Below are 57,671 nucleotides of genomic sequence, written 5' to 3' on the forward strand. Positions count from 1 at the left end.
AAAAGTGACATTTTATATTGGGAATGGGGGGTGACATTTTATTTCTGTTTTAATAATAAAAATCATTTTTTTGGTTAATTTTAAATATATTCATTATAATTAAAATATAAGTAATTATATTAAAATCACCAATCTTGCAATAAAAATATAAATTTTATATTTTTTAAGTTTATCAAAAATAATTTTTAATTATAGGAGTTTTTATGAAAATAAAAATTAAAAATATAATCAAATCTTCTTTTGTTTTATCACCAATAATTCCTCTTTCATTTTTCCTTTCTGCAGAGCAAAATACAGATAATCAAAAGAGTGATATTTACAATTTTAACCTAAATATTTTAGCTAAAAATATTCAATATAAAGATAGTTACACAGTAATAAAAAAGGATATCAATTTTGTAACTAGTGAAAGCAAAATTAATGATGAATTAAATTCTTTAATAGATTTTTTAAAAGCAAAAGAATTTAATATTTCCATTTCTTCTAAAATAGAAGAGAATAAGACCAATATTGTTATTTCAAACTCAAGTACAAAAAATGATTATATAGATTCTTTATTTAAAAATTATTCTGTTTCTTTTGAATTTCAAACTAATCATAATGATGAATACTTTTTTGAAAGTAATGATGCAAATATTTTCTTTTTAACAGCACAAAACGATAGAGGAATATACTATGGTATTCAAAAAATTCAAGATATTATTGAAAATAGTGATAATTTAGCTATTCAAAATTTTAAATTAAATGATTTTTTTGACATTCCTAACAGGGCCATTTATGATGATTTAAATTTAAGTATGGAAACAATTAAAGAAAATATTCAAATTTCTAGCAAAAATGGTTTTAATATTTATTCTTTCTTTGATAAAAACAATCCTAAAAATAGCGAAAAATGAAGAGAATTATATTCTGAAAAGGAACTTCAGAATATAAAAGAACTTTCTAATTTTGCACAAAAACATAATATTGATTTTATTTACAATATTGATTTTTTTCAATATGAAACTATAAATGGTGGCGATAATTATAGTTCTGATTTAGAAATTTTAAAAGGAAAACTTAAACAATTAATTAATATAGGAATTAAATCTTTTGGATTTGTTGCTTCTTCTGAAAATAATTTAACTACCGATCTTCAAGTAAAATCTTTAAATGATTTAACAAATTGACTTACAGAAATAAAAGAAAATTATGATTTAAACGACAACATTTACTACTTTTTAAACAATTCTAGTGATGAATCTATTCCTAATTATGTTTCTAATTTTAATGAAAAAATAAAAATTGTAATGACAGGAAAAGAAAATCACTACAATTTTAATAATGAATTTATTGATAGTTTTAATCGTGTAACTAGTAAAAAAGCTAATATTATGTTTAATACCATAAGTTCCTATAATAAAGGAACTATTAAATGAAATATTATTGATAATAATATTGAAAATAATTTTTTAGAAAAATTAAATTCTTATATTGTAACTGTTTCAAATAATACACAAGTTAATGATTTTTATCTTAAACAATTTAATCTTAAATTTTTATATAATATTCAAAATAAAGAACTCTTACAAAAAAATATAATTAAAAATATTTTAAAAGTAAATTCAATAAATGATAATTCAATTCAGGCATTTTTAGAAACTTACAAATATATTATTAACCAAAATCAAAATGATAATTTTAGTGCTTTATTTGATGTTTTGATTCAAAAAATCAAAAATAAAAACATTACTGAATCAGATTTAAATGAATTGAAAACTATGTTTCAAAATTTTGATAGTAATGTAAAATTATTGTTAAATTTAAATAATGATTTTATAACATCTTTAAAACCTTGATTAACAAAATTATCATTATTATCAAATAGTTTTTTAAATTTAGCTAACTCAATTGTATATAAAAGTCATAATATAATTTCAGAATCTAGTAAAAATCTTGTAATAACTGAAAAAATGTTGAATCAAGCTAAAACAATGGTTTTTAGTGATTCAAATATAAAAATAAATGGAGAATTTGATAAATTTATTCCTTATCTTGAAAAGATAATAATATATTTAAAAAACTCTTTTGAAATTTTAATAAATAAAGATATTCATAGTGTAACTCAAAAATTTATTAGTAATAGAGGCGATAATTCCAATCTTTCTTTAGGTGTGTCTATAGAAAATATATTTAAAAAATCAAATGAATCAGTCGCAGTATTTGATGGTAACAACAATAGAATTAATGCTAATGAATATATAGGTTCAGAATTTTCCAGTCCTATTTCTTTAAATAAAATTTATCTAAAAATGGGTGGTGGAGCAGATCATTTTTATAATTTTGTTTTTGAATATCTCCAAGATGGTGAACAAGAATGAAAAAGCAGTGGAGATGCTTACGTTTCTAATAGAGGAAATTTTAATCCTATAACTATTGAAAATTTAAATATTCAAAATGTAAAATCAGTAAGAGTTAGAAATTTACAAGATAACAGCGACAATGGTTGAATAAGATTATTTAATTTTGTAATAAATGATTACGACGAAAAAGACTCTATTTATGAATGATTCAAAGACGGAGTCTTTAATCAAACAGATTCTCCAAATTTACAAACTCACGGCGGTAATTCAAACAATATTTTAGATAACAACGAAAATACAGAATGATGAATTACATCTAATGGTTCAGGTAATTTTGCACAAAATGTTGCAGTTTCTATTTCATACCCTTCTAGAAGGTATATTACAAAAGTTTTAGTTGAACAAGGTGCTTCAAAAGAATCAGATACTCTAACTGATTTTCATATTGAATATTTTGATTATGATTCAAATTCTTGAAAACAATTTGGTTCATATCATTTGAATAATAAAAAAAGACAAATCATTTCTGGAATTGGTTTTACAGATAAACTAAGAATAGTTAATGATGTTTCCAGACCTATTTGGTGACGTCTTGGAACTTTTGTAGCAGGTGGGGAACAAAAATCATTAAAACCAGAATTTACTATAAAAAGTCCAAATTTACAAATTGCCAACAGCGAAACTGTTAATAATGAATCTAAAAACAATCTTTTTGATTATATAACTGATAAAGATGATTCAACATACGCCTTAATTTCTCATATAAACGATAATGGAAACATTAAAGAAAATGACTATTTAGATATTTTATTTAATGATTACAGAGAAATTAAGGCAGTGAGATTGTTGCAAAAAGTAGGTAACACTTTAAATCATTTTAAAATTCAAAAAATTATTAATAACACTTATACAGATTTAACGCAAGAAATTAATTCCAATAACAATGATGAAATTTCAATTGCTATTCCTGAAAATTCAGGAAAAATGAACGGAATTAGAATTATTTCTACTAGAAACTCTTCAACTTGATGATCATTAAAATCCGTTGATATCATCAATAAAGAAGTTCCAACAAATGAAAATGTTTTTGTGTCCAACAAAAATAAAAGAAATAATTTTAATGTTCTTGTAGAAAATAATAAATTTACTTTATTAAATGCTGATCTAAGTCAAAACCAAACTTATACATTAGAATCAAATGAGTATATAGGGATTGATTTTAAAAAAATATATAAACTCAAACAAATAGAAAATCATCTAAATGATCCAAACTTAAAATTATTCTATTCCATAAATGGTGTAATATGAACAGAAATTACAGATGCTAACAATATAGACACAAATACAAAAGCTAGATATTTAATTATTAGAAATATTTCAGAGGTTAGTCAAGAAATTTCTTTTCAAAAATTAGTCGTTTATACAGAAAATAAGGTTGAATTTGGAAAAATCATAGACACTAATCTAAATTCTAAAAATATCGATAAAAAGGTTGAATTTGACAACAATATCAATACAAGTAGAATTTTTGGAAATCCAAGTGATGGAAAATTTGTAACATATGATTTATCTAAAAATATAGATATTGATTCAATAAAAATTTTCACTTCTAAAGAAAGTTATGATTTTCCAAGATTCATAAGTGTTGAAGTTTCTAGTGATAAAATCACTTGAACAAAAGCTTTTGATATTAACGATGATTCAATAAATAATAATGAAAAACTATCTGAAACGACTTTTGGTTTAAATGATCCTAAATATTCTGATTTTAAATATTGAGGATCTTCTGATTTAAACTTATTAAATGTAAGATATTTAAGACTAAAAATAACTCATAATTATCCAGAAAATAAAAAATTAGAAATTAATGAAATTATCATCAATGAACAAAGTTCACCAAAAGATGAGTATGATTTTAATTTATCTGGAACTAGCCTAGATAGTAATCCTAATCTTATGTTGGATAAAGATTTGACAACAAGTTTTATTCCTACAAATTCAAACGGGATTATCAAAATTGCTTTAAATTCTGATGATATTAGAAATAAAATGGTTAGAATTTTAAGTGAAAATACATCTAAAAACGTTCAATTTAAAGCAAGGGTGTTTGATCTAGAAAGTAACTCTGAAAAAGAAATTTTAATTGGTTCATTAGTTAATAATTTAATGTTTTTTAACTTACCTTCTAATATTAATGAAAAAATTATCGAATTAATAATTGAATGGAATGGTTTTAAACCAAACATAAACGAAATTTCCCTTATCAATAAATCTAACAACGATAGCAGCAATGCTAAAAATTCTTTAAGAGAATTTATTAACAACACACCTGAAAACTTTGATAATTGAACAGAGAAATACAAAGATAAATATAATGAAATAAAGGAAAACTCAATTATCGCTTTAAATTCCGAATATCTTTTAGATGCTACTTTTATAGATTTACAAAACCATTTAAACTTTATTAAAAACAAGGCTGAATTAGTAGCTGATTATAGTCCAATAAAAGAATTAATTGATAACAAAATAACCAATATAAATGAATTTTATACAGAAAATTCCTTTATAAAATATAAAAATAGCATAACAGATGCTGAAAAATTATTGACAAAAAGTACTAATATAAATAATTCTAAATTAGAGAAAATTAAAAATGAAATTAATTCAGCAAAATCTCAATTAATTTTTTCTATAAAGCAAAAATCAATAGCTTATGAAAATTATTTCATATATACTAACTTGGAGAGAGTTTTATACACTACTGATTCAATAAAAAATTTAGATATTGTAGCAGCTGATTTGAAAAAATTACTAGATACGGTTGAAACTCATCCATCAACTTTTTTAGTTGCTAACAATTCTTTTAAAGAAAAAATTAATTTATTAAAATTGAATGAAAGTGGTGAAAAACTAAAAGAATTAAAAAATATTTTACTTGAAGCTAAAGCTATAAAAAAAGAAGATTTTAAAAACTGAACAACTTTACTTACTCATCTTCAAAATGAAATTCAAAAAACAAATGATTTAATTCAAAATAAAAATAAAACTTTTTCATCAATAGAAGAGCAAATAAATATTTTGCATAAAACTATTAAAGAATATGAAAAAGAAAAACAAAAGAAAATTGATTCTTTAAAAACTCATATTGATAATAATTATTTATATTTAAATGCTTATTTTATTCAAGAAACTTTTGCAAATTATAAACAAACATTAGAAAACATAAATAATAAAATAAATAATTTAGAAATTTCAGAAACTAATATATCTAACAATTTAACAGAAATTAAAAGTTCTATTAGTCAATTAAAAATTGATGAAAACTATCTAAAACAACAGATAAATTCAGTTAAAGAAAAAGAAGTTCAAGATTGGTTGAATCAAGTTTATAAAAACGTTAATACTCATCAGCAATCTCTTAAATTTTTAGATGATCTATATAGTTACCAAAATCCAGATTTCTTAAAAAGCATAAATGAATATAAAGATTTATTAAGAAAATCAATAGAAACAATAAAAGATAAATCATTATACAATTCGTTACTTTCTAATATAAATAAATCTTATAATAAAAATTCTTTAGACAACCTAAAAGAAGAAATCATCAATTACAATAAAACATCTGAAAATAAACAAACTGATAAAATTAGTAAAACAAATAATATTACATCTATAGCTTTAGGTACAACTTTTGCTTTATTATCCATTTTTACATTAGGTGGATTTCTTATATATTACTGATTTTGAAAAAAGAAAAAATTAAAATAAAGTTATTTAAAAACACAAATCAAAAAGGATTTGTGTTTTGTTTTACTTGTTTAAAAAAATTTTTTCTATTTGGTTTAATTTTTTATCTTCTTTGTTTAATTTTAAAAATACTGCATTAAATTGTACATCGTTCTCAGAAACTTTGAACCTTACTTTTTTGTTAAATCTCATTTTTTCATAAACTTCTTCAAAATTAGCACCAATGGCACTATTTTTTGGTCCCGTCATACCGACATCACTAATATATAAAGTTCCATTAGGTAGTTTTTTATCATCATTAGTTTGAACATGTGTATGAGTTCCTAATAATGCATCAACTTTTCCATCTAAATATAAACCAAAAACATTTTTTTCAGAAGTTGTTTCAGCATGAAAATCTATAATATGAAAATCTTCAGATTCTTCTTGTTTACTTATTATTTCATCTATTGCATCAAAAAAAGAATTAGCTTCTTCTTGTTTTCAAGGAGAGTTTAGTTTATTAAATGTTTTTCCAAGCATAGAAGTGACTCTAATATTAAAACCATTTATGGAAAAAACACTAGAACCAGAGCCAGGATAATCACTTGTTATTACGTTGTAAGGTCTTAAAACATTTTTATTATCAATAATTTTATATATATCTTCATTTGCTCAAACATGATTTCCAAGTGTAAAAACATTTACTCCGATTTTCATCATCTTTTCATAGTCTTCAGAATTTAGTCCTTTTCTTCCTGAAACATTTTCAGATTGAGCGATAATTAAATCTATTTCATATTTTTCTTTAACTACTGGTAAAAATTTTTCAATACATTTTATTCCAGGAGTTCCAAAAACATCTCCAATAAACAATATACCTATTTCTTTTTTCATAATAAATATATTTTATAGCATTTTTAATTTTCTTCTAATTTATCTAATACTTTTTGTTTAATTTCTTCAAAAAATGATTGAGAATTTTCTAAATATAATCTTAAATTTACTTTTCCTTGTGCTATATTTTCTCCATTATATGAGTATCAAGCACCTTTTTTTATTAAAATTCCAAAATCTTCAGCTAATTGTGCAATTTCAGCATATTTTGAAATTCCTTGAGAAAAAATAATTTCCACATTTGCTGTTTTAAAAGGTATAGATAATTTATTTTTTACTACTTTAATTTTTACAAGGTTTCCAGTTATATCACTTCCTGTTGTTAATTGTGTAGATTTTCTAACTTCCATTCTAATAGAAGAATAAAATTTAAGTGCTCTTCCACCAGGAGTGGTTTCAGGATTACCGAAAATTACACCAACTTTTTCTCTAATTTGATTAATAAAAATTACAGTTGTTTTATTTTTATTTAAAGAACCTGTTATTTTTCTTAAAGCTTTTGACATCAAACGAGCTTGAGCACCTATTGTTTGATCTCTCATTTCTCCATTTAATTCTGCTTCAGGAACTAAAGCAGCAACAGAGTCAACAACTATTAAATCAATTGCTCCTGTTCTCACTAAAGTATCAACGATTTCGAGAGCTTGCTCTCCAGAATCAGGTTGTGATAAAATCAAATTATTTATATTTATTCCAAGATTTTTTGCATATGTTGGATCGATAGAATGTTCAGCATCTATAAATGCTGCTATTCCTCCATTTTTCTGTATTTCTGCTATTGCATGTAAACTAATTGTTGTTTTTCCTGAAGATTCAGGACCAAAAATTTCGATAATTCTGCCTTTAGGAAAACCTTTAATACCTAAAGCATGATCGATAGCTATAGAACCTGAAGAAAAAGTTTCTGTATCTACTGGAGGTTTTTCCCCTAATAACATAATTGATTCTTTACCGAATTTTTTTTCTATTTCATTTAATGCTTCTTTTAAAATTTTATTATTTTCCATATTTTTCACCTCTATTAAAATTTCTTAAAATTTGCTTTTCTATTGATAAAAAAACAAAAATAGGAAAAAACGTTGAATTTTCCTATTTTAAGATTTTAATTTTAGAAATTTTTCATAAGCAAAATCTACTGCTTGATTAATTATTTGTTCTCTATTTCCGCTTAATAATAAAGGAAAAACTTCATCATTTATAGCTATATAAACTTCGCCTACCGCTTTATTTTCCATAACTGTCGGTCCTGCATTTCCTGTAAATGAAATACAAAAATCTACATTAAAAAATTCTTTGCCTTTTAAAGACATATTAAGTGCAGTTTCTGAATTAACCACACCTTTTGATGTGTTAACACCTAATTTTTCCTTTATTTCATTTTGGTAGGTCACCAATGAACCTTTGAAATATTTAGAAGCACCTGGTTCTAAAACCAATCTACTTGCAAATGCCCCACCTGTAAAAGATTCTACTGAAGCGAATGTTTTTACTTTCATTATTCACCTCATTTAAATTTTTTAACAGAAATTAAAATGAAAATAGCTGCAATTGTTATTCCAATTATTGGAAATCCAAAACTTTGTCATCCCATGTTTTCATATAAATTACTATATCCACCATTTTTGAAAACCTCAAATAAAGGATCTGTGGAATATTTTGTAGGAACTAAATATGAAAAATATTTAATAGCTGGCGCATATTCTAAATTAGGTTGTCCATTACCAAAACCACCAGATAAAAAGGAGATAGGGAAGAAAATTAAATTAGCTACTGATGATGCTCCTATTGTACTATTTATAGTAGAAATTATTAAAAATCCCATAGAAATTGAAATTAAGAAAACAAGGGCAATTAAAGGCAAAATACTCAATAATCCTATGTTAAAACCAATTCCAAAATCTAAATATTTATTAAAACCAAGTAATAAGGAACCTAATAAAGGAACTCAAATAATTACAAATAAAGTTCATACAAATTGGTAAAACAAACTAGCAATCATAAAATGTGTTTTACTTATATTGGCAGAACCAATTCTTTTTATAAGTGTTGATTTTTTGAAATCAACTATTATTGTTGAAAAACCTATTAATCCATTAGAAATAATTGTTGAGATTAAAACTCCAACAATTATTGATTTAGCTAGTGAATATATTTGAGTTTCAATGGTTGCTTGAGGTAAACCTGTTTTTTCTAAACTAGATAGTGTGGTTGAATAAGTTACATTTCCTAAAAGTAAGAAAACTAAAAATGGTCAAAAAACAGTAAAAAATGGACCAAAAAATCCTTTTCAGTAATAAGCATTAATTAATTTAAAAATTGCTTTCATATTTATCCTCTTTTTCTTAATTTTTCCTTTATTTTAGTTAAAAAACTTTTATTTTTTGTTTTTTCGTTTTCCTTTTGTTTTTCATCTTCTTCTGAATATACTGTATCAAAAAACTCATCAACAAAGGTATCTATATTTCCCTTTGTTCTTAATAAATTATCAATTGTTTCATTTACAAAAATCTTTCCTTTATTTAATATCACAATTTTATTACACATTTTCAACGCTTCAGAAGTATTGTGAGTAATCAAAATTAGTGAACAATTAACATTCGCTGCTAAATAATCCATAACATATTGTCTAATTTCTCTTCTTATTTTAATATCTAATCCTGTTGATAATTCGTCCAAAATTAAAAAATTTGGTTTATGTACAAGTGATAATAAAATATTTACTCTTTGTTGTTGTCCGCCAGATAATGTATAGATTTGTTTATTTTCTAATTCCTTTAGTCTAAATTTCTTTTTTAAATCTTCAACATACTCTGGACTAACTTGTTCTCTACCATAACTGTCAAGATAAAAATCAATCAACATTTTTACAGTTATTCCATGCGGATATTTAGATTCTTGAAATTGAATCCCTAATTTTAGATTTTCATCTCATCAAACTTCACCAGATGTAGGTTTTTTGATTCTTGCTATGATTTCAACAGTGGTCGATTTTCCTGAACCATTACCACCTAACAAAGCTATTCTTTCACCTTGATAAATATCAAAGTTAAAGTTTTCTAAAACTTTTTTATGTCCATAAAACTTATTTATGTTTTTTAATGAAATAATTTTTTTCATAATTATTTAAAATCCTCTCTATAAAAATAGAAATTTTCTTTACAAAAATGACATTCTACTTCTATTTTCCCATCTTCATTCAGAATTTTGTCAATTTCTGTTTTTTCTATTAATTTTAATGAAGATAATACTTCTTCTTTATTAAATTTACATTCTCAAAAATACTGTTTTTCCTGTAAAAACGTTGCTTCCATTGAGTCTATGTATTCTTCTAAAGACATATTATCTAAATTATTATTTTTTAAAAAGTTTTCAATTCATACGATATCTTCTTCTGTGTGACTTGGTAATAATTGAAAAATCACTGAATAAACTCTTTCAAGTGTTTGCTTGTTTTTAAATTTAACACTTGAAATTATTGCTGTATATATTTGTTCAGAAACTTTAAAATAATAGGCTAAATCTGTAACAATATCTGACTTCATTAGTTTAACTTCTCCACCAAAATGTTGAGATCCATTATTTCTTGTAATTCTTAAAAAGCCATCATTACCTAAACCAAGAACAAGTGGTATATTTTCAAAATCTGAATCATCTTTTTCTGTAACAATATCATTATTATCTAATAAAGCCCTTAATGAACCATCTGTTCTTGATTCAACAATCAAATTTTTTATTGTTCCATTTTCACTTTTAATAAATGTAGTTACTTTTCCACTTTTTATTGATAAAATCGAAGAAAGTGGACCAAAAACAGAAATTGCTTTTGCTAAAACTAAAGCTGGAAATGGATTACATTTTTGCACTTCAATATTTCTTTGTGCTGATTTTGTTAAATCAGAAACTATTATCCTTATATTATTCTTTATAAAAATTTGAACTTTATCCATAATTTCAAAATTATACCACTATTATTTTTTTAAAATATAAAAACTATTACCTTAATATAAGGCTTTTTCAACTTCTTTTTGTGATGAATAAAATTTTCAAAAACCTAACTTGTTTTTTTGAGCATAATGAAAATCAGAAAGAAGTTGATCATAATAATCAATATCTTCAGTATAAAAAGGAGAAGTTTTATCAATTGAAATGTATCTGACTATTACTAGACCGTTTCTTAATAATTGACGTCCTATATCAATATTATTTATAAAAATTTTAGACACATTTCTTTTATATTTATCTTTTTTAATAATTTGAATTTGAATTTCTTTTTTATCAATCTGTTTTCTTAAAAAATTTCTCGCTAAAAGAGCATAATAATGTTTATTTCCTTTTGTTTCGACCCCATCTCTATCTTTTATTTCTGGAGCGTCTATTCCAAAAAATCTATACCTTTGATTCTTATTATCCGTAAATGTATCACCATCATAGACTGAATTCACAAAATATGTTTTTGTTTTTGTTTCAGTCTTTATAGAGCATGAAACTGTAAAAAAATTAAAGAATAAAAAGAAAATGAAAAGGATTTTTCCTAAAATTTTCCGCATAAAAAAATAGAGTCTATTTAACTCTATTTTCTGATCCAAATTCTTTAATTTTTTCAATTACTGTTTGTCTCATCGCTGCTGTTCCTGGAGCATATAATTTTCTTGGATCAAAGTTTTTTCCTTTTTTAGCTTCTCCAGATTCAACATATGCTCAAATAGCTTTAGCATTTGCTTGTTGTAATTCAGTGTTTACATTAATTTTTGCAATTCCTAAAGAAATTGCTTTTTTAATTTGATCGCTTGGTATTCCTGAACCACCATGTAGAACAAGACCAATTTTTGCTTTAGCAGAAATTTCTTGTAAAGCTTCAAAATTTAATGATTTTCATGAAGCAGGGTATGGACCGTGAATATTTCCAATTCCCGCAGCTAACATATCAATTCCTAAAGCTGCCATTTTTTTAGCTTCTTCTGGGTTTGCTAAATCTCCATTTCCTACGATTCCATCTTCTTCACCACCAATAGTTCCTACTTCAACTTCTACAGAAACTCCGTGTACTAAAGCAAGTTTGGTTAATTTTTTAGTATTGTTATAGTTTGTTTTAAAGTCAGAATGTGATCCATCATACATTACTGAAGTATATCCTTCTTTTATAGCTTTAACACAAGCATCATATGAACCATGATCAAGGTGTAGAGCTACTGGGATGGTTATTTTTAATTCACTAATTAACCCTGTAACCATTCCATAAATGGTTTTAAAACCACCCATATATTTAACAGCACCTTCTGAAGTTGCAAGAATTAAAGGTGATTTCATTTCTTGAGCTGCTAATAAAACTGTTTTTGCTCATTCTAAATTATTGATATTAATGTGTGGAATAGCATATTTTCTTTTATATGCATCTTTCATCATTAATTTTGCGTTTACTAAACTCATTTTTCTCCTTGTTTATTTTTATTATGCTTATTTAATTATATTTTATTTTTGAAGAAAATTATATAATTTAATAAAAAAGTATTTTTTAAAATTAAAAGAAAAAGGAAAACTAAAAAATGAAAAAAATAAAATATGATTATCCCTTTGTTTTCAAAGATAATAATCAACCCAAAAATCCCGTAATTTTTGTTCATGGTTTTAATTCAAATCACAGCAGACACAATGTTTTTATGGATAAATGAACTTTAAGTGATTATTATGCTATATCTTTTCCTGGAAATGATTTATTAGAAGCTAAAAATAACGATGAAATTAGCGTTTATTCTTTTGCAAATCTTTTAATTAAATTTATTAAAGAAAATAATTTAAAAGATGTGGTCTTAATCGGTCATTCTATGGGTGGGGGAATAATTTCTCTTGCTTATTTACAAGAACCATCTTTATTTTCAAAATTAATTTATGTAGCACCAATGAACAAATCTTCACTAGTTAAAAAAGAAGATTACTTTAATTCTTATTTTCCAAAAACTTTTGAAGAATATAAGACATTTTTGAAAGCTTTGTATTATGATCCAACACCTTTATTTATGAATAAAGAATTTATGGAAAAAGAAAAAAATAATTTTGATCCTTTTCTATTTAACAATCCAACTATAGTAAAATTAGGAGAAAGTTTACCAAATATAAACTTAATGAATGAGATAGAAAAAGGTTTAAATTCAATAAAAATTCCTACTTTATTATTACTTGGAGAAAAAGATGCTGTTATAGACAGGGAAAATTGTATAAAATATTTTTATAATAATGTTAAAAATATTCAAATAGAAGTTTTTGAAAAAGTTGGGCATATGATTTACTATGAAAACTTTGAAAAATATTTTAATATAATTAAAGATTTTTATTTAAAAGGAGAAAAAAATGAATAAAACAAAATTAAATATAAAAGAAACACAATTAGCAATTCAAAACTTAAAAAAAATATTTCAAGAAGAAATTAAAAAAGAATTAAATCTAACTAGAGCTACCGCTCCTCTTTTTGTTGAAAAACAAACAGGATTAAACGATGGTTTAAACGGAGAATCACCAGTAAGTTTTACAACTAAAAATAGTGATGTTAAACTAGAAGTTGTTCACTCACTTGCTAAATGAAAAAGACAGGCTTTAAAAGACTATAATTATGATTTTTATGAAGGAATTTATACAGATATGAATGCAATCAGAAGAGAAGAAAAATTAGATGAATTACATTCATACTATGTAGATCAATGGGACTGAGAAAAAATTATAAAAGCTTCTGATAGAAATATTGATTTTCTAAAAAGTATTGTTAATAAAATTTACAAAGCAATTTTAAAAACAAAAGAAGAATTAAAAAAGCAATTTCCCGTATTAAAAGAAGAATTAGTTAAAAATGTTTTCTTTATTTCTTCACAAGAATTAGAGGATTTATATCCTAACTATTCCGTTAATGAAAGAGAAAATTTAATTACCAAATCAAAAGGAACTGTCTTTATTTATCAAATAGGACACAAAATGAAATCAGGTTTGATTCAATCATTAAGAGCGTTTGATTATGATGATTGAAATTTAAATGGTGATTTAATAATTTATTCTCAAACTCTTGAAAAAGCAATTGAAATTTCTTCAATGGGTATTAGAGTAGATTCAGAGTCCATTTGTACTCAAGCAAATAAATCAAAAGCAGAAGTGGAAAAAATTTCACCATATCACTTTAATGTTGTAAACAATCTTTTACCTTTAACAATTGGGGGTGGAATAGGACAAAGTAGATTAAGTATGCTTTTACTTGAAAAACAACATATAGGTGAAGTACAATCCAGTTTTTGACCTAAAGAATATAAAGAAGAATTAGCAAAAAAAGGAATAAAACTTTTATAACAAGTTTGATTCTTTCTTTTTTATTTGTGTAAATGTGTTATTATTTAAAATACTAAATAATATTAGCATTTATTTATAGATATGGAGAATTAATGAAATTTATAGATGAAGTAAAATTGAAAGTACAAGCCGGAAAAGGCGGCAATGGAATGATTGCTTTCAGAAGAGAAGCACACGTTGATCGTGGTGGCCCTGATGGCGGTGACGGTGGTAATGGAGGTTCTATTTATTTTGTAGGAGATCCTGGAATGAACACTCTTCTTCCTTTGTATTTAAAGAAAATAATTAAAGGGAATGACGGGGAAAACGGTAGAAGAAAAAATCAATATGGAGCCGCTGGAAAAGATATTTATATCAAAGTACCAATAGGAACTCTTATTTATGATGGAAATAAATTGTTGCACGATATCATAACAGAAGAAAATTATTTAATAGCAAAAGGTGGTAAAGGTGGAAGAGGAAACACTAAATTTAAATCTTCCAAAAATACTGCTCCCAAAATTAGCGAAAATGGTGATTTTGGTGAAAAATTTAATCTAACTCTAAATTTAAAAGTTTTAGCTGATGTCGGTTTTTTAGGAAAACCTTCAGCAGGAAAATCTACAATTTTATCTAGAATTTCAAATGCAAAACCAAAAATTGCAGATTATCATTTTACAACTTTAGTTCCACAATTGGGACTTGTTCAAGTTTTTGAAAATTCCTTTGTTGCTGCTGATTTACCAGGTTTAATCCAAGGAGCAGCACAAGGTAAAGGACTTGGAATTCAATTTTTAAAACATATTGAAAGATGTAGAGTTATCGCCCATATAATTGACTTTGGTGTCGAAACTAAAGATCCAATAAAAGATTATATTGAAATTAATGAAGAATTAAAAACTTATAATTTAAATTTAGAAAAAAGAAAACAAATAATAGTTGCTAATAAATCAGACCAAGAAGTTTTTAAAAAGCAACTATCTAAATTTAAAAGGAAATTTAAAAATTTAGAAATAGTGGAAATTAGTGCGATTGAAAATAAAAATATTGATACATTAAAAATCAAACTTTGAGAAGCATTAGAAAAAGAAAAAACCCCTATTTTTGAAAAAACTTTCTCTGAAGTTACAATTACTTTAGAAAAATATCACGAAGTTAAAAAAATACATGAAGGACTGTTTGAAGTTTTTGGTCCTGAAGTAGAAGAAATTTACAACAAAATCCCTATTGTATCACATGATAATTTAATGAGATTTAATCAAAAACTAAAGGAAATTGGTGTTTGAAATGAACTTATTGAACTCAACATACAAGCTGGCGATGTAGTTAGAATATATGAATATGAATTTGTTTGGGAGGATGAACAATAATGGAAGGATTTATTGGTTCAATTTTAAATACATTAAACTCAATGAAAGGTTCTTCACCACATATTTGAGTTCCAATTTTATTTGCTTTTTCTATACTTTTTTCTTTAGTTACCGGTTATTTTTTAAAACTTAAATTTACCATTTTTAAGTTTGTTTCCATAATTATAACTATAATTGGTACAGTCATTTTTTATAGCATTACTAATAAATATGCTAAAGAACATTTTGATGATCCGGAAGGTTTTACTACTTTAGCTGCAACAGTAGTTGCATTAATAGTTTATTGAATTTTTAGATTTATTTTCTTTACAATTGCACTAGTAATAGCAATTTTCAGTAAAATTAAAAAGAAAAAAAGCAATAAAACTTTTACTAAAATAAGCAAATTAATTTATGGTGGTGTTTTTGCAGGAACTAATCTATTGTTAACAGTGCCAGGTGCTCTTCTGTTTTCTAATGTATTGCTTTTCCCTTCTGATAAAAAAACAAGTTATGCAAATTCTACAGAGATTGGTGTAAAAATACTGACAGGTGGTAAAGGTACAGGAATTCATAACTTATATGGAATTATTAAAAATGGAGCAGATCTTGCAACTAATATTAACAAATTACAAGATTTATTAACCAAAGATTATAAAAATTTAAGCGAAGAAGATAAAGAAGCACTTAAAAAAATATTAACTGATGTTTCTAATTTAGTTAATGATCAAAGAATACAAAACATTGTATTTCCAATTATAAAAAATCAATTTGAATCATTTAATGTAGAACCTACTTTAAATGAAGTAGTTGATAAAACCATAAAAAGATTAACTGCAGATCGCCCAGATTACTTAGTAGCAACAGCAGAAGAAAAGAAAAAAATTGTTACTGAATACTTAAAAGAAAATATACAAAAATTATATAATGAAGCAAAATTAACAAACCCTGACATTGATGAACAAAATGCAAAAATTAAAGACTTACTTTCTAACATCAATGACAAAACAGAAAAAAAACTTGTTGATTTTGTAACTCCTTTAATAAAAAGTGAAGAATTAAAATCAAAAGTTGATATCCAAAATGCTTTAGAAACAATTATTTCTTTCTTCAAACATGAAAAATAAAAGTAAAAACAATCCAGTGCATCAAAGCATTGGATTTTAATTATTAAAAATCTCTTTTAATATGTCTAAATTTATCATAACTTCTTAATGAATTATTAAATTTAAATGTAAAATCTTTTCTATATTTAGAAAGTTTTATTTCTAAATCATACTTATCAATAAACTTATAAAACTCTTTTAAAGCATATTGAAATTTTTTGTCTATATTTTGCTTATTTTTATTATAAAAAATATGTATAAAAATTGAACATAAAACTGTTTCTTCAAATGTTTTTTCAAATAACTCATATTTGTTTCTTATTTTTAATTGTAAATATAAGTAATCTAAATTTTTTGCTATTCCTATTATTTTATCAGTAGTATGACTTTTAAAATCTGAATTTGAATTTCAATCATATTTATATAATTTTTTATGAATATAATAAATATTATCAGTTAATAAAAATAAAACCAAAGCAAGAGAAAATTCTTCATAAGTATAACCTAAATAAAAAGGTAAATATAAACTTTTATATCATTCTTTATTAATTAATTTATTTCAAATAAAAGTAAATTTCTCTATTTCAAAATTTATTTTTTTTCTGTATTTTTCCTTTATAAAAATTCTTTTTTTAAATATATTCATAAATAAATTATTTTTATTACTAAATGAAAAATCAGAAAGGATTATATTGTATTTTTTCTCTGATGAATACAATACTTTATTAAATTCCGAAATAGCATTAGGTTCAAGTTCATCTGTAAAATTTAAAAAAATAAAAAATTCAGTTTCACAGTTATCAACTAAATAATTTTTTATGTGAGAACTTTCTGAGTCTTGAACAAAATCAATAATTTTTATATCAATATTATTTTTATTTTCATCCTTAAATTTATGTAGAACTGTTTTAGTATTATCTGTAGAACCATTATTTAAAAACAATACATTAAATCTTACATCTGTTTGCTTAGTTATTGATAACAACAAATTTTTACAAGTTTTCTCTCCATTAAAAATCGGTATCAAAATAGTTATTTTATTCTTTGTTTCCATTAAAATCTTTCTGTAAATTTTCTAAATTGTATTTTTTATATCTTAATTTTTCATAATTAGAAAAAGCAATATTAAAAAGAGAAAAAAATTTAGTTTTATATTTAATTATTCGTTCATCAATTTGATATTTTTCTAAAATATTATAAAAATCAATTAAAACTATCTGAAACTCGTTTTCTTTATTTAAATTATGGTGAGCTCAAAAAATATGAGTGAATACTTTTCTTATAAAATATTTTTCAATGTTTTCTTTATATACATTAAAAATGTTTCTTTTTTTAAGTTCGCTATATAAGAAATCTAAATTTTTAGTTATACTAACTATTTTTTTAATATTATGTTTTTTAGATAAACCTTGTAAATTTAAATCATATTTATATGTTTTTTTATTAATGTGATAACTATTTATTGTCGATAATAACGAAATGAAAGAAATAGGAAAATCTTCATAATTATAACCAACTAAAAAGGAAATGTCTAAATTTAAAAATCAATCTCTATTTATAGCTTTGTTTCAAATAAAAGCAAGTTGATCTTGTGTATATTCAATGTTATTTTTGTATTTAGGTTTTGTTAAAATTTTTGTTTTTGCTAAATTTAAAATGGGAATATTTTTAAAAATTAATGAAAAATGAGCAGTAATAATATCATATTTATGACTTGAATAGATGGGTTTATTAAATTCAAAAATGGCATTTTTTGTAATAAGATCATCTGGATCTAAAAATAAAAAATATTCTGTATCACAATTGTTTATTAAAATGTTTCTAGCATTTGCTAATCCGCCATTTTTTTCTAAATTTATTATTTTAATATTAAATAAATCATCATGTTTATTTTTAAATTCATTTAAAACTTCTAAAGTGTTGTCTGTTGATGAATCGTTTAAAAAAACTAAATCAAATCTCTTATCTGTTTGTTTAATCAAGCATTTAAAAACTCTTTTATAATACTTATTCTTATTAAAACAAGGAATCAAAATAGATAATTTATTTTTCATTTGTTCTCCATTTATTTTTAATTAATTTTTATTAAATAATAGTATTACAATTTTAACACATACAAATGAAATAAAAATTAACTTTGTAAAAAGTTAATTTTTTATACTTTTATTTGAGATTTTTTAATTTTTTTCTTCATTGAATTTCGTGGTTAATCATATCTTCTAAACTATATTTTAATTTAAATCTTAATTTTTGCTGAATTTTATTTGAATCTGAAACTAGAAAATCAGGATCTCCTTCTCTTCTTGCTCCAAATTTAAAATTAATTTTTCTATTTAAAATCTTAGAAAACATATCTACTACTTCTTTATTAGAATAACCTTTATTACTTCCTACATTAAAAATTTCACTTTTATGTTTATCTAAATATTTATCTAATAATAAGTGTGCTTCTGCTAAATCTTTTACATGGATGTAATCTCTTGTACATGTACCATCAGATGTATTATAATCATTACCAAAAATTTCAAATTCTTCTTCTTTTAAAACTTTATTTGCAATAACAGGTATTAATAAAGAATAGTTATTGGTTTTAGAAAAAAGACCTGCTCTTATTTGAGGATCTGATCCAGCAACATTAAAATATCTTAAAATTCCATATTTAAATTTTTCATTGGTTTTAGCATAGTCTTTAATAATTTGTTCACAAAAAACTTTAGAGTTACCATAGGGATTTATAGGTTTCTTTGCATTATTTTCTTTGAAAGGTAATCCTTTGCCCTTTCCATAAACAGCAGCAGTAGATGAAAATAACAATTTATTTATAGAAAATTTATCCATTAAAGTTAAAACATTAATAATACCATTTATATTATTTCTATAATAATCAAGTGGTTTAGTAACTGATTCTCCAACTTTTATAAAAGCAGAAAACATAACTACTGTATCAATTTGATGATTGACAAAAACTTTTTCCATTTCATCAATATTGTTATGATCAATATTATAAAAAATCATATTTTGATCTAAAAATTCTTTATTTCCAGAACTTAAATTATCAATAATTATAACTTTATAGTTGTTATCTAAAAGGTAATAAGCAAACACTGACCCAATGTAACCCGCACCACCAATTAATAAAAAAGTTTTCATATTATTTTATCTCTTCTTTTTCTTTTATAAAGGATTTTATGCTATTTTTTAAACTATTTTCTCTTAATGCATAATCAATATTAGCTTTAACAAAACCTTCTACTGAACCTAAATCATATCTAATTCCATCAAGCTCACAAGCATAAATTTTTTGAGTTTCCATTAATTTTGGAAAAGCATCTACTAGCTGAATTTCACCACCAAAACCAGGTTCTAAGTTTTTTAATATTGGCATAATTTCTGGTGTAAAAACATATCTTCCAATGATTGCCTTGTTGCTTGGTGCTTCTGAACGCTTAGGTTTTTCTATCGCATCCATTATTTCAAAAACTTTTCCGTGTCCTTGATTAATATGTTTAGGAACTACAATACCATATTTATGTACTTCATTTCATTCTACAGCAGATACTCCTAAAATAGAACATTTATATTTTTCATATTGTTCCATAAGTTGCTTAATTGCTGGTTTTTTATTGCTATAAATTAAATCATCACCTAAAATAACAGCAAATGGTTCATTCTTAATTTTTTTAGCAGCAACTCAAATAGCATGACCTAATCCTAGTTGTTCATCTTGGTGTATTTGTTTAATTTTAATATTAGGCTTTTTAATAAAATTAGTTCTTTGCAAATCATTTAATAAATCAGTTTTATTTTTTTCCACTAATTCTTCTTCTAAATCATAATTAACTCTAAAATAATCCATCATCCATTCTTTTCTAGGTGAAATAATAATTCAAATTTCTTCTATCCCAGATTCAATAGCTTCTTCTACTAAATAATCAATAGTTGGTCTATTTAAAACCGGTAATAACTCTTTATGAACCGTTTTAGTAAAAGGTAAAAATCTAGTTCCTCACCCAGCAGCTGGTATAATTAATTTTTTTATTTTCATATAAAAATTATATATATAATTTGCATTTTTTGATTAAAATTAAAAAAAATAACCGACATAGTTGTCAGTTACTTAACTCTATTCATTTTAATAACTTGTTGCACAAGTGCATCTCCTGGGAAATCCATAATTGTGATTCCAGAGATAAATCTATGATCTTTTTCATAGGTTTTTAGAAGATTTAAAACTTTTGGATTAGCCTGTTCAGCTAATCTAAAAATTGTGGTAGGTAAATTAGTGTGTGATGTGAAGTTTAAAAATAACACTCCTTTACCTTTATACTTGGTACTAATGTCATATTGTCCTTTGATAGCGTCATATTTGTCATTTGGCGTAGCTTCAAAGTTATCTTGTGTATAAAAAATATAAGGTTTTGCTGCTTGCCCACCTGAGTTGTATTTTGGACCTCAAGAAGTATCTGTTGTAATTTTAGGATCTAGATCATTGAATATCATCATTTTTCCTCTTAAATCAGCAACTGTTGGTCATAAAGTTCCTTTATATGATTCTCTTTGATATAAATAATCATAATGTTTTAAAAGAGCATTTTCAAATTTTTGTCTATATTGTTGTCTAAATTGTGGACTTTGACCTGGTTTATAATCTTCACTTTTTATTCTTAATAATAAGAATTCACTTGGATGTCTTTGTAAGAAATAAGCAAAATCTCTTAGAGCATTACTTAAGTTGGTTGTAGCATAAGTTACACCATGTCTTAAATTCATATTCTCATCTATTCTTAAGTCAAAAAATCTAATTCCTTGTTTTAGTTGTGTATCATAGTTATTAGCTTGTGTTTTTGCATAATCCTTACCAAAAAAGTAATAGAAACCTGTTCCTGAAAACATCGCACTATCATGAGTTCCTGGAATACTTAAATCTGAAATTCTAGCAGAGTCATCTAAGGATTTCATTCAATCTAAATTATTTAAACTTGTTCCACTATAGTATCTAGTGTGCTCATCTTGATTATGTGGTTGATCATAGTTATAGTTTGGTTTTGGTTTCGGAGCAGGAGTTGGTTCAGGATTTGGTGTTGATGGTTGATTATTTGAAGGTTCTTCAATTGTTGGTTCTGGATAATCTGGTTCAGGCGGTGTTCCATCTGAAATTAAAGGTTTTGCCCGTTTAAATGGTTTAAAATCATCTACATTTGGAAACTTAATTGATACATTATCAAATAAAACATCGGTTATTCTAAAAATTCTATTATTATATAAAGAATTAGTTGAAAGAATTATTTTATTATCATAATCAAGAGCTATATCTTTAGATTTAGCATAAACCGTTCTTCTAGCCTCATTAACATCTTGAATTTTGATTTTGAGTTCTTTTTTTCCTGTAAATAAATCTTGATTTTTAAATCTTAAAACAAAATCTGCACTAACTCCATAATCAGATTCAAGATTTTTAACTTGAATTGATGCAACTTCTAATTTTCTAGCTTCTGTTCTAAAGTTTTTAACTACTTCTGGTTTGATTTCCAAACTTCTATCATCATAAGTAATACTTTGCAATACATATTCAGTATTATCGAGTAAATTATCAAGACTTAAACTTATATTATTATTAAGTAAAACGATATTTGTAAATCTTTTAGAATAATTATTATTAAAATTTAAAACCAATTCTTTTGTTTTATCAAATTGAGAAGCGTTTTCAAAAGAAATTATCATATTAGCACTTGAAGTTGTAATATGTTCTGTAGAAATGTTTGAAACTTTAATTCTTTGTGGGTTGTCTTTAGTTGTGAAAGAAATAGTTCTAAAAGATGAATCTTTTTCCATTGACTGATTGTTGTATTTAACATTATTTACTGTATAGTGTGTATTAAAATCTAAATTATTTAACATTAAATCAATTGTTGTACTATCGATTATTCTGAAATTCTCAATATTTTTTTCACGATTATTTAATACAACAGTTAATCTTTCGCTAGTTGAAATATCTTTTGTAGATCTTAATTTTAAAGTTAATTTAGCAGAAGCAATTTGAACATCACTGCTTTGCATTGTTTTTAATAAAATATCCTTTTTAGTGCTAAATTCTCGTGTATTAGTATTTATTTGAAGATCAATATTCTTGTGATTGATTCTGCTTATTCTATAAGTAGAATTACTATCTAAATTATTTAAATTTAGTGTTATATTACTATTATTAGAACTTAAAGTTACTTCTTTACGAATTTCTGTATTAGTATTATTTTTAATCAAATAAATAACTAAATTTTGATTTTGTTCTAGTCAATCAGTGTTAGATAAATTTATATTTAAATTTGCTGAATTATAAGTTATATTACTAAAACTTAATCCGCTAACTACTGTAACACTTTTTGCTGTGGTAAAACTTGTATAAACTCCAGAATGATTTAAAATTATATTACCTAATTTTATATTTTTAAGTGTATAAGTGGTATTTTGATTTAATCCAGAAATGATTTGTGATAAAGAGTTGTTGGTGATTAAATTGTGTGAAAAAGTTTTCACTAATCCATTAGAAAACTCTAAAGTTATATTTTCATTTGAATTTAAATATTTAGGATTATTAAATACAACATTTATACTTGCGGAATGCTCATTAACATTAGCAACTGAATAATTATTAATTGATACAAAATCATCTGTTCTAAAATTAATTGAGTTTTCAATTAAATTTTTATTTTCATATTTAATTTGAGTTATAGAGTAATTTTGTGATTCGACTAAATTACTTAAATTTATTGTTACTATATTGTTGTTTATAGAATAATTAGAAATTGTTTTAGTTTCCCCGCCTTGAAATTCGATTATAAAGGAATTATGCGTATTAATGTCTTTAATAGTTCTAAAATTTAAATGTAAATTTGCTGAATTTAAAGTAATGTTATCTATTGAAGTGCTTATTATTTTAACATCTTTATTAGTTGTAAAATAATAAGAAGAGTTTTCTGGTAAAAGATTAATTTCTTGGTGTTTTACATTTTTAACTTTATATGTTGTATTGCTAATTAAATTGTCAAAAACAAAGGGAATTTGGTTATTTTCAACACTAAATGCATTAAAAGTTTTACTTATGATTTGATTGTTTGAAGTATTTTGTAACTCTATTACAAAAGGTTGGTGAACATCTATTCATTCTTTATTTGAAAAAGTAAAGTTTAATTTTAAACTATTATAACTAGTTAATAAATTATTGATACCTAATAAAGAAGAAATTCTTTGTTTTGTTTTAAAATTGATTGTTTCATAATTATTTAATAAACGAATATTTCCATAATTAATAGATGTTATTTGATAATCTGTAAATGCAAATAAATTATCTAATTGAAAAGAAACTTCATTATTATTTAAAACATAATGAGTAAAATTTTTGCTTGTGCCATTAGATAATACTACAGTTATAGGTTCCAAATTATTTAAATCTTTATTATTCTCAAATGTTAAATTTAAAGTTGCAGCATCTGTTGTAACATTATCAGCTGACTTACTTAGTAAATGAATGTGTTTTGTAGTTGCAAAAACATAATGTGAATTACTATTTAAAATATTTTGTTGCTTATGTTCAACTTTTGTTATTTGATAATTTGAATTGCTTTCTAAATTTTGAAAACTAAATTTAGCTAAATTATTTTCAATATTAAAATGGGCAAATTCTTGTCTTACCACTTTATTATTAGATAAATTTTTTAATTCAAATCTTATTGGAGAACTTAAATTCATTCATTCTTTATTTGAAAACTCAAATGCTAAGTTTAAAGAGTTATAACTTTTGTTATCTTCTGTAACATTAACTACAGAAGAAGCAGTTTGTTCTGTTCTAAAAGAATTAATATTTAAGTTATTTAAAATGTTTTTTCTATTGTATTTTATGGAAAAAACAGAATAATTTGTATAAGGAACTAAATTATTTAAATGAAGTGAAATAAGGTTTCCTTGTTTTTCATAGTTTATGAATTCCAAAGTTGTACCGTTTGAAAATTCAACAACAATAGGAACGGTATTATCTATGTCTTTCAATGAGTTAAAAGTTAAATTTAGAACTGCAGAATTTGTTGTTACAGAGTGAATAATTGCATTTTCTAAATTAATATTTTTGGTTGTTTGAAACACAAAAGAATTTGTTGTAGTTAAAAGTTGTGTATTTTTATGCATTATGCTCTTTAATTTATAAATTGTATTGCTTTCTAAATCGTTAAATGTAAATTTAGAAGCTTTGTTTATTAAATTAAAAGGGTTAAAAGTTTTAGAAATTTCTTCTTTTGTGGTATTTTTCTCTAAAACTATTGTTATTGGTTTATTTATCTCTATTCACTCAGGATTTCTAAAATTTAAAGTAAAGTCTATGGAATTATAAGTGCTTGAATTTTGAGTTACATAAGAAAGAGAACTTGGAATTAATAATGTTCTAAAGTCAATTTGCTCATTACTAATTAAATTTTGGTTTTTATGTCTTATTGATAATATTTTATAAGTGGTGTTTGCTGATAAACTTTCCAAACTTAATGAAATACTATCATTTTCCTTTTGATAATCATTAAATCTATATGAATCACCATTATTTAACTCTACAATTATAGGGTGTCTAGAGTCTACATCATTTATATTTTCAAAAGTTAGTACTAAAAGAGCAGAATTATGAGTAATATTAGTTATTCTTTTATTAGTTAAGTTTAAATTAGGAAGGGTTTGGAATGAAAAATCCCTTTCTTTTTCTACATTATTATTATCTAATGTTATTTCTTCTAAAACATATAAAGAATTTGAATGTAAATTATTTAAGTGTAAAGTTAAACTATTATTTAGAATTTTAGAAGATAAAATAGAGATTGAATCCAAGTTTGAAAATTTTATATTAAATATAGAATTGGAATTATAAATTAAATTTTCAAAATTTAAAATTAAATCAACCGAATCAGATGTTATAGAATTTACAGTAAAATCCCGTATTTTTGGATTTTTTAGAGTTTTAAATTGAGTATTTAAATTACTAATATTAATTTCTTCATTATCAAGTATTATTGAATTAATAGAATAATTTCTATTAGGTTGCAAATTATTAAAACTAATTTCCAATCGATTAGAATCATTCAATAAAAAAGAAGTTTGAAAATATCTCTCGTTATTATCAAGTATTATATTTAAATCTTTATTAATATTTTTATCTATTACATTTGTAAAAGTTAAAATTACAGTTGCAGATTTTTGACTTATGTCTTTATATGAAATATTTTCAATTTGCAACCTGTTTTTTGTTTGAATTGTTGGAAAATTGCGATCTAAAATAACCGTTTCTTCATCATATTTAAAATTAACAACATTATAAGATGTATTTTTGTTTAAATTATTAATTGTGAAATAAATATAATTTCCATTTACTTCGTAATTATTTGCTTCTTTTTCTTCTTGATTTCCTGAATTGGATAAAATTAATTTTATTCTATTTCCTTTATCAAAAAGACTAATATTATTTAAAGAAACTTTGATTTTAGCACTATTTTCTGTCGTATTAATAACTTCAAAATTTTCCATTCTTAAAGCTGAAGTATGAAAATTTCTATTTGTACTTTCAATAAATATCTCTTTGTTATTTTTGTAAATTTTATTTATGTAATAGCTAGTGTTGCTTTTTAAGTTGTTTAATATAATAGAACTATTTGAAGCTCTTCATTCTTGTGAAAATTGTTGAAATTGTCCTTGTTCATCTCTTGTTTCTATTACTAATAAATCTCCGTCTATAAAGGCATTTCCTTTGTTAAATGATAATTGAAGTTGTGCAAAGTGTGTATTTAAAGATAAAATTTGTATGTTAGTATTTTTTACTTCTTCCTCTTTTGTTTTAAAAGAAAAAACGTTAGTTGGATTATAAACTACATCATTTATTTTTAAATTTTCTATTTGATAAGTCGAATTTTCATTTAAATTACTTAAATGAATTTGTATTACATTATCTTCTTTTGTAAATTCAACATTTTTATAATCTTCTTCATTAACTAATTTAATTTTTATATTTTCAATATCATTATTATCTAAATTATCTGATAAGTTACTTAATTGAATAACGGCTGAATTTGTTGTTGAACTAATTTCAGACAAAGTAATATTTTTTTCATATTCAATAACGATATCAGATGTTCTAAAAGAAAAATTAGAAACTTTACTTTTTAAAACATTCCCTTCAACTTCAACTTTTTTAACTTTATAAATAGTAGAAGGTAATAAATTATAAAAATTAAAATGTTCTGATAAAGAATTTTCATTATTATTGATGGTAAAATTAAATTCTTTTTCTTTTATTTCTTCCCCTTCTTTAAATTCTAAAGTTATTGTGATAATTTTTGAAGTAGAAAAATATTCTTTATTACTGAAAATAAAATCTAAGGTTGCTGTATTTGTATCCTTTTCAACTAAAGAAATATTATTTATAATAGGTGCTGAAAGTTGTGTTTTAAAATTAAAAATAGGAAATTGAATATTTTTATCATTGATTTTTATATATTCTATGAAATAGTTTTGATTATCCATTAAATCATTTAAAAGTAACTCTATATTTTTGTTTGTGTTGGAAAAAGTAAAAACAAAAGGTTCTATTTTTTTATCTAATTTTATTTCAACTTTTTGTAGCTCTATGTTTTCATTTAAATCTAAAACTAATCTTGCACTATTGGTTTCAATATCTTTAACTTTTATATTGGAAACAAAATAATTTTTTTCTAAAGTTTTAAAATTAAAATCACTATTATTTAGATTTCAAAAATCTTGATTATTTTTTATAGTATCTATTGTATAACTTGTGTCGCTTTGTAAATCATCTATAACAAAAGTGATTTTATTTTCAAACACGGAAAAATTATTGATTCTTTTTTCTTCGTTTCCATTTTTACTTCTTAAATTAATAAATATCTCTTGATCATTGGAAATTAAATTTGAATTATCAATAGATATTTCTAATTTGACTGAATTTTCTTTATTTTCTAGAACTTTAAAGTCTCTTAAAATTACTTTTTGTTTTTCTAAAGTTGTGAATTTAATATTTTTTTTCAATATGTTATGTTGATTATACATTATTTTAGTTATTGTATAATCAGTAGAAGCAATTAAACTTTCAAGTTTCAAATCAACTTTATGGTTATTTATATGAACATTAGAAAAATTTTGAGCTTTTCCATTTAAAAATTCAATGGATAAAGAATTAAAATGATTTATGTTTTCTTCAAAATCAAAATTTAAAGTTGCTTCTGTTTCTTTAATATTTATAATCTCTGTATTTTGGGCAAAAAATTGTTTATTTGTTTTAAAAGTTTTTTTAGCTAAACTATTTATTTGTAAAGGTTTGTTGTCTACTTCTATTCCATAAATAGTATAATTAGTATTTTCTTTTAGTTTATTTATTTCTAAAACAATGTTTTTATCATTAAATTTTCACTTTTCAGCAACTGCTTTTGTACCATTACTTAATTCTAAAGTAATTTTGGAACTTGGTGAAATTTCAAATTTATTTTCAGGTTGTAAAGAAACACTTACTGAATTTTCAGTAATGTTTGCAAATTCTATTTTATTTACCTTGTTAATTGATGCTTTTTGATCTCCAATAATAGGGTTTTTTTCTATTTGTTCCTTTTGTTTTTTAAAAAAAGCAAAAGGAAGAGTTGCAGCTGTAGCAATAAAACCAGGCACTAAAATTAATAATAATATTAATAATGATTTTTTCTTTTTATTTTTTATTTTCATCTCCGCCTCTTCTTACACTCATTTCTTTATTAAATGATACTACAAAAATCGTTTTAAAACAAAAGAAAAAAACATATTTTTTATATGTTTTTCCTTTATTTAAGATTTTTTTCAGTATGGAAGAATGTGAAGTATTCTGGATGAACTACATAACGCGATGCTACTGAAATACCGGCTTCATCATATCCCCATGCATAGATAACAACAAGATATTCAAAACCTCATTTATCAACTTTTTCATATTTTAATTTATAAGCCATTTTAGTAATTGCTAAAGGTGTTTTTACTAAGTGTTCTAGTATTGAAAATTGTTGATCCATTTTTTCTGGAAGTTCATATCTTCTTGATACATAATGTTCTGCAACCATTATTTCTTCTTTGTTTTTGTTAAAATATTGTTTTCTAAAAGCATTGAATCCAAGTAAGAAAATTATATTTTGACGATAGAATCATTGTGGTTCATCGCCTTCAATTCTTTCTATTTTTTGTGTTGTGGAATATTCGTATTTAATTAAAGATGAATAAGCTTTAGCAAGACCACTAAAATTTTCAGCTACATATCTTCCTAATTTGCTTCTTGTATAAATAGCACCTATTCCTTCTAGTTGTTGATAAGCATTAATTGCTGTTATTCTAGATACACCAAATTTTTCCATTAAAAAGTGCTCTGAAGGCATCAATTCATTTGGTTCTAAAACTCTATTTTTAATTAAATATAATAAATATTCTATTAATTCGCTTTTTTTAGTTTTAGATTTTTCTTTTTCAAATTTTTCTTTCATATTAATTTAATTATAATACAAATTATGTTATATGTAAATAAATTACTTATATATATGTTGAATATATCTAATGTTAGTTTATATATTTATATAAAATTACCACTTAGCAATTCTATAAAAACTTTAAAAAATCCTCAAGCAGAGAAAACTGTAAAAACTATTCCTAATGCAACGGTTAAAGAGATTAAAACTCATTTTGTAGAAACTGATACTCTTTTTTTAACTTTTTTTACTTTTTCTTTTGTCATAATTAATTATCCTTTAATTGTTGAACCTTGTCTAGATATTGCGTTAAGAATTTTTCTTCTAAATAAGAAGTAAGTTATGAACATTGGAAGAATAGCCAAAATTGCACCTGCAAGTTTTACATTTTTAAATAATTTTATTGGATCATCCGGATCTGGATTCACCCCAACATCTAATAGATAAATATTAATTAATTGTACTGGTGAATCTTTTCCTAAAATTAATAAAGGTCATAATAGTGAATTTCAAGCAGCAAATGCAGTTAAAATACCAACTGTTCATATGGTTGGTGTCACCATTGGAATTGCAACTTTGAAAAAGAAATTAATTCCTGTACATCCATCTACCATTGCAGCTTCTTTTATTCTATCAGGAATATCTTCAAAAGCATTTCTGAACATAAAACCAGAAAATACAGAAGCAGCATATGGCATAATTAAAGATATAGATAATCAAAAAGCATTTGTTTCTCATTTTAGTGTTATTATCGTTTTATATTGTCCAATAAAAAGGGCAACTTCTGGCAAAATTAGTATTGAGAGAAAAAACAATCAAGATAGTTTTTTAAATTTTCATTTTTTTAATGAAAAAGCATATCCAAATGTAGCAGAAAAGAAGAGTTTTACAATAACTGATACAAAAGTTACTAAAAGACTTCAACCCAAAGCTTCTCAATAACCATCATTTAAAGCTCTTGAAAAATTATCTCATTGAAATTTTTCTGGAAATAAAACAATTTCATTAACTCTTTCGTTTGCTTGATCATCTGGTGCCAGAGCAAAAACAAGCATAAAATAAAAAGGAAAAATAATTATTACACCAAAAACCAGTAAGATTAATAATTTAACTGACAAGGATAAAATGGATTTTCATAAAGAAACATTTCTAACTTCAGAAGAAATTTTTTCTATTTTTCTTTGTGAAATCTTATTTGAGATTCAGTTTTGTAACTTTAACAGCATTCAGAACATGTCTTTCTCCTAACTTATTTATTGTTAATAAAATTATTTTTATCCCTTGTTTTAAGAAAGTTGATAAAGCTAAACCAAGAAGAAAGAGAATAATTGTAGCTGCTCCAGCTAAATCATAATGTCCTTGTTTTACCATATCATAGATAAAGAGAATTATGGTGGAACCACCATTAGTTTTTGCTGCATTTAAATCATTATTAAATATAGCAATAGGGAACACTTTTATTCCACCTATAATTCCTATTGTAATTAAGAAATTTAAAGTTTTTGTTATTGATGGTAAGGTAATTTTGAAAAATTGTTTAGTTTTGGAAGCACCATCAATAGCTGCTGCTTTGTAAAGAGTTCTATCTACTCCGAGCATTGCAGTTGTAATAATTAAAATTTGAAAAGCTAAATTTTTTCATATTCCATATACTAAAATCACAAAAATAGCATTATATGACTGATAATGTCCGGAATTTAGTCATCTAGTTTCGATTCCAAAAATTTTGTTAACTATACCTATTTGTGTATCAAATATATAGGCAAAAGTTATGGAAATGGCAATTGCACTTGTTATATAAGGTAAAAAGAAAATTGTTTGTCAAAATCCTCTAGCTCATTTTTGAACAAGTGAAGAAATTACACTAGAAATTAGTATCGAAATAACTAAAGTTATTGGTAAAGATAAAATGGAATAAATTAAGGAATTTCTTACACCAATTTTAAAGTTATTATCATTTAGTACATCTACAAAGGCATTAAATCCATATTCAATTTGTTGAGCATCGTTTGGATCTGATTGATAACTAATTGATGAACCAATTGAAAAAATAAAAGGGAAAATTGTGAATAAAACTATGATGAATAGAGAAGGTAATAAAAGTAAAAAAGGTTTTCAATAAGCAACTTTTTTATCTAAAATCCCTAAATCTTTTTTAGTTTGTTTTTGTTTTCTTTGCAAAAGAAATGAATAAATTTTTCTCATTAGATATCAATTCTTTCTTTAGTTATTGAATCGAATAAATGAATTTTATTTGCAGGAATGTTGAATTTAACTTCTTCATTGATCTCATACATTTTTTTCAATTTTAAGAAAATGTTAAATGTAGCAACATTATCAACTTCTATTTTAGCGAAAATCTCTTTTCCTAAATATTCAATGGAAACTATTTTTCCTGTAAGTTTCCCGTTTAAGGATTCTTGAATATCTTCTGCTCTAATTCCTACTCTTACATTTTCTAAATTAGTTTCAAAGTGTTTTAATACTACATCATTTAAAAATACGTGATTTTCCTTTATATTTGCATCAAATATAGTCATTTCAGGTATTCCTAAAAACTTAGCAACAAACTCATTTTTTGGTTTATTATAAAGTTCCATAGGAGTTCCTATTTGCTGAATTTTTCCAAAAGACATACATACTATTTTATCTGAAATTGACATCGCTTCTTCTTGATCGTGAGTAACAAAAACAGTTGTTAATCCTAATTCAGACTGTATTTTTCTAATTCATTGTCTTGTTTGAACTCTTAATTTAGCATCTAAGTTAGATAAAGGTTCATCCATTAAAATAATTTTTGGTTCTCTTACTATACCCCTAGCAATGGCAACTCTTTGTTGTTGTCCTCCAGATAATTTAGTTGGTTTTTTATGTAAATTTTTTGTAATTTCTACTTTTTCAGCAACATTTAAAACAGCATTTTCTATTGCTTTTTTAATAGAAATATTTTTAGTTTGTAATTCTTTAAATCTATTAGTTTCATCTACATTTAATTTAGAAATATCGAGAGTATATTTTTTAATTAATTCTTTTTGATAGGAATAATAGTCATTTTTGGTTATTTGAACTACTGATTTATATATGCTTTTAAGTTGTTTTAACTCCAAATATTCACTATTTTGTTTTAATAATTGTTTTTCTTTTTCAATTTCATTTTTCAATGATTTTCTTAAATCTGAATATTTAGTTTTTATTTCTTTAATTTTAAGAGAATGTTCATATCTTGTTAATTTTGCATCTAAGCTTTTGTCTTTTAATTTTTCAATAGTATCTAAATTTGCTTTTTTCTGTTCATTTTGTTTTTTGATTAAAGCTAATTCATAATTACTATTAAGTTCATTTAATTTTTTATAAACACTAGAATTTAAATTATTAATTTCTAAATTCAATTCTTTATATACATCAAAGAAGTTAAAAAGCAATTTATTAAAATTATCAATTTCTTGTTTTGTTGCACCATTTTTTTCTAAAATAATTAAATTTGCTTCGTGTTGTGCTTTGGTAGATTTTTCAATCATTCTAACTTTTCAAGTTTTATCGTTTGTTAAAGGGAAAGAAATATTATCATAAACATTTAAATGTGGATATAAAGCATAATTTTGAAATACTAAACCAATTTTTCTGTCTTGAGGAGTAGTTTTAGTTACATCTACTCCTTCAAATAAAATTTGTCCGCTTGTAGGCGTTAATAATCCAGCAATAGCATTTAAAGTAGTAGTTTTACCACAACCAGAAGGACCAAGTAAAGTTACCAATTCTCCCTTTTTTATCTGTATATTCGCATTATCAACAGCTATAGTTTCTCCGTAATCAATTACTAAATTTTTTATTTCAATAGCATTTAACTCATCTTTGTTTTTATATCTTTCATCAGCTGTTTTTTTGATTTTCCTTATAAAATCATATATCTCAGTTTTATTATTTTTTTTGATTTGCATTTTTCTCACTTTCTTCATTATCAACATTTGTTTTATGTCTTGATAAAACATTATCTTCTGTAGATTTTAAAAATGCTTGGTATTGTGGAACACCTCTAGATTTGTAAACTTTTTGTGCAAATTCATAAAGATCTTTATCTGAATTAACATTTTGATAAAAATTCTTATGTTTTGAAAGAGCTTCATGGAAAGCGTTTCACATTTTTATACCTTCATAATATTCTACATTTGTTTTAAAACTAACATCTCAAGCTTTTTTTAAATTTGGTAATGTTAACCCTTCTCTAATTATTTCTACAGAATAATCTTTTCAAATGTTGTTTTGCTTATAAAAAATTCAACCCACTACTCTTTCGTACGATCTAGTAACTTTACTTCCATAAATAAAAGTAACTTCTGTTCCAGGAGGTAAAGTATTTTCTCCAAATTTAGAGGCTTTTTCAGCTCAATTTTTTTCGAAATCATCTATTTTATGATCTTTACCTAAATTTTTTTCAGGTGTATCGATTCCAGCAACTCTAATAGATTGTTGTCCTTCTATTGTTTGGTTATCCCCAAAATCTAAAACAGGTGTATCTCCATCTTTTCATTTAATTATTTTTGCATTTAATTTTTCAAAAGGAGGTAAGTCAGTTGATTCTTTGAAATATTTAGCTTCGTTATTATTACAAGAAACAACAAAAGGTATCGCTATATATGGAAAAACAACCAATGAGGTTGCTTTTATAATTTTTTTCATTATTTAGTAAATGATGCTCCTAATAGGTTTTTAAGAGCTACTAAGTATTCTTCAAATGTTTCTGCTTTACCCTTGTTATTCGCTGATCTGTCTGCATAGTTAGTAAATGAAGTATCTATTCCATCTCTGAAAGTTGAAGATCTGGAATCTGTTGGATCTTCATAAATAGCATATTGATCTTTATCTGCACCTTCTGTTGCTTTTTTAAATAAATTAAATGCTTCTTTATTAAATTTATCATAACCTACTGGCGCTTCTTTGTTTAAAACTCCTTCAGAAGCCACAATGTATCCACTGTGTTGTCCAAAGAATTCAAGTGGAGTTAAGTTTGTATAACTTTTAGCTTTATTGCCTGTTCCTACTGTTCAATTTTGTTTTTCTGTTATATATCATTTTAAGAAGTTTAAAGTTCCTAAGTCTTCGACTTTATTAGAGTGAATACCAATTAAAGAGGGACCTTGAGCAATAATAGTTTTTTTAGCATTATCTTTTTTAGTTGTATAGAAAGGATTGGTAATGTAACCTAATTCATTTTCTTGAAGAGTTTCTTTAGAATCGTGAGAAACTTTACGGAACCCATCAGATTGATCTGTTTTTTCTCATTTAATATCAATTAAATAAGAATCATAACCATTTGACGATTTTCCTGCTGCAATAATATATTTATTTTCTATATCTTCTTTTAAATCTTTAAAACTAGAATTTGTAGAAGAAACTCCTAATTTTTCTCCAGCAGTAGCTGTTGAAAATTTAGATAATTTTTCTAAAGCATCTTTTCATTCTTTTGTTACTTCAATATTTTTGTTTCCTTCTTTATTAAATTCTGAAGCTCCTGATCCATTTTTATCATAAATATAAACAAATTTAGTATTAGTATCTATAGTTTTACTTGCATCATATAATTTAGCAATTACACCTTTTGCAATTTCTTCTGATGTTGGTTTATAAATATAATTTGCATAGTCTGCTGCTACTTTATCTTCTATTTTACTTGAACCAGAATTGATTGTTAAAATGTATTCTGAATATCCGTTTTTTGAAAAATTATGTCTATATCCAGCTGTTGAAGCAATTGCAAAAGCTAATTGATGCCCTTTTAAACGATTTGACGAATAATCGGAATTTTCCTTTATAAATAGTGATTTTTCATTAATTAATTTAGCTATTTTTTCAAAATTTTTCTTAAATAGTTGGTTCTTTTCTGTGCCTTCTTTTAATGCATTTACATAATCAACAGAAGACTTTTTATCGTTTAGTCCAAATAAGAATTTAGAGTAATCTCCATCAACATCTGAAAATGCCATTAAGTATAATAAACTTGAAATTGAGTCAACTCCAAAAACATTTTCTGCTCTTTTATTAATATCTCCTTCTGGTGCTTTTGGGAAGGATTTTTTAATTCTTGAAACTAAATCAAATAATGCATCGTAACTTTCAAATACATCTTTTCTAAACTCATAACCACCTAAACCACCTTCAGCTTTAGTTGATGGTACATAGTCTTTTCAAACAGTTTTAACAAATGTTTCATCGTGGTTAGAATTTTTAATTTCATCGAAAAATGATTGATCTTCTGTTTTAATAGTAGCTTTTTTATCACCTAAAGATTCTGCTGTTGCTTGTCTAATTATATAACCAAAAACTTCTTTGTTTATAGTTATAACTTGAGATGATCTACTACTTGGAATTAATCATAATGAGTTTTCATCTCCTTTTTTACTAATTCCTGCTATTTGTGAATTACTTTGTAAAAACTTCTCTGAGAAAGTTGCTTTAACTGTATCAGCTAATTTAACTGCTTTTTCTTCTGGTGTAGAACCATTTAAGTCTAATTGCATATCATATTTAGCTAAAGTACCTACTATTGCTGGATAGTTGAAAGCAACGTTATATAGACCGTTTGTTGCTTTTGCTTTTAACTTTTGTTCTAAATCTGATGTTAATCCGTTATATCCGCCATTGATAGCAAATAATTCTAATTTTAAATAATTTTTGTTATTTGTATCTTTAACTTCTGCTTTACTATTTCATTTTTCTACAATTGCTTGTAATGCTTCTGTTTGTGCTCCAGTAGAACCAAATGTGTTAGCTATTTTAATTGTTTCATCGTTAGTTTGATCAAATCTTGTATCCCTTGAACAAGATACTAAACCTGTTAGTGATGCTCCCGCTACTGCTAAACTTGATAATGTTAATAATGTTTTCTTTTTCATATTCCCCTCTTTTTTTGTTTAAAAAAATTAGAACAAATAAAGTATTTTAAAATTGTTTGATTTTGTTCTAAATTTTTCTCATATTTATATGTATTATAATCTATATTTTATAAAAAATTATAAAATTTCAATTATTTTATTTTTAAAATTATTAATCCCATATTTCCAATTGAAATTTGCTTATTATTTACCTTGGAATTATAAGAATAAATGGTTTCTACTTCTACACCATCTTTAAGTTTATAATTAATATTATCATTAATTCCAACAGTGTTTATAAATAGATATTTTTCTTTTTTATCTTTACTTTGTCTAATAATGGTTTGGTCTGAAGTGTTTTCAAGATAATTTGAAGCATCTCCGATTGTCTCTAAATCTTGAGAGTACATAAAAGGGTGCTTGCTTCTAAAGTCTAATAAAAATTTAATCATTGAATAAATAGAATTTTTATCTTTAACTTGATCTTCAACATATGGGGTATCTTTTGAAAAATTTAAATGAATATAGTCATTTAGACTTTTCTTTTCTTTGAATTCTACTCTTTTAGATGTATCTTTTCATTTAAAAGGTTCTCTTATACCAGGATCACCAAAAGTTTTATTTGCATGCATCATTAACTCATCACCATGGTAAATAATAGGGGTTGATGGTAATATTAAAAGGTAAAAGTAAGCATTTCTTATTGCGTCTTTTTCTCTTTGTGATAGTGGCGTATTTAATTCACTTGCCTTTAAAGGACTATCAAAGGTTTCTGGATCTTTGGTAGGTCTTGGCATATTTACTCTAAATGAATTAATTCATCTATCAGTATCGTGATTAGTTAAAAAAGGTACTCAAGGATGTTCTTGGTGTGATCCTATTTTAGTTAATTGATTATTTAAATCATCTTTATCAATTGAAACGAATCAATTTTCTTTTCAATGTTTTCCATCATAAATGGTTCCAAGTGCTTTTTCATTATTATAATTAAAGTATACAGTAGCTTTTAAAGCATCATCTAGTCACTCACCCATCATAAAAATATCTTTATGAAGATTTTGGGATTGAAGAGCTTCTTGAGAACTTTTTCTAAGTTCACTAAAGATTTTTTGTTCATTATAGTTATTTTTTGTTTCTCCCATTGAAGAGAAAAACTCAGCAAAAGCATCATATCTAAATCCATCTACTCCTATTTTGGTTCAATAAGATTGAATGTGTTTTAATTCTTCTATAACTTCTGGATTATCTAAATTTAAATCAGGCATTCCTGCTCAAAATTTAGAAGTATAAAACTTATATGTTGCTTCTTGGTTTTTTAAATTTGGAAATAAAGAGCGTAATTCAGGAGTATCTTGATGTGTATCTTGTACTTGTGAAGAATAGAAACGATAAAAATTTTTAAATTTTGGATCACCTTGTAATGCCTTTTGAAATCAAGGATGCTCAAAAGAAGTATGATTAAAAACTAAATCTAAATATACTTTAATTCCTCGTTTATGTGCTTCTTTTAAAAATTCTAAAAACGCTTCTTTTCCACCTAATTCTTGTGCTACATCTGTATAATCAATTACATCATAACCGTGATAAGAACTTGCAGAATGAATTGGTGAAAGATATAATTGATCAATTCCTAAATTGCTAAAATAATCTAAATTATTTTTTAATCCTATAAAATCACCAATACCATCATTGTTTCCATCTGCAAATGAATAAACTAATACTTGGTATATAACAGAAGAATTTTTATCATTTTTAGTTAAAGGTGCTACTAACTTTGCATTTTCATCATCTTCTTTATAAGAAAGTTTTTCTTTCTTATTTGTCTGAAATTGTACATCCCCTCATAAGGAATATTCTTTATGAAAATTATCTGTATTGCTGCATGATGTTAATAAACCATATGATAAAAGCGGAAATACCCCGCTTTTTATCATAAATTTAACTAACAATTTGTTTCAAATGTTCTTCTTCATTTTTGATTAAATATCCATAATTTTTTAAAGAAAAGATTCCAAAAATAGCAACAACTACAGAAAAAGCAAATATTAATCAACCTGAAATATAGTTAGGTGGATAAATAATGTTTTCTTCATCTCTTTCATCAATAGGCGGTTGAAAAGAAAGTAAAACTGATGTTAGAATTATAGTTAAAATCAATAAAATAATGTTTATCTTAATAAGTAAACTAGCGTTGTTTTTTTGCTTTACTAATAACATTATAGAAAAAATAGAAATAAAAATAATTACAAATCAAAGCACACTATTTATAGATCAAAATGTTATAAAAATAGGAATTTGTGGATTTATAACTGAACTTTTATTAAATGCTTCATCAGTGGTATAAATTTGTTTTTCTATCGCTAAATAATCATTCGCTGAATTATAGAAAGCAAAAAATAAACCAAAACAAGTTAGTGATACAATAATAGATAAAATAAAGAAAATTTTTCTATATTTGTATGTTTTAAAAAATTTCATATTAGTTTAATCTTTCTTCTGTTTCTTTATCAAAAATGTGGATTCTACTTTCATTAAAACTTACTCATACATCTTGATAAAGTTCAAAATCTCTATTATTAAGAACAGTAGATACAACTTCTACATTATCAGAAATTTTTACAACAATTGATAATTCTTTTCCAAGAGATTCAATGTTATAAATTTTTCCTTTAACTGAATTAGAAACTTCTTTTTCATTGATTAAAACATCTTCTGTTCTAAATCCTACTATTAAATCTTTGTATTTAGATAATTTTTCTCTATTTTCTTCTGGAAGATTTAAAGAAAAATTAATTCCTTCTAATTTAAAAGTATTATTGTTATTTGTTCCATTTAATAAGTTAATTGTTGGTGAACCAATGAATTTGGCAACAAAAACATTAGCTGGTCTAAAATAAAGATCTTTGCTTGTTCCGTTTTGTTGAATTTTTCCTTCATTTAAAACAACAATTTGATCTCCCATTGTCATTGCTTCTAATTGATCATGTGTTACATAAATAGATGTTGTGTTTAAAAGTCTGTGGATAGAAACAATTTCTCTACGCATTGATTCTCTTAATTTAGCATCTAAGTTAGATAAAGGTTCATCCATTAAGAAAATTGAAGGTTTTCTAACAATAGCTCTACCAATTGCTACCCTTTGTCTTTGACCACCTGATAAATCACGAGGTTTATTATATAAATAGTTATCAATTTTTAAAATTTTTGCAGCATCTTTTACTCTTCTATCAATAATATCTTTTCTTTCTTTTGCAATTCTTAATCCAAAACTCATATTATTATAAACATTCATATGTGGATAAAGAGCATAAGATTGGAAAACCATAGCTATATTTCTTTCAGATGGTGAAAGGTTATTAAATCTTTTACCATTAAAAAGTAAATCACCTTTGGTGATTGAGTTTAATCCTGCAATCATTCTTAATAAAGTTGTTTTACCACAACCAGATGGACCAAGGAAAATACAGAATTTTCCTGCCTCTATGGTTAAGTTAATATCTTTTAAAGTTCACTTGTCGTTTCCTTCATATTTTTTAGATAAGTTAACTAATTGAATTTTTCCACCAGTTGTTTTTTGTCCAACTTCTCCGATTTCATTTAAGAATTTATCGAATTCTAAATCATATGAATTAATATCATCAAGTTGATTATCTAAAATATTATCAATTTCTTTTTTCATTTTATCCTTTCACCGCTCCTTCAGAAAGACCACCAACAATGTGTCTTTGTGAGAACATAAATAGTACAAATGGTGGTATAGAAGCAAGTAAGGCACCTGCTGAATAAGCACCAACGTTAATTTCTTTATCTTCTGCTGTAATAAAACTATCTAGTCCAACAGCAAGTGTAGTTTGATCTCTGTTTGTAATTGCAAATTTTGGTAAAATTACATCTCCAAAAGGAATCAAGAATGATCATAAAGCAATAATAGCAATCATTGGTCTAGCAACCGGTAATAAAATTTTTGTAAATAATTTTCAGTTTCCACAACCATCTATTTTTGCAGAATCATCTAACTCTCTTGAGATGGAATCTAAATAACTTTTGAAAACAAAGGTATTTCCTGCAATTGCTCCACCAGAATAAATTATTGTTAAAGTTATTCTAGGATCAATTCCAAGTGAGTCCCTACCAAGAGCAACAATAATATAAAGCGAAATTAATGAAGCTGTTGATGGAATCATTTGTAAGAGCATAATTACAGAAAGCGAATGTTTAGAACCTGCAAATTTAAATCTTGAGTATGCATAACCATTAAAAGCAACAAATATAACTGTAATAAGCATTGTACTTACTGCTATGGCTAAAGTATTTATGTATCAATTTACATACTTACTTCTTACATTTGTAAATAAATAAGTAAAATTATCAAAACCAAATTTATATAACTCTGGTGATAATGATAAATATTTTTGATTAAATGTATTAAATGAAGCTAATATCATTGAAACAACAGGGAATAAAATAACAAATGTTCATACAATTAATATTAAATAATTGAAAAATAAGAATATCCCTTCTGAAACAGTTAAAGGTTTGGAGTCTGAAGTATGAATTCTAGTTTGTTTATTTTTAAAATTTTCGAATTTTATTTTATTTTCTGGAATTCTACTTTTTAAAGAGTATTTTCTCATTTTATCTTCCTCCTTTTGCTGCATTTTTAGCAAATCCATAAGCTGCAATAGATACTGAAAATACTGAAGCTAGAATAACAAGAGCTGATGAGAAAGCAACGTTTCCATCTATTTGTACTGTTGTTGTTAGTTTATAAATTCAGGAAATTATAATGTCTGAACCTGATTCACTAAATGTTGTTTGATCTGCATAAGCAGGACCACCATTAGAAAATAAAGAAATAATTGTGAAATTATTAAACATAAAAGTAAATTGCCCAATTAATAACGGAGCTAATGAAGAAACTAAAATTGGTAGTGTAATATGTCTAAATAATTTAGAGCGTTTAGCCCCATCAATTTCTCCAGCTTCATAAATATCTTTTGGAATTGACTGTAAATTACCTGTAATTAGTAAGAAAATGTAAGAGTGCCCAAGTCATGTTTGAATAACAATTAAAAGGAATCTTACTCAATGAACACTTCCAAAGAAGTTAATGCTATTTTCAATAAGACCTAATTTAATTAAAATATAGTTAATATATGAATTGGCATCTCCTTGGAAAGCAGATTTTAAGAAAATTATTGTAACAAAGGCAGGAATAGCTCATGGAATAATGTAAATTAGTCTAAAGAATTTTTTACCTTTAATTTTTTCCATATTTACTAAAACAGCAAATAATGTACCTACAACTATTACAGAAAATGCTGCTGAAAATGTTCAAATCAATGTTCAAGAAATAACTCTTGATAATGAAGTTAATAATCCGTTGTTTCTAAATAATCATCATTTTCCGTATTGAGTAAATCCTACTCAATCAACTGTTTGTGAAGGTGGTGTATGTTGAAATCCTGTATTTGATAAAGAAATGAATAATGAAGTAATTAAAGGAACAACAACTATAAATGCAATTAAAAATCACCCCGGAATTGATATCAATCAAGGAAAACCTTGCTCTGAAAGTCATTTTTTAGTTTGTGTTCAGTTTTGAGGTCTCATTCCTTCTTCTAAAAATTTACCTCTTCTATAAGCGCCTATACCGCTAGAAACAACATAAGCAATGGTTATTCCTAATAAGATAAACGATGCTGCTGCTCCAAACATCCAGAATCTTGCATCAGGTAAAATTCCAAGGTCAATATTGTGAACACTTTTACCTAAATCCACAATTCCTTGAATTCCCCCTATTTTATTTCACGTAATACCTAAAGAAAAGGGTACAAATATTAAATATAAAAAGGCGCTTAGTAAAGTTAATAAAATTCCTTTTTTATACTCTTTAAATAAAATAAGTTGTGCTAATCCTGGAAATAGTAAATTCAAGAACAATCCTTTATATTTAGCACCTTTTTTGTTTTCAGTAGGTACTTGTTTAATAGCTTCAACAACTTTTGATTCATAAATCTTTTTAGTGATTTTAAGTTGAGAAGAAAGTCTGCTGTATTGAGTTTTTACTATAACTTTATTTTTTTCTTTTTCGTTATGTAATTTAAGAGTAACTAATTTTTCTTTATAAAGAATTTTCTCTTCTTTTAGTTTAAAAGCAAATGCTTTTTTAGTTAAATCTTTGTTTTTATAACGTTGTTTTAAAATCGCAATTTTTTCTTTATATTCTTTTGTTAAAGATAAAATTTGATTTTTATATTTAACTTTATCTTCTGCTGTTTCATTTAAATTAATTTTATGTAATTTTAATTTTGCATCTTTTATTTCATTTGCAGAAGAGTTTAATTGTTTATTAGAATCTTTTGCATATTCATATAACGCTTCAGATTTTTTAAGTAAAAAATCACCATCATAAGAATATTCTTGCTGTAATTTTCCTAATTTTTTATAATAATTAGCTTTAACTAAATTTTTAACATTTCTGTTCTTTTGATTTTTTAAAATTAAAGGTAAATTAGTATTTAAAATTATTTTTAATTTTGAGTTTTCTTCTTTATTTAAATCTTTAGTTTTATTATTAATTTCTTGTACTAAAGAATTAAAGTGATTTTGTATTTTATTTTCAATATCTTGTCTATAGTCTTGTTTATTTAAAAACTTATTAACTAATTCTTTTTTATATAAAGAATAAATGGTTTTTAAGTGTTTTTCTTCTTCTAATTTTAAAAATTTGCTAATTAATAAAGAATTGTTGTATTCTTTATTAATTTTAAAGAGCATTTTTGCTAATTTTAATTCTTGTTTATATTCTTGTTTTAAAATTTTAGCTTGCTCTTCTTTAGTTTTAACATACTGAGAGTATTTTGCTTCTTTTTCTTTACTTAAAGTAACAATTTCTTGTTTTTTAGATTCTATTTTTTCTTTTTTAGTTTTAAATTCTGCTTTTATTAAAGCTAATTGTTCATCATATTCTTTATTATAAGAAAATTCAGCTTCTAAAATTCTTTCTTTGTATTCTTTTTTAATTCTAGATACTTCTTGTTTATATTCTTTTTTAGATTCTTCTTTTATAATAGGAAATTCTTTTGTAATTTCTGCTTTTTTTGTTTGAAATTTTTCTCTTTTAGTTTTTAATGTTTTAAAAAGATTTTCTATTTTTTCTTTTTCTTCTAAAATTGATTTAATTTCTAATTCTGAAAACATTCCTGTGCGTTTTTGTATAAATTCTTCTAATTCAGAATAAATTAAATCTTCCTTTTTAGTAAATAATAAATATTTATGTAAAATTACTAATTTAGCTTTATGTTTGAGTAACTTATTTTCATCTGCTTTTGCTTTATTTATAATAGAAGTCATATTCTTTTCTTTTACTTCTACTTCATCAGCTGTTTTTAAAAGCATTGCATAATAGTTTTTAACATAATTAGCAGATTCGGCATTTTGCTTATCTATTTTTTTAATTTCAAAAGCAATAAAAGAAGTTAATTTATCTGAAATTTTTAACTGTTTATACGTTTCTTCTAAAACTTGTATTTTATTTTTGCTAGATATTTTTAGTGTTTCTAATGCTTTTTCTTGTTCAAATTCTAAATTTCTTTTTGCTTTAATAAAAAGTTCTTTATTGATTTTTTTCTTTAAATCTAATTCTCTTTTTTGTCTATCAAACACGTTTTTTGCTTGATTTAAAAAAGAAGAATAATTTAATTTAGAATCATTGACTTTTCTATCAAAAGATTCACCGTATCAATTTCACATCTTGACTTTTTCCATTATCTACCTCCTTTATGTATTTTTATTTTTTCATAATAGTAATTTTGTCTTTTTAATCTTAATTGAAACATCAAATAAATATTAATTAATATTAAAAATGGAAAAATTATGCTCCATATAATTACTAAAGTTAATCTAATTCAATTTTCAGTAATATAACCACTTGAAAAATAAGGAACTAGTAAAACTCCTATAAATAAAGTTATTCAAACAAAACCAAAAAGATAAGCTACACCATTTCTTCGAGAAACTAGTATATTTACTAAATAACCTACTAAAATTAATGAATTACTAATATAACCAACATACCTAAGTGTTAAGAAATTATTTATACTTTCTTTTTGTGAATTAATTGCTAAATTATCATATGCATTTGTTCCTAAAATTAAACCATCTAGTAATCATAAAAGTAACAATATATTAGAAATAGAAAGAAGAATAATTAATGTGTAAAAAATTCTTCTTTCTATTTGTATTTTTGGTTTCATTATTATTTAATATAATCTAAAGCTTTACTACTATCTAAAGCATCAACTGCTTCTTTGAATTTTTTACTAAATTGATCTTTTAATCTAGTTTGGAAAGCTTCTAAAGTTTTAACACCTTCAGTAGCTAAACTATTATAAAATTCTTGGTTTCCTAAAATATTGTCATTTCATGTTCCTCAGAATTTACTAAATTGTGGATTTCCTCTATCTAATCTTTCTGATTGTAATTTAAGGATTCCGTATCCACCATCTTTTAATTCAGTTGTTGAAGAAATAACATCAACAACTTTTTTAGCAACTGATGTGCCTGTGGCTTCTAAAATAATATCTTCTACTTCTTTAATTGTAGCTTCTGATTTAGTACCTGTTAATTGTTGTCCTTCTGCAGGGAATTTTTCTGTTGCTTTTTTATCATTAAACACTGCTTTATATTCATCTTGTCATTTTAATCAATCTGCTTCATTGAAGAAGTTATTCATATATAACTCTACTGCTTTGTTAATAATATCATCTGAAACTGTTGTTTTAGCATATTTATTTGAAAATTCTTTTGCGCGTTTTTTAGCTTCATCTAAAGCTTTTGTTTGTGCTTCTTTTTCTTTTCATTTAGAAGCAGTTTCAATCATTATATTTTCTGTTGAACCACCAAAGATATAATTTTCTACTTTTCTTACATGTGCATTTCCTGTTTGACCTTCAAGTCAAGATTTGTCAAATGCAACACCATCTTTAACTAAAGTAGGAGCAATTTGTCAAGGTTGTCCCCCACCTTTTAGTAAATCAACATTTTGAATTCCTAATAATGCAGAAAGGGCATTTCTTAAACCAGTAGCTTCTTTTAACTCTCCTAATTTTCCTATTAATTCATCACTAACAAAAGGATATTTGGTTTTATCTTTAACATATTCTTCTTTATATTTATTTTTATCTCCTAAAGGATTTGTTTTATCTGTTTCTTGACTTCAAGATTTTGCAGTTCCATAAACAGTAGCTAAGTTTTTATTAACTTCTGATAATAAATCATTATATGCTTTTAATAATTTTTCTTCATTTGTATAATGTGTTTTTGTAACTAAGTCTTTTAATTTTTTATTTCCAGCTGCTGCATCTCTATCTGAAAGAACTCTTAAAGCTTTTTGTGATTCGGTAAAGTAAGGAATTTTTGTATCTCCTTTAAAGTATCCATAATATGAATCTGTTTTAAAAATTAATTTTAATACTTCTTCAATAGCAGCTTGTCTATCAGCAACTGCACCATTATTTCTTGAGTTAATTGCCCATGATCATGTTCCTGGAGCTTGTGTATATTTAAGTTCACCTTTTAATTTTGGAGCATTAAAGAATGTATTAATTCCTGATTTTGAAACTGTTCCAAAATCTCATGAACCTACAAACGCATAGTCTAATTTTTTATTACTTAATAACTCAACAACTTTATTTTGAACAACACCTTGATCATTTTTTAAAAGATCTTTTAAAGCACCTTGGTCAATTCCTTTTGTAGCTCATTTTGTAGTTTTAAATTCATCTGCAGTTTTAACAAAAGCTGCTTCATAAACTGGGAATAATAATTCTCCAACAACATCTAGTGCTTTAGAAAAGTCGCTATTATATTGATCACCTTTCATAAATCCAGAAGATCATTTGTTTGCTGCTGTATCTTTATAAATGATTTTTCCCATTTCCTCTGTGCTAAGAATAGATGCTAAAACCCCATTACCATATCAACCATCTTGAATTCTAAAGAATGCTTTACCTTCTTTTACTAATTCAACCATTTCATCAGTTGATGTATTAGCTAATTCAGTTTTCACTTCATCAAGTGTTTTGCTTGACATTACAACAATACCTTCTTTATTGTGGGCAAAGTTATAGAATTTTCCATTATCTTTTTTAGATCTTCCTTTAAATGTACCAAAGTCATTTACAAATGCTTTTTCGTCATCTGTTGCATTAACTTCATTTAAAATAGCATCTTTTAACTCTGGTTTTCAAGACGCAAGTGTTCTTTTACTTAATAAGTCTGTAATTCTATCATTTGGTGCATAAATTAAGTCAGGTGCATTTTTATCTGTGTTACCAATATTTGTAATAGTATCGATTGCTCCGAAAACATCTTTTTCTACAAATTTAATTTTGTAACCTTTTTTTGCTCATTCGGTTTTGTTAAATTCATCTTCAACTGCTTTTCAAAATTGATCTTGTTTTCCTTCTTTTGCAACAATAATTTCTTTAGAATCTGCAAATTCATTTGTAGCTCCACAAGCAACAAATGCTGCTACTGGACTTGCAAAAACAGTTAAACCTAAAAATTTCATTAATTTTTTCTTCATAATATAATTATATTTCTCCTAAGTTATTCAAAAACAATTTCATTATATTTTAAACATGCAATGGAAACAACTATGTTTAATGGTGATAAGACAAAAAATAATAAAAAAGTGATTTCAATCCAAACTAAGGCATGTCCCACTTCAGTTTTGGGTAAAATTCTAATTAACCTAATAACATAAATAACATTAGCAAAAAATACAAAAACAAAAGCTGCTATTGTTAATCTAAATTCTGTTTTTAAAAGCAAATCAGAAAATTTCTCACTTATATTTTCTTTATTATTTAAAGTTATTAATAAAATAAAACTAAGTAAAGAAACACTAAATACAATTGCGCTAAAAAAAGAATATAAATGTTCTATAACTTTTGGTAAATATTTTCTATCTAATGGTTGTTTTCCTAAAAATAAATTTCTCATTGTTTTTTAATTTCTACATAAAATATTGAAAGTAAAATAACTTCCAATAAAATTATAATACAAATCTTCAAAAAATTTCCATTTTTTAATTATTTTTTTGAATAAAAAGCAAAAAATTAAAACTTTTTCCCCTTAAAATAGGGAAAAAGGCTTGATATATAATATTTTTATATCAAAAAACGCGCTTTTTTACTTATTTTTAGGATTTACTCTTTTTTTATTTGATATTAATAGAATTTTAATTTTTGTCATTTTTTTAATAATTTAAGCAATTTAAAAAATATAAAATTATAATTATTTTTCAAAAAACAAATTATTAAAATATAATTAGAATTATGAAAAAAGGAACATATAAAATAATAAAAGAAGCGATAGAAAAATTTGATAACATTTTTATTTTTCATCACATAAGACCAGATGGTGACTGTCTTGGCTCTCAATTTGGTCTTGGACAATTAATTAAAGATAATTATCCAAACAAAAAAGTTTTTTATATTGGGGATTCAACTGGGATTTTAAATTTTCTTGAATTTAAGCATTTTAAACAAAATCAATTAAAAGAGGAAGATTTTGAAAACTCATTAGGAATTGTAGTTGATGCTTCCAGTTCAGATCGTTTAGAAAAAAAGGAAATTATACTATCTAACAAAATTTCTAAGATGGCAAGAATTGATCATCATCCAAATGGAGCAGATATTGACTATGAATTTAACTGAATAGATTCTTCTTATTCAGCTGCTGCAGAAATGATTGCTTATTTAGCTAAAATGGCTAAATGAGATATTTCTTTAAAAGCTGCTCAATATATTTACACAGGTATTTACACAGATTCTGGCAGATTTTTTTATAGTAACACAAGTAAAAGAACTTTTAATGTAGTTGAGCATTTAATAAAAAAATCAAATTTAGATATTCACTTTATCCACAAAGCACTTTCAGGAAGAACCATGAAAGAAATTAAATTCCACGGAAAAGTACTTTCTAATTTTAAAAATCAAGATAAAGTGATTTGATTCCATGTTACTCAAAAATTACAAGATGAACTTAATTTAAGTTATGAAGAAGCAAACCAAGTAAATATTCTCTCTAATATTGAAGATAATAGAATTTGAATTTTCTTTATCGATCAACCAGATAAAACAATAAGAGTAAGATTAAGATCTAATGGCCCAAAAGTCAATATAATTGCAAGAGAATATAATGGTGGTGGTCACGATAATGCTTCTGGAGCAATGATTAAATCAAAAGCAAAAATACAAGAAATAGTTAATAAAGCAATTCAATTAGTTAAAACTTTTGAAAGGGAAGAAAATGAAAATAGGTAATTTAGAAACAATCGTAAACGAAATTGAAAATCATAATTCAATTGTCATTTTCCATCACATTCGCCCAGATGGTGACTGCCTTGGTTCTCAATTTGGTTTAAAAACCTTAATAGAAGAAAATTTTGCTAATAAGAAAGTTTTCGCTATAGGTGATTCTAAAAATACTTTAAATTTCTTAGATTTTTCTTTTAATAATGATCTAAGTGATGACATTTTAAAAGAGTCTTTAGCGATAATTGTTGATGCAAATTTTAAAGAAAGAATTGAAAAAAGAGAGTTATTAGACAAAAATATTTTTAAAAGTGTAATTAGAATTGATCATCATCCAAACGAAGATGATTTAAATACAACAACTAGATGAGTTGATTCTTCTTATATCGCTGCAGCTGAAATGGTTGCTGACTTAGCTTTTAGCAGTAATTGAAAGGTTTCAACAAAAGCAGCAAAATACATTTATACAGGAATTTACACAGATTCTGGACGTTTTTTATTCTCTAATACAACACCAAGAACCTTATCTCTAACTGCTAAACTTTGAGAAACAGGCTTAAATATTGATGAACTTCATACAAACCTAACAAAAAACAGTGAGAGCGATTTACGTTTTCAATCATTTATTTTTAGCACTTTTAAAACATTTAAAAATGTTATTTACTATTCAATAACTCTTGAAGAACAAAAACAATACAACAAAACTCCTGCTGAAGCAACTAGACCAAATACTTTAGCTAATATAGATAATTACAGAATTTGATTGTCTTTTACAGAAGAAGAAACAAACAAATGAAGAGTAGAATTTAGATCTAATGGTCCAATTGTGAGAAATGTTGCAATCAAGTGAAATGGTGGTGGTCATGAAAGAGCATCAGGTGCTATTATAAACGATGAAAAAGACATAATCAAAATAGTTGAAGATTGTCAACAAGAATATGAAAGATGAATCAAATTAAATAATTAAAGTCTTTATTAATTAATAATTATTTAAAGATAGGAGAATAATTTTATGAGTAAGTATGATGAATTCATTAGATCATTAATAGATCAAAAAGAAAAGTTAGAAGACAATAGAACTTTTACAATTAAATTTCCAATAAGTTTACATGAGTTTTATCTAAATATGTTAGTAAATGATGACATTAATGGATATAGTATAAATTCTAAAATTGCTAAATGTTTGAAAATTTATATGTTAAAAGATCATTATGGTAAATATAATTCAACTAAATTAAAAAATTTATCAACTAAAATAATAAGAATTAATAAACCTATTATTGATTATAGTAAAAAACGAGAATTTATAAAACAATGAATAATTGAACAAAAGATTTATTTATCTTTACATAAAAATTTTACTATAAATGAATTTGAAGAACTTATGAGACAAGGAGAAATTTTAGTTAGTGAATAATATGATAAAAAGTTTAGAAGAATTTAATAATAAAACAGATGAGCAATATAAAAACAATTTTATGAAAAATTCTTTTGTTATTTTTGATTTAGAAACTTGTGATAATAATAAATCTATTATTGAAATCGGTGCTATCAAAATAAACAACGGAGAAATAGTTGAACAGTTTAACGAATTAGTAAAACCAAAGAATTTTGAAATTAATAAATGAGAGCGTTTTAACAACATTCCTACGAAGTTAGTCAAAGAAAAAGGTAGAGATACAAAAGCAGTTTTAGAAGAATTTAATGCTTTTATAGGTGATTTAGACTTATATGCACATAATGGAGAAACTTTTGATTTTGTTGCATTAAAAAGAGCTTATAACCAAGTAGAACTACCTTTTCCCACTAATAATTTTATTGACACTAAAGATTTTTTTCAAAACAGAAGTTTTTATTTATGACAGAGTGAAAAATGAAGTTTACAATTTCTTTCTTCAATGCTTGGAGTAGATTATTTAAAAGCACATAGAAGTGTTCAAGATTGTAAAATTTTATATGAAGTGTATTTAAAAATACAAGATAAAAAATATATTTTAAACTCTTTTAAAAAAAGTAATGGTGTTTTTCTAAAACAAAAAAAAACTTTTTCTAAATATGAATCAAAAATTATTGATATTGATTATGTAAATATTTTAAAAGAAAGTGATGTATTAGTAAATTTTCAATTTTCTATTACAGGTAAATTAAGTTTTGAAAGAAAAGATATTGAAAAAATAATTAAGCTTAACGGTGGAAAATTTGTTGATAATGTTTCATCAAAAACAGATTATTTAATAATTGGTGAATTACCAGGAGAAAATAAATTAAAAAAGGCAAAAGAATACAACATAAAAATAATTAGTGAAGCGGAATTTTTATCCTTAATTAGTCGAAAAATTGGAAAAAAGTAAGTAATTAAAGTCTTAGCGGGCTTTTTTTATTTTTCCAAAAAGTGAATTTTTATAACAAATTTACCCCTATTTTCAATTTGTTCCACAAAAAATGAATTTTTATAAACATTTAGTATAAAAATATTATAATTATAATGTTAATTAAAAAACGGAGGACATTAATGAAAATTATATCAATAGGAGCAAATCACGCAGGAACTTCATTTTTAAGAACAATGAAAAAAGTTGCTCCAAACGCTAAATTAGTAGCATACGACAGAAATACCGATATTTCCTTTTTAGGTTGTGGTATTGCTTTATGAGTTGGAGGAGAATTCCAAAGCCCAGATGGTTTATTTTATTCAAGTGTTGAAGAATTAAAAGGACTTGGAATCGATGTTAAAATCGCTCATGAAGTTATTGAAGTAAACAGAAAAGAAAAATATGTAGTTGTTAAAGACTTAAGTACAGGAAAAACTTTTAAAGACACATATGACAAATTAGTATATGCTGGTGGTACATGACCAATTATTCCACCATTTGAAAACATTAACTTAGAAAACATTTTAGTTTCAAAAATCTTTGCACACGCTAAAGAAATTAAAGCAAAAGCAGAAGACAAAAATGTTAGAAATGTAGTTGTTATTGGTGCTGGATACATTGGAATCGAATTAGTTGAAGCATTCCATAAATACGGAAAAAATGTAACACTAATCGATATGCAAGACAGAATTATTCCTAACTACTTTGATGAAGAATTTACTAAAAAAGTTGAATTCTCAATGGAACACCACGGAATTAAAATGCAACTTGGAGAAAAAGTTCAAAAATTTGAAACTAAAGATGGTAAAAAAGTATCAGCTGTTGTTACAGACAAAGGAACATATGAAGCTGATTTAGTAATTTTAGCTATCGGATTTAGACCAAATACAGAATTAATTCAAGGTGTTGAAAAAACAGCTAATGGTGCTATAAAAGTAGACAAATTTCAAAGATCATTAAGTGATGAAAACTTATATGCTATCGGCGACTCTGCTTCAATGATTAATAGTGCTACAAAAGAATATGCACATATTGCTCTTGCTACAAACGCAGTTAAAACAGGAATCGTTGCAGCATTCCACTTAGCAGGAAACGAATCAATTCCTTTCCCAGGATACTCAGGAACAAACGCAATTAATGTATTTAACTTCAACTATGCTTCAACAGGGTTAACAGAAGTTGTTGCTTCTAAAACAGAAGGAATTAAAGATAGTTTTGCAGTAGAATACTTTGAAGACAATGACAGACCAGAATTTATGAAACACCACTTTAAAGTTTGATTTAAAATTACATATGACAAAAAAACTTTAAGACTATTAGGGGCACAAATCGGTTCTGAAGGTAGAGCAGCAAATCACACTGAAGTAATTTATATGTTATCTCTTGCAATTCAACAAGGATTAACATTACCACAAATTGCTCTAATGGATTTCTACTTCTTACCACACTTCAACAAACCATTTAACTTTGTAATTCAAACAATTTTAAATGCATTAAACTTAAATTACAGCAAAAAATAATTAATTTTTAATTTTTTCCCGATTTTTTCGGGTTTTTTTATTTTCCAATTTTAAAATTGTTATAATTAAAAAATGGAAACAATTTTTCAAACTAAAACAAGTAAAGAACTAGATTTATCTTTTGATTTTCAAATTTTAAATCACCAAAATAGAATCTTAGACATAAAAATAAATGGTCTCTTGAGAGAAATAAAATATAACGATAGTTTTTTTGATTGATTTATTGAAGATTTATTATTTTTATTAGATAGTAATAGATACCAAAAAAGATGAGATTATGGTCAAATTAATATTATGGGTGTGAAAAATTTAAAATTAACTAAAAATGATGAAGATAGTTTTATAAAACTTTTTAAAAGTGTAACAAATTTTGATTTAATAAATAAGGAGTAAAAAATAAAATGAAAATTTATGTAAGTAAAAATTATTCACCTTTTTATAATTTAGTCTTAGAAGAAATTATGACTAAAGACGAAACCAACAAAGAAGATATTATTTTTCTATACCAACATGAAAATGCTGTTATTATAGGGAGAAATCAAAACGCTTATAAAGAAGTAAAATTCGATGTTTTAGAACAAGAAAATATCGAATTATACAGAAGATTGTCAGGTGGAGGAGCGGTTTATCACGATCTTGGAAATCTTAATTTTTCTTTTATAACAACTAATAAAACAGAAAGAAGCTATAGCAATTTTTTAGAACCGGTATTAGAATTTTTACACACCTTAAACTTGAATGCAGAATTTAAAGGTAGAAATGATTTAGTAATCAATGGTTTTAAATTTTCAGGAAATGCTCAGTTTATTTATAAAAACAAAATAGTTCATCACGGAACAATGCTTTTTAATGCTAACTTAAGCAAATTATCTAGTGTATTAAATCCAAGTAAATTGAAAATGGAATCTAAAGGAATTAATAGTGCTAAACAACGTGTAACTAACCTTATTGATCAAATGGTTGAAAAAATCACTGTGAATCAATTTATAGATAAATTTACTCTATTTTTAAAAGAAAAATACAATGCTACTATAGAACAAATACCAACTAATTATTTACATCAAATGCAAGAAATTAAAAGTATCCGTTCTTCTAATGATTGAGTACTTGGAAAAAATCCAGAATTTTCTTTTTTTAGCGAAAAGAAAACTGATGGTGGTATTTTACAAATTAGTGCAAATATAAAGGAAAATAAGATTAATTCGATAAAATTTGAAGGTGATTTTCTCGCTAAAAAAGGAATTGAATATATTGAATCTAAATTAATTAATCAAAATTTTGAAAAAGAAAATATTATTCAAATCTTAACTACTATAAAAAATCTTGAAGAATATTTTGGAAACATTTCAATAAACGATATTATAAATGTTTTATTTGGAGAATAAAATCTCAAAAAACAACACAAAAATTTGTGTTGTTTTTTTCTAATAATATTTAACTATTTATTTTTTACTTTGTTTCCTTTTTTGAAGAAAATAGGACAAATTAGTGAGTATTAATGAATTTTTATAAATTTTTGCTATAATTATAAAGACATAAAGGAGATATATGAAGAAAAGTATAAAAAAGAAATTTCTAATTACATTATCTTTACCAATTTCTGTATTAACTACTTTTGTTTCTTGCAACATAAATTCAAATTCAATTGATGAAAGTGAGCAATATAATATATATAAAAAGGAATTTAATAAATATCAAGAAAGTAAAATTATAAAAAGTAATAAAAATTTTACTTTCTTAACTAATAGAAAAAACATCAAAAACAAATTAAAAAAATTTTATATTATTAAAAATCAAGAAGATGTTAATCAAATAAAAAATATTTTTGCAACTTCTATTGAAAAATATAAAGAAGAAAAAAATAAAGCAGTATTTGAAAACGAAAATTTATATAATTCAATCAATTATCAAAATTTATTGATTTATTTAAACAAATTAGATCTAAATAACAATATATATGTTTTTAATAATTTTGTTAAAAGTAGAGATTTATTTGAAACTTTTCAAAATTTATATAAAAATTTAGATTCAGATTTTAACAAGATAAACGATTTTGAAATTGAGATTCCTTATTATTCAATAGCACAAAAAAATAAAAATGAATTAATCTTTAATTCTGCAGATTTAAAATATTATTCATATTTAAAGAGCAAAAATCAGGAGGAACCTGATTTTAAAACTGATGAGTATTTTTGACCTACTTTCAGTTATACTGCTTTTAAAATTTCTAAATCATTATTTTCAAATGATGAATTAAATAATTTTCAAGTAAAAAGCAAATTTTTAAATTATAAAGAATTTAGAGAGTTTATAAAAAAATAATTTTAAATAATAAAGAAACACCACTAAATTTTGAGTGGTGTTTTATTAAAGCAATATACAGGGATATTAATTTAGTGTCCCAAATTTATGTCCCTGTTTACCCTGTTTATTTAACCTATTTATTTTTTCTTTTCTTTAAAACAAAGAGAACAATAAGTGCTATTAAACCGATAAACGATAAAGACAGAATGATAGGTAAACCTATTTTAATAAAAGGATGAATTTTATTTTGTTGTTCAATTTCTTTAGATATTTTTAATTGAATCTCTTTTAACTCTTTTTCAGATTTAGCTTCGTCTTTTTCTTTTTGAAATCCTTCTTTTCTGTTTGGGTTTTGAACTTTAAGAATTAAATTATTTGTTTTTTCTATTTCATCTTCTATACTATCTTTTTTACTTTTTAAATTGTTAAGAAAATCTAAAATTTGTTCTTCATTTTTTTCTAATTGTTCAAATTCTAATTTATATTTTTTTACTTCATTTTCCAATAATAAATTATCTATTTTTTGATTAATACCAGTTATATCAAATTCTAATTTTAGAGAATGTATTTTTTCTTTTATAAAGGAAATTTCTGTATATTGTAAAGTTTTACTTTCAATTTTAGAAATAGAATCTTGGATAAGTTGATTAATTTTATTAAACACTTCCTCATTATAAATTTCTTTATATTTAGAATCAAATACTAATTCTTTTTTAAATAAATTTATTTGATTATTTTTATCTTCTATAAAAGAATTAAATAGATTGTTTAAAAAATCAAGATTAAGTTTTTTATCTCTTAAATTATAATTATCACTCATTATAATTTCATCTTTTTTTATAAATTCTTTTTGTAATTCTTTAGATAAATTTTCTCAATTTACTCATTCAGTATTAATAGTATTTTCAAAATTAAGTCTAATTTCATTTTTATATTTTTCATTAAATTCACCTAATTTATTATATTCAAGTTGTTCATAGTTTGTTTGATAAGATAAATTTAATTCCTTATATTTATCTTCGTTTATTAAACTAACTTGTAATTGTTGTTTAATTTCTTCAGTAACACTTTTTAATCTATTAACGCTTTCTACAGTATATACTTCTTTATGTAAAAAATTAAAATGTCTTAAATTTAATCTCGCTTCTTCTTGATTATAAATGGAAATTTCTAAATTAGTTTTTACTTCATTATATAAACTTACTAGTTTATTTATAGTTTCTTCTGTAATATCTAAATTTTCATTAACTATTTTATTTATAGAATTATAAATTCTTCAATATTGAGAATAGGAATTTTCTGTATATTTATGATTAATATTTTCAATTTTTTCTGAAATTAAATTATTTAATTGATTTAAATTAGCTTTTTGTTTAGCATTAGCTATAACATTTTTAATTTCATTTATAACTGCATTAACTGTATTTTGATTTAAATTAGTTGATGTGTTAGCTAATTGTCCTTTAGAAATAACAAAATCATATAAATCTTTGTCTTCTTGAATTCAATTTTCATATTGTTCATTTCTTGTATTAATTAATGTTTCTAATTCTGTTTTATCAACTTCATTATTTATACTATTATCTTTATCTAAAAAGAGAATTTGTGCTATTTTTGGTTTTTTATTAGTTCATTTTATAGAAATAGAAATGATTTTATTATGATCATCAATTGGTAAATTAAAACCTGTATTTAAAGAAACTAAATTACCTAATTTTACTTCTCTCTTTTGATGATTTTCTTCGTTATAAATTGTTGCAAAAACTTCCGCTAAACTCGCTTCTTGTATGCTTACTATATTTAAATATTTATTATTATAATCATTTTTTCCAAATGAATAAGTTAGTTTCCCATTTTCGTTTTTAGGTTCATAATAAGTGGTTAATTTTTGATCAATTAAGTTTAAAACGGTTGTTTCTGTATCTTTAGATTCAATATTAACTCCACTAAAACCGGCGACATTATTTTTGGATTGGATATTTCCATCGTTTATTAATATTTCATTTATATATAAACTTCTATTATTTGGATAATCAGAATTAATTAATATTTTTATATATCTTGCTTTTTTATTTATTAAATCACTAACTCCTCAATATCTATATTCAGGATATTTAGAATCATAAAAACCAAAGTTAGTATCTTTTAGTTTTTTATAACTATATTTAGAACCATAAGCATCAGCACTATAAATAGTTTCTCAACTAGAATTATCTTTTGAAATTTGAATTTCTGCACTTCTTAATCAATTTATATTTTCTAAATCAGAAAATATTTTTATTGAATTTAAATCGATATTTGAACCTAAATCATAAGCTAAATAATCATTTATTTTTAATTTTTTATTAATTTTTGATACAGTTGTAAAATCTCCATCAAAAGCAAGATTACCTTTAAAAGTATCGTTATCACTCTCTTCAATGTTTGTATCAATTAATTTACCAAAAGTTGTTTCTTTTTCTGTTTGAATAAATAAGTGGTTAAAAATTAAACTGATAGGATTTTCTGATTTATTTCTTAAAATCAAATATCTTGCAGGAACAGGAGAATTAGTTATATTTTCTTTATTAAAAGTGAATCAATTAACTCCATCAATAGAACTTAGAAAATCAATATTAGCATTTTCTTGTCAATTTAAATCTACACTATTTATAGTTTTTGTTGATTTTAAATCTAAACCAATATATTCACCAATGTTTAAATTATATTGATTATGGTTATCACTTTTATCTAAACTAAATAATTTATATTCATTATTTGAATAAGATGTTGTTAAATTATCTTTTTGAGAAATATTTGAAAGTTCATATTCTTTACTATTTATTCCCTTAAATTTAAAATTAACACTTTTAACTTCTCAAAAACTTTCTGTATTTTGATTAGATAAAATTCTAATTCCTGTAAATACTCCACTATTTTCAGGTAATTTTATAGTGGTTAAAGTATCATTTAATTGTACATTAGGCATAACATCTACAAATTCATTATTAACTATTTTTTGAATTTTAACTGAAGAAATTTTAAACTTCGGAGTTTGTAA

General features: G+C 24.3%; 42 protein-coding genes (1 of these 42 running past the window's edge). 13 read left to right on the forward strand and 29 right to left on the reverse strand.

The genetic code is table 4. From position 1 onward, the window contains the following. The first annotated feature begins 203 nt into the window (after positions 1-203). A complete protein-coding gene (locus ACXX88_RS00665; RefSeq protein ID WP_458559274.1) occupies positions 204-6,110 on the forward strand; it encodes a beta-N-acetylglucosaminidase domain-containing protein in 5,907 nt (1,968 codons plus the stop codon). Positions 6,111-6,152: 42 nt separating this feature from the next. Here ACXX88_RS00665 and ACXX88_RS00670 read toward each other — a convergent pair whose 3' ends face one another. From ACXX88_RS00670 to fba, 8 genes are all read right to left on the reverse strand, one after another. Beyond that, complete coding sequence (locus ACXX88_RS00670; RefSeq protein ID WP_458559275.1) at positions 6,153-6,965, reverse strand: TIGR00282 family metallophosphoesterase; 813 nt, start codon at positions 6,963-6,965, stop codon at positions 6,153-6,155. A gap of 23 nt (positions 6,966-6,988) precedes the next feature. Beyond that, entirely contained in the window at positions 6,989-7,972 is a 984-nt protein-coding gene (gene recA, locus ACXX88_RS00675) for a recombinase RecA (protein WP_458557517.1), read from the reverse strand. A gap of 87 nt (positions 7,973-8,059) precedes the next feature. Continuing rightward, on the reverse strand, positions 8,060-8,461 hold the full coding sequence (locus tag ACXX88_RS00680) for a CinA family protein (RefSeq protein ID WP_436358804.1): 402 nt from the start codon (positions 8,459-8,461) through the stop codon (positions 8,060-8,062). After that, complete coding sequence (locus tag ACXX88_RS00685; protein ID WP_458557516.1) at positions 8,461-9,291, reverse strand: ABC transporter permease; 831 nt, start codon at positions 9,289-9,291, stop codon at positions 8,461-8,463. The genes ACXX88_RS00680 and ACXX88_RS00685 overlap by 1 nt, the downstream gene beginning before the upstream one ends. Before the next feature lie 2 nt (positions 9,292-9,293). Further along, entirely contained in the window at positions 9,294-10,082 is a 789-nt protein-coding gene (locus ACXX88_RS00690; RefSeq protein WP_458559276.1) for an ABC transporter ATP-binding protein, read from the reverse strand. Positions 10,083-10,084: 2 nt separating this feature from the next. Further along, positions 10,085-10,912, reverse strand: a complete 828-nt coding sequence (locus tag ACXX88_RS00695) for an Hsp33 family molecular chaperone HslO (RefSeq protein ID WP_458559277.1) — start codon at positions 10,910-10,912, stop codon at positions 10,085-10,087. A 51-nt stretch (positions 10,913-10,963) separates the two neighbouring features. Continuing rightward, positions 10,964-11,512: a thermonuclease family protein gene (locus ACXX88_RS00700; RefSeq protein WP_458559278.1), complete on the reverse strand. Its 549-nt coding sequence runs from the start codon at positions 11,510-11,512 to the stop codon at positions 10,964-10,966. 13 nt (positions 11,513-11,525) lie between these two features. Further along, on the reverse strand, positions 11,526-12,392 hold the full coding sequence (gene fba, locus ACXX88_RS00705) for a class II fructose-1,6-bisphosphate aldolase (RefSeq protein WP_458559279.1): 867 nt from the start codon (positions 12,390-12,392) through the stop codon (positions 11,526-11,528). Positions 12,393-12,508: 116 nt separating this feature from the next. On the opposite strand from fba, the gene ACXX88_RS00710 reads away from it, so the two are divergent. From ACXX88_RS00710 to ACXX88_RS00725, 4 genes are all read left to right on the forward strand, one after another. Next, entirely contained in the window at positions 12,509-13,318 is an 810-nt protein-coding gene (locus ACXX88_RS00710) for an alpha/beta fold hydrolase (RefSeq protein ID WP_458559280.1), read from the forward strand. Then, the gene (locus ACXX88_RS00715; RefSeq protein WP_458559281.1) at positions 13,311-14,291 is read left to right on the forward strand and encodes an aspartate--ammonia ligase; all 981 of its coding nucleotides are present in this window, start codon (positions 13,311-13,313) and stop codon (positions 14,289-14,291) included. The genes ACXX88_RS00710 and ACXX88_RS00715 overlap by 8 nt, the downstream gene beginning before the upstream one ends. A 92-nt stretch (positions 14,292-14,383) precedes the next feature. Next, positions 14,384-15,640 (forward strand): GTPase ObgE, encoded by a 1,257-nt coding sequence (gene obgE / locus ACXX88_RS00720; protein ID WP_458559282.1) that lies wholly within the window; start codon positions 14,384-14,386, stop codon positions 15,638-15,640. After that, positions 15,640-16,746, forward strand: coding sequence for a hypothetical protein (locus tag ACXX88_RS00725; RefSeq protein WP_458559283.1), 1,107 nt, complete (start codon positions 15,640-15,642; stop codon positions 16,744-16,746). Before obgE ends, ACXX88_RS00725 begins: the two co-directional genes overlap by 1 nt. A gap of 43 nt (positions 16,747-16,789) precedes the next feature. Here the strand turns inward: ACXX88_RS00725 and ACXX88_RS00730 are convergent, their stop codons facing one another. From ACXX88_RS00730 to ACXX88_RS00825, 20 genes are all read right to left on the reverse strand, one after another. Further along, complete coding sequence (locus ACXX88_RS00730) at positions 16,790-17,779, reverse strand: glycosyltransferase family 2 protein (protein ID WP_458559284.1); 990 nt, start codon at positions 17,777-17,779, stop codon at positions 16,790-16,792. Next, positions 17,763-18,779, reverse strand: coding sequence for a glycosyltransferase family 2 protein (locus tag ACXX88_RS00735; RefSeq protein ID WP_458559285.1), 1,017 nt, complete (start codon positions 18,777-18,779; stop codon positions 17,763-17,765). The genes ACXX88_RS00730 and ACXX88_RS00735 overlap by 17 nt, the downstream gene beginning before the upstream one ends. Before the next feature lie 109 nt (positions 18,780-18,888). Beyond that, complete coding sequence (gene galE / locus ACXX88_RS00740) at positions 18,889-19,875, reverse strand: UDP-glucose 4-epimerase GalE (RefSeq protein WP_458559286.1); 987 nt, start codon at positions 19,873-19,875, stop codon at positions 18,889-18,891. Between the two features lies 1 nt (position 19,876). Further along, entirely contained in the window at positions 19,877-20,770 is an 894-nt protein-coding gene (locus tag ACXX88_RS00745) for a UTP--glucose-1-phosphate uridylyltransferase (protein ID WP_458559287.1), read from the reverse strand. A gap of 68 nt (positions 20,771-20,838) precedes the next feature. After that, positions 20,839-28,476: a hypothetical protein gene (locus ACXX88_RS00750; protein ID WP_458559288.1), complete on the reverse strand. Its 7,638-nt coding sequence runs from the start codon at positions 28,474-28,476 to the stop codon at positions 20,839-20,841. A gap of 95 nt (positions 28,477-28,571) precedes the next feature. Then, on the reverse strand, positions 28,572-29,258 hold the full coding sequence (locus ACXX88_RS00755; protein ID WP_436358789.1) for a winged helix-turn-helix domain-containing protein: 687 nt from the start codon (positions 29,256-29,258) through the stop codon (positions 28,572-28,574). An 86-nt stretch (positions 29,259-29,344) separates the two neighbouring features. Continuing rightward, entirely contained in the window at positions 29,345-29,506 is a 162-nt protein-coding gene (locus ACXX88_RS00760; RefSeq protein ID WP_436358788.1) for a hypothetical protein, read from the reverse strand. Between the two features lie 6 nt (positions 29,507-29,512). Then, positions 29,513-30,466 carry a carbohydrate ABC transporter permease gene (locus tag ACXX88_RS00765; protein WP_458559289.1) on the reverse strand — a complete coding sequence of 318 codons (954 nt, stop codon included), beginning with the start codon at positions 30,464-30,466 and terminating at the stop codon, positions 29,513-29,515. Then, positions 30,432-31,445 (reverse strand): carbohydrate ABC transporter permease, encoded by a 1,014-nt coding sequence (locus ACXX88_RS00770; protein WP_436358786.1) that lies wholly within the window; start codon positions 31,443-31,445, stop codon positions 30,432-30,434. The genes ACXX88_RS00765 and ACXX88_RS00770 overlap by 35 nt, the downstream gene beginning before the upstream one ends. After that, positions 31,445-33,178, reverse strand: a complete 1,734-nt coding sequence (locus ACXX88_RS00775; RefSeq protein WP_458559290.1) for an ATP-binding cassette domain-containing protein — start codon at positions 33,176-33,178, stop codon at positions 31,445-31,447. The genes ACXX88_RS00770 and ACXX88_RS00775 overlap by 1 nt, the downstream gene beginning before the upstream one ends. Further along, complete coding sequence (locus ACXX88_RS00780) at positions 33,159-33,917, reverse strand: thermonuclease family protein (protein ID WP_458559291.1); 759 nt, start codon at positions 33,915-33,917, stop codon at positions 33,159-33,161. Before ACXX88_RS00780 ends, ACXX88_RS00775 begins: the two co-directional genes overlap by 20 nt. Further along, positions 33,917-36,130, reverse strand: coding sequence for a P68 family surface lipoprotein (locus ACXX88_RS00785; protein ID WP_458559292.1), 2,214 nt, complete (start codon positions 36,128-36,130; stop codon positions 33,917-33,919). The genes ACXX88_RS00780 and ACXX88_RS00785 overlap by 1 nt, the downstream gene beginning before the upstream one ends. A 131-nt stretch (positions 36,131-36,261) precedes the next feature. Continuing rightward, positions 36,262-38,082: an alpha-amylase family glycosyl hydrolase gene (locus tag ACXX88_RS00790; protein ID WP_458559293.1), complete on the reverse strand. Its 1,821-nt coding sequence runs from the start codon at positions 38,080-38,082 to the stop codon at positions 36,262-36,264. Then, positions 38,048-38,587: a hypothetical protein gene (locus ACXX88_RS00795; protein WP_458557588.1), complete on the reverse strand. Its 540-nt coding sequence runs from the start codon at positions 38,585-38,587 to the stop codon at positions 38,048-38,050. The genes ACXX88_RS00790 and ACXX88_RS00795 overlap by 35 nt, the downstream gene beginning before the upstream one ends. Before the next feature lies 1 nt (position 38,588). Beyond that, positions 38,589-39,788, reverse strand: a complete 1,200-nt coding sequence (locus ACXX88_RS00800) for an ABC transporter ATP-binding protein (protein WP_458559294.1) — start codon at positions 39,786-39,788, stop codon at positions 38,589-38,591. A gap of 1 nt (position 39,789) precedes the next feature. Beyond that, positions 39,790-40,743, reverse strand: a complete 954-nt coding sequence (locus tag ACXX88_RS00805) for a sugar ABC transporter permease (RefSeq protein ID WP_458557586.1) — start codon at positions 40,741-40,743, stop codon at positions 39,790-39,792. A 1-nt stretch (position 40,744) separates the two neighbouring features. Then, a complete protein-coding gene (locus ACXX88_RS00810; RefSeq protein WP_458559295.1) occupies positions 40,745-43,879 on the reverse strand; it encodes an ABC transporter permease subunit in 3,135 nt (1,044 codons plus the stop codon). Continuing rightward, complete coding sequence (locus tag ACXX88_RS00815) at positions 43,879-44,367, reverse strand: hypothetical protein (RefSeq protein ID WP_458559296.1); 489 nt, start codon at positions 44,365-44,367, stop codon at positions 43,879-43,881. Before ACXX88_RS00815 ends, ACXX88_RS00810 begins: the two co-directional genes overlap by 1 nt. Positions 44,368-44,369: 2 nt before the next feature. Continuing rightward, positions 44,370-46,700 carry a hypothetical protein gene (locus ACXX88_RS00820; protein ID WP_458559297.1) on the reverse strand — a complete coding sequence of 777 codons (2,331 nt, stop codon included), beginning with the start codon at positions 46,698-46,700 and terminating at the stop codon, positions 44,370-44,372. Positions 46,701-46,723: 23 nt separating this feature from the next. Then, on the reverse strand, positions 46,724-47,119 hold the full coding sequence (locus ACXX88_RS00825; RefSeq protein WP_436358775.1) for a hypothetical protein: 396 nt from the start codon (positions 47,117-47,119) through the stop codon (positions 46,724-46,726). 335 nt (positions 47,120-47,454) lie between these two features. Here ACXX88_RS00825 and ACXX88_RS00830 point away from each other — a divergent pair, with 335 nt between their 5' ends. The 8 genes from ACXX88_RS00830 (at position 47,455) to ACXX88_RS00865 (ending at position 54,649) form a co-directional block, all read left to right on the forward strand. Then, complete coding sequence (locus tag ACXX88_RS00830; protein ID WP_458559298.1) at positions 47,455-48,444, forward strand: DHH family phosphoesterase; 990 nt, start codon at positions 47,455-47,457, stop codon at positions 48,442-48,444. Then, complete coding sequence (locus ACXX88_RS00835; protein WP_458559299.1) at positions 48,431-49,402, forward strand: DHH family phosphoesterase; 972 nt, start codon at positions 48,431-48,433, stop codon at positions 49,400-49,402. The genes ACXX88_RS00830 and ACXX88_RS00835 overlap by 14 nt, the downstream gene beginning before the upstream one ends. 45 nt (positions 49,403-49,447) lie before the next feature. Further along, positions 49,448-49,852: a hypothetical protein gene (locus ACXX88_RS00840; RefSeq protein WP_436358772.1), complete on the forward strand. Its 405-nt coding sequence runs from the start codon at positions 49,448-49,450 to the stop codon at positions 49,850-49,852. A 1-nt stretch (position 49,853) separates the two neighbouring features. After that, positions 49,854-50,786 carry an exonuclease domain-containing protein gene (locus ACXX88_RS00845; protein ID WP_458559300.1) on the forward strand — a complete coding sequence of 311 codons (933 nt, stop codon included), beginning with the start codon at positions 49,854-49,856 and terminating at the stop codon, positions 50,784-50,786. 161 nt (positions 50,787-50,947) lie between these two features. Further along, a complete protein-coding gene (locus tag ACXX88_RS00850; RefSeq protein ID WP_458559301.1) occupies positions 50,948-52,327 on the forward strand; it encodes an FAD-dependent oxidoreductase in 1,380 nt (459 codons plus the stop codon). Between the two features lie 72 nt (positions 52,328-52,399). After that, a complete protein-coding gene (locus ACXX88_RS00855) occupies positions 52,400-52,720 on the forward strand; it encodes a hypothetical protein (protein ID WP_458559302.1) in 321 nt (106 codons plus the stop codon). An 8-nt stretch (positions 52,721-52,728) separates the two neighbouring features. Beyond that, positions 52,729-53,712 (forward strand): lipoate--protein ligase, encoded by a 984-nt coding sequence (locus ACXX88_RS00860; protein WP_458559303.1) that lies wholly within the window; start codon positions 52,729-52,731, stop codon positions 53,710-53,712. A 163-nt stretch (positions 53,713-53,875) separates the two neighbouring features. Continuing rightward, positions 53,876-54,649: a hypothetical protein gene (locus ACXX88_RS00865; RefSeq protein WP_458559304.1), complete on the forward strand. Its 774-nt coding sequence runs from the start codon at positions 53,876-53,878 to the stop codon at positions 54,647-54,649. Positions 54,650-54,764: 115 nt separating this feature from the next. On the opposite strand, the gene ACXX88_RS00870 is transcribed toward ACXX88_RS00865, so the two are convergent. After that, positions 54,765-57,671: the 3' portion of a beta-N-acetylglucosaminidase domain-containing protein gene (locus tag ACXX88_RS00870; protein WP_458559305.1), read on the reverse strand. 3,072 nt of this gene lie beyond the right edge of the window; 2,907 of the gene's 5,979 nt are visible here — the last part of the coding sequence; the start codon falls outside the window, past its right edge; its stop codon occupies positions 54,765-54,767.

This window comes from Mycoplasma sp. 5370, assembly GCF_054343435.1.